The sequence below is a fragment of the Streptomyces sp. NPDC058221 genome (genome assembly GCF_042882365.1).
Classification (GTDB): domain Bacteria; phylum Actinomycetota; class Actinomycetes; order Streptomycetales; family Streptomycetaceae; genus Streptomyces.
In genome coordinates this window covers 1-57,671 of record NZ_JBHVWF010000034.1, presented here as the reverse complement: position 1 = coordinate 57,671, position 57,671 = coordinate 1, and the positions used below count along the sequence as shown (strand labels likewise).

General features: G+C 68.8%; 46 protein-coding genes. 33 read left to right on the top strand and 13 right to left on the bottom strand.

The annotated features are described in order from the left end of the window. Positions 1 to 48: 48 nt before the first annotated feature. From ACFVW8_RS14180 to ACFVW8_RS14135, 10 genes are all read left to right on the top strand, one after another. Positions 49 to 3,327 (top strand): family 78 glycoside hydrolase catalytic domain, encoded by a 3,279-nt coding sequence (locus ACFVW8_RS14180; RefSeq protein ID WP_389689577.1) that lies wholly within the window; start codon positions 49 to 51, stop codon positions 3,325 to 3,327. A gap of 125 nt (positions 3,328 to 3,452) precedes the next feature. Further along, entirely contained in the window at positions 3,453 to 4,268 is an 816-nt protein-coding gene (locus ACFVW8_RS14175; RefSeq protein WP_389689575.1) for an SAM-dependent methyltransferase, read from the top strand. A gap of 393 nt (positions 4,269 to 4,661) precedes the next feature. Continuing rightward, entirely contained in the window at positions 4,662 to 5,846 is a 1,185-nt protein-coding gene (locus ACFVW8_RS14170) for an ATP-binding protein (protein ID WP_389689573.1), read from the top strand. Next, complete coding sequence (locus tag ACFVW8_RS14165) at positions 5,843 to 6,688, top strand: roadblock/LC7 domain-containing protein (protein ID WP_389689571.1); 846 nt, start codon at positions 5,843 to 5,845, stop codon at positions 6,686 to 6,688. Before ACFVW8_RS14170 ends, ACFVW8_RS14165 begins: the two co-directional genes overlap by 4 nt. Next, positions 6,681 to 7,070, top strand: coding sequence for a DUF742 domain-containing protein (locus ACFVW8_RS14160; protein ID WP_389689569.1), 390 nt, complete (start codon positions 6,681 to 6,683; stop codon positions 7,068 to 7,070). The genes ACFVW8_RS14165 and ACFVW8_RS14160 overlap by 8 nt, the downstream gene beginning before the upstream one ends. Before the next feature lie 3 nt (positions 7,071 to 7,073). After that, complete coding sequence (locus tag ACFVW8_RS14155) at positions 7,074 to 7,634, top strand: ATP/GTP-binding protein (protein ID WP_389689567.1); 561 nt, start codon at positions 7,074 to 7,076, stop codon at positions 7,632 to 7,634. 10 nt (positions 7,635 to 7,644) lie between these two features. After that, positions 7,645 to 9,027, top strand: coding sequence for a cytochrome P450 (locus tag ACFVW8_RS14150; protein WP_389689565.1), 1,383 nt, complete (start codon positions 7,645 to 7,647; stop codon positions 9,025 to 9,027). A gap of 93 nt (positions 9,028 to 9,120) precedes the next feature. Continuing rightward, a complete protein-coding gene (locus ACFVW8_RS14145) occupies positions 9,121 to 10,368 on the top strand; it encodes a cytochrome P450 (protein WP_389689563.1) in 1,248 nt (415 codons plus the stop codon). Then, on the top strand, positions 10,365 to 11,162 hold the full coding sequence (locus ACFVW8_RS14140) for an enoyl-CoA hydratase/isomerase family protein (RefSeq protein WP_389689561.1): 798 nt from the start codon (positions 10,365 to 10,367) through the stop codon (positions 11,160 to 11,162). Before ACFVW8_RS14145 ends, ACFVW8_RS14140 begins: the two co-directional genes overlap by 4 nt. Positions 11,163 to 11,717: 555 nt before the next feature. Further along, positions 11,718 to 13,448 carry a carboxylesterase/lipase family protein gene (locus ACFVW8_RS14135; protein ID WP_389689559.1) on the top strand — a complete coding sequence of 577 codons (1,731 nt, stop codon included), beginning with the start codon at positions 11,718 to 11,720 and terminating at the stop codon, positions 13,446 to 13,448. 36 nt (positions 13,449 to 13,484) lie between these two features. Here the strand turns inward: ACFVW8_RS14135 and ACFVW8_RS14130 are convergent, their stop codons facing one another. From ACFVW8_RS14130 to ACFVW8_RS14105, 6 genes are all read right to left on the bottom strand, one after another. Beyond that, on the bottom strand, positions 13,485 to 16,598 hold the full coding sequence (locus ACFVW8_RS14130) for a glycosyl hydrolase (RefSeq protein WP_389689557.1): 3,114 nt from the start codon (positions 16,596 to 16,598) through the stop codon (positions 13,485 to 13,487). 138 nt (positions 16,599 to 16,736) lie between these two features. Then, complete coding sequence (locus ACFVW8_RS14125) at positions 16,737 to 17,846, bottom strand: peptidase C39 family protein (RefSeq protein WP_389689555.1); 1,110 nt, start codon at positions 17,844 to 17,846, stop codon at positions 16,737 to 16,739. A 70-nt stretch (positions 17,847 to 17,916) separates the two neighbouring features. Next, on the bottom strand, positions 17,917 to 20,019 hold the full coding sequence (locus tag ACFVW8_RS14120) for an iron ABC transporter permease (RefSeq protein WP_389689553.1): 2,103 nt from the start codon (positions 20,017 to 20,019) through the stop codon (positions 17,917 to 17,919). After that, a complete protein-coding gene (locus ACFVW8_RS14115) occupies positions 20,016 to 21,083 on the bottom strand; it encodes an iron-siderophore ABC transporter substrate-binding protein (protein WP_389689551.1) in 1,068 nt (355 codons plus the stop codon). The genes ACFVW8_RS14120 and ACFVW8_RS14115 overlap by 4 nt, the downstream gene beginning before the upstream one ends. A 122-nt stretch (positions 21,084 to 21,205) precedes the next feature. After that, positions 21,206 to 22,069: an ABC transporter ATP-binding protein gene (locus ACFVW8_RS14110; RefSeq protein ID WP_389689549.1), complete on the bottom strand. Its 864-nt coding sequence runs from the start codon at positions 22,067 to 22,069 to the stop codon at positions 21,206 to 21,208. Positions 22,070 to 22,235: 166 nt separating this feature from the next. After that, positions 22,236 to 23,111, bottom strand: a complete 876-nt coding sequence (locus ACFVW8_RS14105) for a helix-turn-helix domain-containing protein (RefSeq protein ID WP_389689547.1) — start codon at positions 23,109 to 23,111, stop codon at positions 22,236 to 22,238. Positions 23,112 to 23,460: 349 nt separating this feature from the next. On the opposite strand from ACFVW8_RS14105, the gene ACFVW8_RS14100 reads away from it, so the two are divergent. The 9 genes from ACFVW8_RS14100 (at position 23,461) to ACFVW8_RS14060 (ending at position 32,941) form a co-directional block, all read left to right on the top strand. Further along, on the top strand, positions 23,461 to 24,951 hold the full coding sequence (locus tag ACFVW8_RS14100) for a methyltransferase (RefSeq protein ID WP_389689545.1): 1,491 nt from the start codon (positions 23,461 to 23,463) through the stop codon (positions 24,949 to 24,951). Positions 24,952 to 25,113: 162 nt separating this feature from the next. Beyond that, the gene (locus tag ACFVW8_RS14095) at positions 25,114 to 25,395 is read left to right on the top strand and encodes a hypothetical protein (RefSeq protein ID WP_389689543.1); all 282 of its coding nucleotides are present in this window, start codon (positions 25,114 to 25,116) and stop codon (positions 25,393 to 25,395) included. A gap of 2 nt (positions 25,396 to 25,397) precedes the next feature. After that, the gene (locus ACFVW8_RS14090) at positions 25,398 to 27,497 is read left to right on the top strand and encodes a B12-binding domain-containing radical SAM protein (RefSeq protein WP_389689541.1); all 2,100 of its coding nucleotides are present in this window, start codon (positions 25,398 to 25,400) and stop codon (positions 27,495 to 27,497) included. Beyond that, the gene (locus ACFVW8_RS14085; protein ID WP_389689539.1) at positions 27,494 to 29,260 is read left to right on the top strand and encodes a B12-binding domain-containing radical SAM protein; all 1,767 of its coding nucleotides are present in this window, start codon (positions 27,494 to 27,496) and stop codon (positions 29,258 to 29,260) included. Before ACFVW8_RS14090 ends, ACFVW8_RS14085 begins: the two co-directional genes overlap by 4 nt. After that, complete coding sequence (locus ACFVW8_RS14080; protein ID WP_389689537.1) at positions 29,253 to 30,122, top strand: arginase family protein; 870 nt, start codon at positions 29,253 to 29,255, stop codon at positions 30,120 to 30,122. The genes ACFVW8_RS14085 and ACFVW8_RS14080 overlap by 8 nt, the downstream gene beginning before the upstream one ends. After that, the gene (locus tag ACFVW8_RS14075) at positions 30,119 to 30,679 is read left to right on the top strand and encodes a GNAT family N-acetyltransferase (protein WP_389689535.1); all 561 of its coding nucleotides are present in this window, start codon (positions 30,119 to 30,121) and stop codon (positions 30,677 to 30,679) included. Before ACFVW8_RS14080 ends, ACFVW8_RS14075 begins: the two co-directional genes overlap by 4 nt. Further along, the gene (locus ACFVW8_RS14070; RefSeq protein ID WP_389689533.1) at positions 30,676 to 31,482 is read left to right on the top strand and encodes a DUF692 family multinuclear iron-containing protein; all 807 of its coding nucleotides are present in this window, start codon (positions 30,676 to 30,678) and stop codon (positions 31,480 to 31,482) included. The genes ACFVW8_RS14075 and ACFVW8_RS14070 overlap by 4 nt, the downstream gene beginning before the upstream one ends. Then, complete coding sequence (locus ACFVW8_RS14065; protein WP_389689531.1) at positions 31,479 to 32,123, top strand: hypothetical protein; 645 nt, start codon at positions 31,479 to 31,481, stop codon at positions 32,121 to 32,123. The genes ACFVW8_RS14070 and ACFVW8_RS14065 overlap by 4 nt, the downstream gene beginning before the upstream one ends. After that, a complete protein-coding gene (locus ACFVW8_RS14060; protein ID WP_389689529.1) occupies positions 32,120 to 32,941 on the top strand; it encodes a DUF692 family multinuclear iron-containing protein in 822 nt (273 codons plus the stop codon). Before ACFVW8_RS14065 ends, ACFVW8_RS14060 begins: the two co-directional genes overlap by 4 nt. Positions 32,942 to 33,492: 551 nt before the next feature. Here ACFVW8_RS14060 and ACFVW8_RS14055 read toward each other — a convergent pair. Then, a complete protein-coding gene (locus ACFVW8_RS14055) occupies positions 33,493 to 34,506 on the bottom strand; it encodes a LacI family DNA-binding transcriptional regulator (protein ID WP_389689527.1) in 1,014 nt (337 codons plus the stop codon). A 177-nt stretch (positions 34,507 to 34,683) separates the two neighbouring features. Here ACFVW8_RS14055 and ACFVW8_RS14050 point away from each other — a divergent pair, with 177 nt between their 5' ends. The 4 genes from ACFVW8_RS14050 (at position 34,684) to ACFVW8_RS14035 (ending at position 39,823) form a co-directional block, all read left to right on the top strand. Further along, positions 34,684 to 35,670 carry an ABC transporter permease subunit gene (locus tag ACFVW8_RS14050; RefSeq protein ID WP_389689525.1) on the top strand — a complete coding sequence of 329 codons (987 nt, stop codon included), beginning with the start codon at positions 34,684 to 34,686 and terminating at the stop codon, positions 35,668 to 35,670. Further along, on the top strand, positions 35,667 to 36,620 hold the full coding sequence (locus tag ACFVW8_RS14045) for a carbohydrate ABC transporter permease (RefSeq protein ID WP_389689523.1): 954 nt from the start codon (positions 35,667 to 35,669) through the stop codon (positions 36,618 to 36,620). Before ACFVW8_RS14050 ends, ACFVW8_RS14045 begins: the two co-directional genes overlap by 4 nt. Before the next feature lie 14 nt (positions 36,621 to 36,634). Further along, positions 36,635 to 38,245: a hypothetical protein gene (locus ACFVW8_RS14040; RefSeq protein ID WP_389689521.1), complete on the top strand. Its 1,611-nt coding sequence runs from the start codon at positions 36,635 to 36,637 to the stop codon at positions 38,243 to 38,245. A gap of 93 nt (positions 38,246 to 38,338) precedes the next feature. Continuing rightward, positions 38,339 to 39,823 carry a glycoside hydrolase family 32 protein gene (locus tag ACFVW8_RS14035; RefSeq protein ID WP_389689519.1) on the top strand — a complete coding sequence of 495 codons (1,485 nt, stop codon included), beginning with the start codon at positions 38,339 to 38,341 and terminating at the stop codon, positions 39,821 to 39,823. A gap of 809 nt (positions 39,824 to 40,632) precedes the next feature. Here the strand turns inward: ACFVW8_RS14035 and ACFVW8_RS14030 are convergent. Then, positions 40,633 to 41,091 (bottom strand): MarR family winged helix-turn-helix transcriptional regulator, encoded by a 459-nt coding sequence (locus ACFVW8_RS14030; protein WP_389689587.1) that lies wholly within the window; start codon positions 41,089 to 41,091, stop codon positions 40,633 to 40,635. A gap of 122 nt (positions 41,092 to 41,213) precedes the next feature. Between ACFVW8_RS14030 and ACFVW8_RS14025 the strand changes: the two genes are divergently transcribed. From ACFVW8_RS14025 to ACFVW8_RS14000, 6 genes are all read left to right on the top strand, one after another. Further along, positions 41,214 to 42,710 (top strand): MFS transporter, encoded by a 1,497-nt coding sequence (locus tag ACFVW8_RS14025; RefSeq protein WP_389689517.1) that lies wholly within the window; start codon positions 41,214 to 41,216, stop codon positions 42,708 to 42,710. 127 nt (positions 42,711 to 42,837) lie between these two features. Further along, complete coding sequence (locus tag ACFVW8_RS14020) at positions 42,838 to 44,067, top strand: NAD(P)/FAD-dependent oxidoreductase (RefSeq protein WP_389689515.1); 1,230 nt, start codon at positions 42,838 to 42,840, stop codon at positions 44,065 to 44,067. 132 nt (positions 44,068 to 44,199) lie between these two features. Next, the gene (locus ACFVW8_RS14015) at positions 44,200 to 45,417 is read left to right on the top strand and encodes a cytochrome P450 (protein ID WP_389689513.1); all 1,218 of its coding nucleotides are present in this window, start codon (positions 44,200 to 44,202) and stop codon (positions 45,415 to 45,417) included. A 76-nt stretch (positions 45,418 to 45,493) separates the two neighbouring features. Next, positions 45,494 to 45,694 (top strand): ferredoxin, encoded by a 201-nt coding sequence (locus ACFVW8_RS14010; protein ID WP_389689511.1) that lies wholly within the window; start codon positions 45,494 to 45,496, stop codon positions 45,692 to 45,694. A gap of 279 nt (positions 45,695 to 45,973) precedes the next feature. Next, positions 45,974 to 46,879 carry an SDR family NAD(P)-dependent oxidoreductase gene (locus ACFVW8_RS14005; protein ID WP_389689509.1) on the top strand — a complete coding sequence of 302 codons (906 nt, stop codon included), beginning with the start codon at positions 45,974 to 45,976 and terminating at the stop codon, positions 46,877 to 46,879. A 24-nt stretch (positions 46,880 to 46,903) separates the two neighbouring features. Beyond that, entirely contained in the window at positions 46,904 to 47,488 is a 585-nt protein-coding gene (locus ACFVW8_RS14000; RefSeq protein ID WP_389689508.1) for a TetR/AcrR family transcriptional regulator, read from the top strand. 269 nt (positions 47,489 to 47,757) lie between these two features. Here ACFVW8_RS14000 and ACFVW8_RS13995 read toward each other — a convergent pair whose 3' ends face one another. The 3 genes from ACFVW8_RS13995 to ACFVW8_RS13985 are packed head-to-tail and all read right to left on the bottom strand — an operon-like array spanning position 47,758 to position 50,363. Beyond that, entirely contained in the window at positions 47,758 to 48,549 is a 792-nt protein-coding gene (locus ACFVW8_RS13995; protein WP_389689506.1) for an SGNH/GDSL hydrolase family protein, read from the bottom strand. Continuing rightward, positions 48,546 to 49,400 (bottom strand): SDR family NAD(P)-dependent oxidoreductase, encoded by an 855-nt coding sequence (locus ACFVW8_RS13990; RefSeq protein ID WP_389689504.1) that lies wholly within the window; start codon positions 49,398 to 49,400, stop codon positions 48,546 to 48,548. The genes ACFVW8_RS13995 and ACFVW8_RS13990 overlap by 4 nt, the downstream gene beginning before the upstream one ends. Beyond that, positions 49,401 to 50,363, bottom strand: a complete 963-nt coding sequence (locus ACFVW8_RS13985) for an alpha/beta hydrolase fold domain-containing protein (protein ID WP_389689502.1) — start codon at positions 50,361 to 50,363, stop codon at positions 49,401 to 49,403. It lies immediately after the preceding gene. A gap of 150 nt (positions 50,364 to 50,513) precedes the next feature. Here ACFVW8_RS13985 and ACFVW8_RS13980 point away from each other — a divergent pair, with 150 nt between their 5' ends. Further along, entirely contained in the window at positions 50,514 to 51,062 is a 549-nt protein-coding gene (locus ACFVW8_RS13980; RefSeq protein WP_389689500.1) for a TetR/AcrR family transcriptional regulator, read from the top strand. A 151-nt stretch (positions 51,063 to 51,213) separates the two neighbouring features. Beyond that, on the top strand, positions 51,214 to 52,011 hold the full coding sequence (locus tag ACFVW8_RS13975; protein WP_389689498.1) for a hypothetical protein: 798 nt from the start codon (positions 51,214 to 51,216) through the stop codon (positions 52,009 to 52,011). Positions 52,012 to 52,225: 214 nt separating this feature from the next. On the opposite strand, the gene ACFVW8_RS13970 is transcribed toward ACFVW8_RS13975, so the two are convergent. Then, positions 52,226 to 53,665, bottom strand: a complete 1,440-nt coding sequence (locus ACFVW8_RS13970) for a class I SAM-dependent RNA methyltransferase (protein WP_389689496.1) — start codon at positions 53,663 to 53,665, stop codon at positions 52,226 to 52,228. Positions 53,666 to 53,789: 124 nt separating this feature from the next. After that, the gene (locus tag ACFVW8_RS13965; protein ID WP_389689494.1) at positions 53,790 to 55,847 is read right to left on the bottom strand and encodes an APC family permease; all 2,058 of its coding nucleotides are present in this window, start codon (positions 55,845 to 55,847) and stop codon (positions 53,790 to 53,792) included. Positions 55,848 to 56,199: 352 nt separating this feature from the next. Here ACFVW8_RS13965 and ACFVW8_RS13960 point away from each other — a divergent pair, with 352 nt between their 5' ends. Both ACFVW8_RS13960 and ACFVW8_RS13955 read left to right on the top strand, forming a co-directional pair. Continuing rightward, the gene (locus ACFVW8_RS13960; protein ID WP_389689492.1) at positions 56,200 to 56,868 is read left to right on the top strand and encodes a potassium channel family protein; all 669 of its coding nucleotides are present in this window, start codon (positions 56,200 to 56,202) and stop codon (positions 56,866 to 56,868) included. Then, entirely contained in the window at positions 56,868 to 57,545 is a 678-nt protein-coding gene (locus tag ACFVW8_RS13955) for a potassium channel family protein (RefSeq protein ID WP_389689490.1), read from the top strand. Before ACFVW8_RS13960 ends, ACFVW8_RS13955 begins: the two co-directional genes overlap by 1 nt. The last annotated feature ends 126 nt before the right edge of the window (positions 57,546 to 57,671 follow it).

Sequence of the window (57,671 nt, the reverse complement as noted above, 5' to 3'; positions counted from 1 at the left end):
GGCCGAGGGGACGCTCCTGTGACACCGTTCAGGCACCGAAGAGGCGGCATGAGGCCGTACGCCGCCCTGCTCTGCACGGTCATGGCGACCGCGCTCGCCGTTCCCGCCACCTCCGCCGCGGCGCCCGTACCGCCACCGGGCCACGGCCACAGCGCTCTCGCCCCCACCCACCTGCGCGCCGACGGGATCGACGGCACCGACAGCCGGTCCACGGGCGTCCTCGTCGGCGAGGCCAGGCCCACACTCTCCTGGACCGTGAACGCCTCGGCGCGCGCCGAGGCGCAGACCGGATACCAGATACGCGTCGAACCCGCCCGGACAGGCACCGCCGGGAAGCCGGCTCCCGGCTGGGACTCGGGCCGGGTGGCCTCGGACAACTCCACCGACGTCGCGTACACGGGACCTCCGCTCGCCGCCGACCACACGTACGCCTGGTCGGTGCGGACCTGGAACAAGCAGGGCGAGGCGTCCCGTTGGTCGGCCGCCTCGTCGTTCGACGTCGGACTGCTCGCACCCTCCGACTGGTCGGCGTGGTGGCTGCAGGTCGACGACGGTGCGCTGGTCCGCCGCGACATCGATGTCAAGAAGCCCGTCGCCCGGGCACGGCTGTACTTCGCCGCCCAGGGAATCGTCGAACCGCACCTCAACGGCAAGCGGGTCGAACCCGCCGAGGTCCTCGACTCGTCCGTCACCGACTACGACACGCGCGTGCTCTACCGCTCCCTCGACGTCACGAAACAGCTGCGCAAGGGCGGCAACGCACTCGCGTTCATGGCGGGCAAGGGGGCGTTCAACGGCCGGCCCTCCTTCCTGGCACAGCTCGAAGTCACCTACACCGACGGCTCCGTGGCATCGTTCGGCACCGACACGTCCTGGAAGTCGGCCGCGGGCCCGGTGACCGGGGACGACTTCTACTACGGCGAGACATACGACGCACGCAAGTCGGTCCCCGGCTGGGACACGGCCGGCTTCGACGACAGCTCGTGGGACGCCGCGCACGCGGTGGCCCCGGTCTCGCACCCGTCGAGCCTGGCACAGGGCAAACCGGTCACCGCACTGGATTCGACGGACAGTTCCGGCTGGTCGCGCGCCGCGCTCACCGACGGCACGAACGGCTCCACCGACTCCTCGCAGGGCTACCACTCAGCGATCGTCCCGGCCTCCGACACCACCAAGTGGGTGCAGACCGATCTCGGCGCCGACCGGCACATAGACCGGATCCGGCTCTTCCCCGCCCGGCCGACGAACGATCCGGCAGGTGATCTGGTGGCCGCCGGATTCCCGGTGCGCTACCGGGTCCAGGTCAGCGACGACCCGGACTTCGCCGACGCCACGACCACCACCGTCGCCGACCGTACCGGCTCCGACCAGGCCGGCCCGGGTACCTCACCCGTGGTGCTGAAGACGGACACCACCGGCAGGTATGTGCGGGTCACCGCCACCAAGCTGGCCTGCAGGGGCGAGAGCTGCACCTTCCGTCTCGCGGAACTCGGCGTCTACGGCGGGAAGCCCGCCACGACGTACGACGCGATATCCCGGCCGGAGGCGGACATGTCACCGCCGGCCCGCGTCGTCAGGACGCTCGCGCCGGTCAAGGAGACCCGTCCCGCACCCGGTCAGCGGGTCCTCGACTTCGGCCAGAACTACACCGGCTGGGTCACGATACGGGCCTCCGCGCCGGCCGGGAGCACCGTGGACATCAAGAAGGGCGAGATCCTCGACGAGAACGGACACGTCTCGACCTCCAACATCAGCTTCTCCGCCGCCGACCCGCCCCGGCAGACGGACCACTACACCTTCAGCGGGACCGGGACCGAGACATACGCCCCGCACTTCTCCTACGCCGGCTTCCGCTACGCCGAGCTGACCGGCCTGCCGGACGACGCCGAGGTCACCGTCACCGCGCAGGCGGTCCACAACGACGTCGCGACGACGGGGCGGTTCAGCACGTCGGACGCGACGCTCAACAAGATCCAGGACGCGGTCACGCAGACCCAGCTCAACAATCTCCAGTCGATGCCGCTGGACTGCCCGACCCGGGAGAAGCACGGCTGGCTGGGCGACGCCGGCGACTCGGATCAGGAGGCGATGAGCAACTTCGACATGCAGTCGTTCTACTCGAAGTGGCTCGGCGACGTCGTCACCAGCCAGAACGCGGACGGCAGTGTCCCGTCCGTGGCGCCGGCCAACGGCGGCCAGAACGACTGGAAGACCGATCCCGCCTGGGGCTCCGCGTATCCGCAGATCGTCTGGGACTCCTACACCCAGTACGGCAGCACCGCGCCGATCACCGCCAACTACACCCAGGTGAAGGCCTGGGTCGACTATCTCGGGACGATCAGCGACGCCGACCACATCATCGTCGACTCCCCCACGTCCTGGGGCGACGACTGGCAGGCCACGGTCAGCACGCCGCACGAATACTTCCAGACCGGGTCCTACTACCTCGACGCCGGGCTGCTCGCCAAGATGGCTGCGGTCGTGGGCAATTCAGCCGACGAGAAGCGCTACAGCGCGCTGGCCGGCCGGATCGCCGAAGGGTTCACCAAGCGCTACTACGACGCGGACACCGGCGTCTACGGCACCGGCACCCAGCTGTCGTACGCGATGCCCCTGGCCCTCGGCCTCGTACCGGCGTCCCGCGAGCAGGCGGCCGTCGGCAAGCTGGTGCAGGACATCAGGGCGCACGACGACCATGTCACCACCGGGTTCGTCGGCACCCAGTACGTGTTCGACGCGCTGGGGAAGTACCACCGCAACGACGTCGCGTTCGCCGTGGCGACGCGCACCGACTACCCGAGCTTCGGCTACATGGTGAACGAGGGGCCGGGCACCATCTGGGAGAAGTGGAACAACTCGTCCGCTCCGGACGGGACGTCGTCGAAGGATCACATCGGGCTCGGCGGCTCCATCGGCCAGTGGTTCTATTCCCAGCTCGCCGGCATCCAGCAGGGCAGCACCGGCTCGGGCTACCGCACCCTGACTCTCGCCCCCGATGTCGTCGGGGACCTGACCTCGGCCTCGGGCCGGCAGCGGACGGTGCGCGGCATGGTGGAGAGCTCCTGGCAGCGCGACGGAAACACCCTCACCTACCACGCCGTGGTGCCGGTCGGCTCGACCGCGACCATCAAGCTGCCGCTGCTCGGCGGCAAGCAGTCGGTGGTGCGCGAGAGCGGCCGGACGGTGTACGCCTCCGGTCACCGCGGGCACACCGGTTCCGGTCTGACGGTCGAGAAGGCCTCCGACGACGCGCTCACCATGACGGCCGGTTCCGGTGACTACACGTTCACCGTGCTCGGCGGCACGACACGCAGCCACGGCAACTGACGGGCCCGGTGCGGTCCGGTTCCGTCGTGCCGGAGGTGGCTCAGGGGGACGCGCGCCGGTCGCACAAGTTCCCTATTCTGGGGGCGAGCTGATCGTCCGTTGCCTCACGCACTCTGGAGTTCACGATGTCCCGACCGGCGAACGACGCCACCGCCCTGCACATCGACACCAGTAAGCCGCATCCCGCGCGGATGTACGACTGGTTCCTCGGCGGCAAGGACAACTACCCCGTCGACGAGGCGATGGGGCGTCAGATGCTGGCGCTCGAGCCCGGTGTCCCGGTGATGGCGAAGGTGAACCGGGCCTTCATGCACCGGGCCACCCGCTGGCTGTCCGGCCAGGGCGTCCGGCAGTTCCTCGACATCGGGACGGGGATACCCACCGAGCCCAACCTCCACCAGGTGGCCCAGCAGACGGTGCCTGCCACCCGCGTCGTCTACTGCGACAACGACCCGATCGTGCTGGCCCACGCCGAGGCCCTGCTGAACGGCAGCCCCCAGGGCGCGATCGACTACGTGCAGGCCGACGCGCGGGACGTCGACGCCATCCTCGAGCAGGCCGGCAAGACCCTCGACTTCAGCCGGCCGGTCGCGCTCTCCATGATCGCCCTGCTGCACTTCGTGAGCGACGAGGACGGCGCCTACGAGCTGGTGAGCAGGCTGACCGACGTACTGGCACCGGGCAGCCACGTGGTGATCTCGCACCTCACCGCCGACTTCCACCCGGAGACCACCCGCAAGGTCGACGACATGTACAAGGCCAACACCCTCACCCTGGCCCCCCGCAACCGCGACCAGGTCGCCGCGTTCTTCGACGGCCTGGAGATCGTCGAACCCGGCATCGTCGCAGCCGAGGCGTGGCACCCGGAACTCGGCGAGCCCGTCCCCGGCCAGGACGACATCGTCAGCGCGGGCTACGTGGCGGTCGCCCGCAAGCCGTAACCCCGCCGTGAACGTGATTCCCGGACACCGATTGTTCACCGCACAACCACTTATGAGAGATTGTCATTCCTCTTGTGAAGACCCCTGAGGCAGTCAGGGACCGACGGTGAGGGATGCGAGTGCCGGCCGCGACCGAGGCGAGCGGGCCCTTCAACATGCCTACACAGAGCGCTTGTTGAGCGAATTCGCGGCCGCGCCGGAGGTCCTTCGGCGGGCGGATCCGGTGATAGCATCCCGGCATCTGTGATCTTGATCCAATAGGTTCAGATGCTGATTTGCGATCGGCGGCCCGTCTCTCCACGCAGCAGCGGCCGGGCCGTGCCCGGCTGCTGCGTCGCGGGTCCTCGCGAGGTGCGTCCGCCGTCCGCATGCCATGCGCCGGGAAAGGTTTCCATGATTCAAGACGCACTTGTGTGGTGCCTGGTTGCGGTGGCGGCGATAGCCGTCGTCGTGGCCGTGGCACTCGCCGCCCGCAACAGAGCCCTCGGGGCGAAGAAGAAGCAGACAGAGGCGGAGCTGAGGCGCCAGCTCCACGCATCCGACAGCCAACTCCATGTTTCAAGAGCCGAGTTGCACCGGTTCATGAGCCAGCAGGACGGCACCCTCCGGGAGGCCAAGGAGGCGGCCGAGGAGAACACCAAGGCAGTCCTCAAGGGTGCTGCCAGCTTCCTGCAGAGCCTCGCGGCGGAGCAGACGACGCTTCTGGACGGTGTGCAGCGCAAGTACGGCGGGCACGCGGTACTCAGCGACCTGCTGGAAGTCAACCACGCAAACGCGCAGATGGCGCGCAAGGCGCAGGGCATCGCGGTCATGTGCGGTGCGCCGCTCGGCCGCCGCAACCGGCCCGCCAGCGTCTACGACGTGGTGCGCAGCGCCCAGGGGCAGATCCGGAACTTCAACCGGGTCGCCATCATGCAGCAGACCGGTCTCGCACTGAAGGCATCCGCGGTCGCCCCCGTGGCCCTCGCCGTGGCCGAGCTGCTCGACAACGCTGCCAGCTTCTCCCAGCAGGACGCGCCGATCGAGGTGACGTTCCAGCGGATCCAGAACAATCTGTGCATCGTCATCGACGACGCCGGCGTCAGCATGAACGACGAGGACCGGCAGCGGGCGACGGAGCTGCTGTCCGGCGATGTCGTCCCGCGGCTGTCGCAGCTCGGCAACCAGCCGAAGTTCGGCTTCCCGGTGATCGGTCTGATCGCACGTCAGTACGGCTTCAAGGTGGATGTCACCGGAGTCTCCCGGTACGGCGGCGTCCGGGCCGTCGTCCTGTTGCCCGAGGAGCTGTGGACCATGGAGGAGACACCCCCGGCCCAGGAGGCCCCCGTCAGCAGCATCCTGCGCAACGAGGGCCGGCCGCAGACCGCTGCGCCCCGCACGACGCACGGTCTGCCCAAGCGCGGGTCGCGGCAGGCACCCATCGCGAGCGTGCCGGACCCCGAGGCCGTCCGGCCGGCACCGCGGGCTCCTGAGGAGCCCGTCCGCTCCTCCGGACGCAGCCTGGGCGCCTTCCAGCGCGGCACGCTCTCGGGCCGCAATCTTGATGCCACGCCGCTCGAAGGGTCCGAAGACACATGAGCGCAGACCTGTCGTGGATGCTCGAGGACATCGTGCACAACGTGCCCCGGGCACGGCACGCCGTCCTGCTGTCCGCGGACGGCCTTCCTCGTGGGGCCACGGAGGGCCTGGCCGAGAAGGAGGTGCGCACCATCTCGGCGGCCATGGCCGGGATGCAGTCGCTCAGCCGGGCCACAGCGCACTTCGCCGGACCCGAGGAGGACCGGCAGTGGAACCAGACGATCATCGAGTTCTCGCACGGGTGGAGCTTTCTGATCGGGGCGGGGCAGGGTGCGTACCTGGCCGCCGCCGCGGCGCCCGACGTCGACATGCAGCAGATCTCCTTCCGCATGCACCGGCTCGTCGCCCGGCTGGGCAACAACCTCACCTCGCCGCCCCGGGTGAACACGGAGGACGACGCGGGCACGCGTCACACCGGCACGCCCCGGCGCGGCGGCAACGGCGAATCCGGTTTCGTGCTCGCCGAGCTGGACCGGGTGATCGCCGATGTGCGGGGCGCCAGGCACGCGGTGCTGCTGGGGGCCGACGGTCTGCCCCGCGGGGCGACCAGCGGGATGAACCGGGACCTGGCGGACACGATCTCCGCCGCCATGACCGGCATTCACGCGTACAGCAGGGTCACCTCTCAGTTCGCGGGCGTCCTGGAGGGCGCCGAGTGGCGGCAGACGGTCATCGAGTTCCAGCACGGCTGGATCTTCCTGATGGCGGCCGGCACCGGGGCCTTCCTGGCCGCCGCCGCCGAGCACGACTGCGACATCGAGGAGTTCACCACGCGCCTGCACGAGGTCGTGCCCAGACTGACCGAGCCGACAGCACGGCGGGAGGGGGCAGGCCATGCCTGACGAGCCCGAGCAGGACCTCGACCTGGAGCTGACGTCCCCGTTAGTCCCGCTCTTCGTGATCACCAACGGACGGGCCCTGCCTCCGGACCACGAGTACGAACACACCACCCTCGTCATGGCGGCACAGGACACATCGGCCGCGGCGCGCACGCTCTCCCCGGAGGCGGGTCAGGTCATGGACCTGGTCACCGACGGCTTCCTGTCCGTGGCCGAGGTGGCCGGCCACACGCACCTTCCCCTGGGCATCGTGCGCATTCTGCTGGCGCAGCTGGAGGAGGACGAGCTCATCCTCGTGAGGAGACCGATACCGCGCGCCGAACGTGTCGACAGAGAACTGGTCAGCGCCGTGCTCGAAGGCCTGAAGAATCGATTCGGAGCGTAACGCGTGCACTTGGATCCAGACGTCTCCAATGCGGTGAAGGTCCTCGTTGTGGGGCACTTCGGGGTCGGGAAGACCACCTGCATCGGCAGTCTCTCCGAGATCGAGCCGCTGCGGACCGAAGAGGAGATCACCGAGGCCAGCGAGGGTTTCGACGATCTGTCGGGCACCCCGCTCAAGACGACCACCACCGTAGCCATGGACTTCGGCCGCCTCACCCTGAGCGACACACTGGTCCTCTATCTCTTCGGGACGCCCGGTCAGGAGCGTTTCAAGGAGATGTGGGAGGAGCTGTCCCGGGGCGCACTGGGGGCGCTGGTCCTCGTCGATCCCGAGCGGCTGCACGAGTCGTTCCCCGTCCTGGACCTGGTCGAGAGCTTCGGCCTGACGTACGCCATCGGCGTCAATCACTTCGAGGGCACCACGGACTATCCGCTCGACGAAGTCCGCGAGGCGCTGAACCTGACGTCCGACACTCCCGTCGTGAAGTGCGACGTACGCGACGAGAACTCCTCGGCCCAGGCGCTCATCACCCTCGTCAAACACCTCATGTCCCTACTCGGCTAGGAGCACCGGAATGCAACAGCCCCTCGACTCCCAGGAGATACCCCCTCCCGGCTGCCCCGCGCACGGGAACGTCCAGCTGTACGGCCCCTCCTTCGGGGCCGACCCCGACGGCCACTACGCGCATCTGCGCTCGGCCGGTCTGAGCGCACCCGTGGACATCGCCCCGGATGTCCAGGTCGAGCTGGTCACCAGCTACGACGCCGCCCTGTACGTCCTGCAGAACCCGGCGTCCTTCGTGCGCGACTCCCGCCGCTGGAACGCGCTGAACGAGGGCCGTGTCCCGGCGGACAGCCCGGCGCTGCCGATGATGAGCTACCGCCCCAACGCGCTGTTCAGTGACGGCGCGGCACACGCCCGGCTGCGCCAGGCGGTCACCGACAGCCTCGCCACGGTCGACGAGCTGCAGCTCGTCCGGCAGACCCAGCAGTCCGCCGACTACCTGATCAGCCGCTTCAGTTCCGAGCCGCGTGGCCAGGCGGAGCTGATGGCCGAGTACGCCCAGCCGCTGCCGCTGCTGGTCTTCAGCGATCTGTTCGGCTGCCCGCCCGAGATCGGTGACCGCGTGATCGCAGGGATCAGCGGCATCTTCGAGGGCACACCCGGCGCCGACGAGGTGCTGGGCGGGGCGCTCGCCGAGCTGATCGCCCTCAAACGACGCCGCCCCGGAGCCGACCTGACGACACGTCTGATGGAGCACTCGGCGCAGCTGACCGACGAGGAGGTGCTGCACCAGCTCGTGACCCTCCTCTCCGGCGGCACCGCGCCGCTGACCGCCACCATCGCGACGAGCAGTGCGCTGTACCTCGGCGAGGAGTGGCAGACCGGGCTTCCGGTCGAGGACGCGGTCGCGCAGACCCTGTGGAACTACGCACCGATCGCCAACTACGCGGCCCACTACCCGACGCACGACGTCGACATGGGCGGCAGGGTGCTCCGGGCCAACGACCCCGTCCTGGTCTCGTTCGCCGCGGCCAACACCGACCCCAAGCTGACCCAGCACCGTCAGCAGCTCAGCGCCAAGGCGCACTTGGCCTTCGGTGCGGGCCCGCACGCGTGCCCCGCCAAGGACCCGGCGTTCATGATCGCGGTCACCGCCGTCGAGACCCTTCTCAACCGGCTGCCCGACATCGAGATGCGCGTCCCGTTCAAGACGCTGGCCTGGGCGCCGACGCCGTGGAGCCGCTCCCTGGTGACCCTCCCGGTGCGCTTCAGCCCGAGGTCGGTGCCGTCGGCCGCCGAGCCCGCGCAGCCGCAGCCGTCCCAGGCGCCCCAGCAGCCGGCTGCCGCCGAGCTGAGGTCCGGAGCACGGGCATCGGGCCCGGCGGGCACCTCCGCATCCCAGCCCAAGGGCGGACTGTTCAGCCGATTCCTGGCATGGACGAGGGGCGAGTGATTTAAGTAACCTCCTGAGTTCCCTGTGTTATTGGATGCTTCAACGATCATGCGGGTATGCATGGCGGCTGGTTCTACGAAAGGGGCCGCCATCATGGGCGTTGTCAGCACTCCCACGCACGACCGAAGGGCTTCCGCCTCCCTTTTCTCCCGTCTGCGGACGGCAGCAGGGCAGGCCGATCCCTTCCCCATCTACGAGGAACTGCTGTCGAGGGGCGAGGTCAGCCCCGCCCCCTGGGGCGGCTCGCTCGTCACCGGCTTCGCCGTGTGCGACCAGGTGCTGCGCAGCCGTGACTGGCTGGAGCCCGACAAGCGGTGGCGCGACAGACAGGGGCCGGGCACCCGCTGGAACGCCTCCTCGTCACGGGAGATGAGCAACACGCTCGCCGCACTCAACCCGCCGGACCACACCCGGGCCCGTCGTGCGGCCGGTACGTTCGACCGGTCCACCGTGGAGCGGATCAGCCGGACGGTGAGCACGACGACGGACCGGCTCCTGGACGCCCTGTCGGAGCAGTTGCGCGACGGGGAGGCCGACTTCGCGGCGCTGGTCGGCGAGGAACTGCCGGTCGCCACCATCGGCGGCTGGCTCGGCCTGCCGGCCGCCGACTGGCCCCGGCTGCGGCAGCTGACCCACGATCAGGTCTTCACCCAGGAACTGCTGCCATCGGCAAGCCAGCTGGCCGCGTCCGACGCGGCCACGGCCGAACTGCGCGCCTATTTCATGGACCTGGTGAGCGACCGGCGTGCCCGTCCCGGCGAGGACCCTGTCTCCCGCTGGATACAGACGTGGGACGCGCTGGAACCCGACCCGGACAAGGCCGACGAATCGGTGTACTACCTGGCCCTGTTCGTCCTCCTGGCCGCCCTGGAGACCACCTCGCAGCTCCTGACGACCATGGCCCTTCTGCTCGTCGAGCGTCCGGAACGCTGGGGCCTGGTCGCCGACCGCCCCGATCTGGTGCCCGGGTTCGTGGAGGAGACGCTGCGCTACGACCCGCCCACCCACGTCATCAGCCGGGTCGCCGCAGCCGACTGCGTCCTGGCAGGAAGGGAGATACGCAAGGACGAGATGGTCCACCTCATGGTGGGAGCGGCCCACCGCGACCCGGCCCGGCACAGCGACCCCGGCCGGTTCGACCCCCGCCGCAAACCGGCCCACCTCGCCTTCAGCGGAGGCATCCACTACTGCCTCGGCGCACCGCTGGCCCGGCTGGAGGCCCAGATACTTCTCAGTCAACTCGTTCGGCGCCTCCCCCGGCTCACCCTCGTACGCCGCCCCTCGATGGCGCCCCGGGTGGCCTTCCGGCGCCTGCTGAACTTGGATGTCGCCCTCGCATGACCGAAACGACCCGCTCTCTCCCCAGACCGTCCGGCAAGGCGATACGCGTCGAGCAGGACGGGCCAGTGCTCCACGTCGGGCTCAACCCCTGGGAGCAGGACGACGTACTGGACATCGCCGTCCTGGACGAACTCCTCCTTCTGCTCGACGATCTCCACGAACGCCCGGACATCCGAGTCCTGGTCCTGTCGTCCCTGGGCGCGGACTTCTGTCTGGGCGCCGACCGCAACGAGTACCGGGCGGCGCTCACCGCCGATCCGACCGGAGCCGGTCTGCGGCGCATCGCGGACAAGGCCCAGCGACTGTGCCAGGCGCTGGAGAACTCCCACGCCGTCACGATCGCCCGCCTCCACGGCCGGGTGGTCGGGGCCGGTCTCGCCCTCGCCTCGTTCTGTGATCTGCGCGCCGGCGCGGACACCTGCCGCTTCCGGATGCCCGAGGTCGGCGTCGGACTCCCGCCCGCCTGGGGCGGAGCCATGGGCCGGCTGGTCTCCGAGGCCGGCGCAGCCAGGATCCGCGAGCTCATGCTCACCTGTGACGTCTTCGACGCGCCCACCGCCCACCGACTCGGCCTCCTCCACCGAACCGCCCCACTCGACCGGCTGGACGACGTCATCGGTGCCTGGACGAAACCCCTCGTCCGCCGCGCCCCCGAGGCCCTGGTCCTGACCAAACGCATGCTGACGGGCTACTCCCGCGCCGACCGGACGGCGGATACCTCCCTGCTCGACTCCCACCTGCTCACGGCACACATCAACCAGCAACGAGGCCCGGACCCGACGGGCACCCGGTAGGCCGGCTGCCCGACGGCCGGCCGGGCGGGAGCCGCCCCGCCCCCGATGCATGCCCCGCGCCCCGTACGAACCGCACCCATGCGGTTGGTACGGGGCGCGAGGTGTCGCGCTTCCGATGCACGCAAACAGGCATCGAGGTCGGCCGGGCTGTCGTGCTGACGTAACCATCGGCGATGCCCCGAGCCGCCAAAATTGTCCGACAATTATTACCGGGGATGCAATACCGGCCCCCGAACGACACAAGTAGTGCGCAGGGCGAACCTGATACGCACAGCAGATATGCATGTTTCTGCTGCAGGCATCTTGCCGGTACGGAGTACGAGGGCTACGTTTCAAGCACTTCTTGTCAGACAATTTCAAGATGTACGCGCTCAGTCCAGCGTGTCGGCAGGCAAGCCCGGTCCCGCGGTGGGCAAGGCATCCGAAAACCCACCGACAGGCGAAGCGGCGGCGCCCGCCCCCGCCGCGGCGCCGCTCCGCAGGCGCGTCGATCCCACATGCGTCCGCACGGCGGCGCCGGCCGCCACCGGCCCATCCAATGATCGGGAGACCCGAATGAACGACGTGCCAGACAGCCACCACACCGGCTCCCCGGACCCGGCGCTGCGCCGACGGGACTTCCTCGGCCGTACCGCGGGCGTCGCCGCGGGCGCCGCCCTGCTCAACGCCGTCGGCACGCAGCCCTCGTCCGCCGCGGAGTCGTCCGGGAAGCCGCTCGGGGACAGGCCGGTACGGACCGCGTCCGGCCTCGTCGCCGGTGTGCCCGCCGCGGCATCCGGAGTCACCGTCTTCAAGGGAATCCCGTACGCCTCCTCCACCGCCGGCAGGAACCGGTGGCGCCCGCCGCAGCCTGCACCCTCCTGGACAGGCATCCGTCAGGCCGACACGTTCGGCGACGCACCCCCGCAGGCGTCGAGCACCCTCCCGATGAGCGAGGACTGCCTCAACCTCAACATCTGGACCGGTGCCAGGAGCAGCGCCGAGCGGCGCCCGGTGTACGTATGGCTCTACGGAGGCGGGTTCTCCGCGGGCAGCGGCTCCGACCCCAGCTTCGACGGCTCGGTCCTGGCGAGCAAGGGCATCGTCGTGGTGACCATCAACTACCGCCTCGGCGCCCTGGGTTTCCTGGCCACCCCCGAGCTGAGCGAGGAGTCCCGGCAGGGCGTCTCGGGCAACTACGGCCTGCTCGACCAGATCGCGGCCCTGAAGTGGGTCCGGCGCAACATCACGGCGTTCGGCGGCGATCCGCGCCAGGTCACCGTCGGAGGCCAGTCCGCCGGCGCCGGCTCCACGGACATGCTGTCCATGTCCCCGCTCGCCACCGGGCTCTTCCGGCGCTCCGTCGCCGAGAGCCAGGTCCGCTGCCCGAGCGACCCCGAACTGCGCTACCTCGGCGTGTCGCTCCGCACGATGGACACCGCCCTCCAGCAGGGTCCCGCCTACGGTGCGACGAAGGGCGCGGCCACACTGAAGCAGCTGCGCGCCCTGCCGTGGCAGGAGTTCACGGACGGCGCGTCGCTCAAGGACGAGACCGTCGACGCCAAGTCGGTGGCGAAGCCCCCGCTCTTCAGGCCCGTCGTCGACGGCTGGGTGCTGCCCGCCGGCTACCGGGACACCTACGACGCCCGCGCGCAGAACGACGTCTGGTACCTGGCCGGCAACAATCTGGACGAGAGCGGTGCCGTGCCCGAGACCGCCTTCGAGTACTGGCGGCAGGCAGGCTACCCGGACCGCCCCGGCGCCCCTCCGGTCCACGTCACCCTGGACGACTATGTGAGCGCCGCGCGACGGAAGTTCGACGCGATGGCCGAGGAGTTCCTGCGCCTCTACCCGGCGGGCACGGACGACGAGGCGGCCCTCGCCGGCAACGACGCTGTCCGCGACAGCTCCCGGGCCTCGACGTACCTGTGGGGCACCGAGTGGACCAAGGGCGTCGGCCGCCCGGTGTACACCTATTTCTGGACGCACCGCCCGCCGGGCCCCGATCATGACATCCGGGGCGCGTACCACGGCTCCGAGATCGTCTACTTCTTCGGCAACCTCAACCCGGACACCCAGGAGTGGACCGGCCAGGACCGCAGGATCGCCGACACCATGTCCTCCTACCTGGCGAACTACATCGCCACCGGCAACCCCAACGGCCCCGGTCTGCCCATGTGGCCGGCCTACAGCCCCGGCTCACCGACCGTGATGGAGGTCGGCGAGCACTACGGGCCGATGCCGGTGGCCTCCCCGGAGAAGCTCCGCTTCTGGAAGCGGTACTTCGCGACGCAGGACGCCTGGTAGGGCATCCGGGCGGGCGCCCGCATCCCGGCTCAGGCGTCAGGTGTTCCGTGGATGGACCGCCGTGACGGCGAACGGAGTGGCCATGACCGGTCCGCGCAGACCGTAGGAAGAGGTGCGCGTGCTGGACCTGTTGTAGTGCGTGACGGCGTTGCGCAGCGTCGTCCTCACGACCACCTTGACCTCGTTGCCGCCGGCCTCGATGTGGCCGGTGATGTCCCAGGGGATGTCGGAGACGATCTGTGTGCCCACCCGTACGCCGTTGACGTGGATCTCTGCCGTGCCGTCCACGGTGCCGAGATCCAGGCGGACCCCTCGTCCCCGGCCGATCCAGGCGTCCGGGACGGTGAGGGTGCCGGTGTACGTACCGACTCCGGACGCGCCAGCGAGCTGCTCGCGGTCGCGCCAGTCCCAGAGGGGAAAGGTGCCGGGCAGGGTGGCGATGTCGATCCTCTTCGGTCCGTCGGGCGTCTCGGCCTCCACGGAAAGACCCCACGTGAACGGTCCTTGTCGCGCGGCGTCCTTGCGGGCCGGCTGCGCCGTCACCGTCGTACGACGGCCGTTGCTCAGGGTGAAGGTGCGGCTTCCGGCATCCGCGGTGTGCAGCTCGATCCTGCCGCCGGCCACGACCAGGTCGTCGTGGACGGTGTCGGTGTCGGTGACGTGCACCGGGACCGGGCCGCGGGAGTCGACCGCCAGCACCCGGGTCTCCTGGGCGCGCAGCCGGACGGGCACGAGGGTGCGCCCGTGCTCGAACGCGTACTGGGCGCACGCTTCGACACCGCCGTCCCACAGGTCCATCACGGACACCGCACCGGTGCCCTCGATGGCGGGCGTGAACTCCACCACGTCGTTCGTCGGGTTGTAGAGGAACACGTACCGCACGCCGTGGGAGTACCGGAGCTGCGTGAGGACGTGAGCGCCGCTCCACGACACGCGTGGAAGCACCTTCGCCCCGCGCAGGGCCTGCAGGGCATCCGCCTGTGTGTCCGCCCGGACCGCGTGACGGCTGCGCAGGGTTCGCGCGATGGAGTCCGTCACCTGCCTGTCGGCGTTGCGGCCTGCCCGGTAGGCCGTGTCGCGCCGCGGGGGTTCGCCGACGAAGACGACGGTCACACCTGCCTCGACGGCCCGCTCGACGGCCCGGGCCGCCTCGACGGGGAGGGCGCGTTCGTCCACGATCAACGCCCGGTACTGCGGCCCGGACGGGCACAGCACCCCTTTGCCCACGGCGCCCTTCTCCGCGAGTCCTACCGGATCGATGTACTGCACGGAGTACCCGTCGCGTTCGAGCGCGAGCGTGTCGAACAGGGCGGCCGGCTGGGTGCCTTCGTCCGAGGACAGGCGTGCCGCGGTGGTCAGGAATCCGTCGCGGTAGACCGCGACGTCGCAGCGGGGAGACCCGGACTCCAGGATCAGGCCGCCGCGCGCCCAGTACTCGGTGGTCCGGGCGAGGGCCGGCCACTGCGGGTTGTGACGGTCGTTGAAGCTGTCCAGGTTGTCGCCGAAGCGGTACTTGCCGGGCCAGGCGGCGCCGGTGCTCATGTACTGGAAGCCGTGCAGGAAGGGCTGGGTGATCCCGGCGGCCCACTCCTTGTCGATCATCGCCTTGTAGTCGCCGGGGCCGACCTGGTGGCACTGTTCCGGCTGGGCGCCCAACTCGGTCGACACCCGCACGGCTCCGCCCTGGTGGGCTCCCCCGACCACGGCTCGCTGCCAGTCCAGGGCGTAGCGCCATCCGTAGAAGCGGATGTCCGTGGGGAAGCGGTCGCCGGAGTTGTACGACTCCCCCTCCACCCGGCCGCCCATGCGCGCCAGTTCACGATTGCTGCGGATCGGCTCCAGGTCCTGCCCGTAGGCCGCCTGCGACTTGTACGCCATCCCGTAGCCCCGCGCCCACTCCTGGAAGGGTTTGAGGTGGTTCTCGATGTACAGGTCGGTCAGCAGACGGTAGTAGTCGGCGCGGACCTTGGACGCCTGCCCGTCGGACGACTCGAAGTCGGCACGCGGCGGCTCGGTGGGAATCCAGTACCGGCTCATGCCGTGCTGGAACGCCAACGGCAGGAAGGGTACGAGGTCGTAGCCGCGCCGCTTCTTGAACTCCTCGACGAACGCAGGCGCCCAGAACAGGGAGTCCGCGTTCAGTTCGAGGGAGTCCTCGAAGAAGTCGCCGCCGCAGCGCTTCAACGCGTCGACGTTGTCCTTGCCGACCTGGTGCTCGTCGAGGTACTCCGTGGCTTTGCGCGCTGCCTCGGCGTCGAAGACGCTGGTCACGGCGCGCTCACCGTCGCGACGCCAGAATCCGAAGACGATCCAGTCACCTGCTTGCGGGGCCTGCCAGGTCAGCTTCCCGTCGACCACCGCGTCGGTCACATCCAGCAGTGAACCTGCCTTCAGGACGGTGGACTCGGACGGGATCCTGATGGGCGTGCCGTACGGCGGACGCTCGTTCTCGGGCAGCAGCTCGGCCGCCGGACCGCGTTGGGTCACCTGCGCCACCGTGGCGGCGACCAGGGTGGCCTTCCGCTCCCTGTCCGGGTCGTCGAAGGGCCAGGGCACCTCGCCCGAGAAGCGGCCGTCCTTGACGTCCGCCCGCCCGTACTGGAGCTCCTGCTGCGCATAGCCGGACCCGGAGCCCGTGTTCGGTGTCTGGACGGGCCAGTTCGCGCCCATCGTCATGCTGACCCGCATACCGAGCGGGGCCGCTGCGTCGAGGACGGCGCGCAGGTTCTTGCGCTGGTCCTCGTTGGCCCAGGAGTCCGAGGAGTAGGCGATCTCGACCTCGCCGAAGCCGGCCTCGGCGATGGCGGTGACCTCCCGCACGCTCTCCTCGACCGACAGGGGCGCCGCCCACCACCAGCGCACCGCGGGCCGGTATCGGGCGCCCGGGGACCTGAACGCCGCACCGGACACGGGTGCGGGCAGACCTGCGGCATGGGCCGCCTCCACCCGCTCGGCCCGCGCGACCGACGCGGCCGACGCACGCTCCGCCGCGCGGGCCCGGTCCGCACCGGACGCTGCCATGGCGGCGGTGGTGGCGGTCGCGGCGCCGGCCGCGAACAACGATCTGCGGGACAGCATGGCCACGTGCCTCGGCTCCTTCGCGTCGGCGTCGGGGCATACGTCACCCACGAAGCGACTGATACGTTTCATTGCAGAGGCGACGCTACCGACATGCCTCCCGCAAGCCCATAGCCTTGCAGGCATTCAAATTTCGGCGATTCCGATTGAACGATTCAACACCTGAGGCCGGGCAGGGGCCGCCGCCACCCCGGGGGCGGCGGCCCGGGGCTACTCGTCGGCCGGAGCACAGGAGGACACACCGCTCCGCTGGGGACGGCCGATGGTCACCGCGCCCCGGAAGCGGTCCGGCGCGAGGACCGACATCGTGTCCAGCGACGCGTCGGGGACCGGCAGGAGGTGGGCGTCGACCCAGGTGTCCCCTGTCTCCGCGTTGGCCCAGGGGTCCTCGATCACGACAGCGCCCGGTATCACGCCGTGGCAGAGCACCCAGTGCGGCACGTCGAACCCTTGCATCCCGGCGAGCGAGAGCAGGAGCAGCACATGCTCCCGTCGGCCGACGGCGTCCCGGATCGCGGTCATGGAGAGGTGGCCCGGGTCGACCGGGACACCGGCCCGTCCGGCGTCCGAACGTGACGCGCGCTGCAGCAGGGCGCGCCACTCCTGCTCCTTCTCCGGGTAGTGGTCGAGCATGACGGGCCGGTCCGTGTCGAGGTGGACCGTGACAGGGGACGACGGCCAGGCGCGGCGCACGGCAACTCCCAGTCCGACGGGCTCGCATGCGGGGAAGTTGGTCGCGTCGCGCCACAGTGTCAGCTCCGCCCGGCGGCCGAGCCCCTCCCGCGGCAGCGTCCCCCCGTGCGCCTGCGCGACCAGGGCGGTGACGGCACCGCACGTGAAGTGCGTGGTCTGCCCGTAGTACGGGGGGTCGGTCACGACACCGTCGCCGAGCCAGCGGACGTAACCCGCCGCCGGTCCGTCCGCACCCTCCGACCGCATGAGCGGAGGACTCAGGGGAGCGAAGCCGGCGGCAGCGGCGTCCTCGGGGCTCGCCGTCCAGCCTTCCCACTTGACCTGCGCGAGCTCTTGGCGGCGTGCGTGGGCGACGACGGCCGCGACGGCTGCCGGCACGTCGCCGAGCGCGTCGACGATCTTCAGATAGGCCGTGTCCGGGCGTGCCGTCACGAGCGCGGCAGCGGTCCAGTCCTCGCCGTCGTCACCCGGGACCGCCACGACGTGAGGAGCGTGGGCGGAGCGGTCGACCGCCTGCCACCGCTCCGGCACCTCGTGGCCTCCGAGCCGGCTCAGCAGGGTCTGCGAGAGAGCGGGCTCGAAGGGGACGACGACGCTCTTCACGGGCGGTTCCTGCTGGGACGGCATTCCGGTGCTCCTGACGGGACGGAGAAGGGGGGAGGGAGGCCGGTCGGCGCGGTTGCGCTGCCGCCGGGCGTCATGCGCGGGACTGCCGGAGTACCCAGACGAAGTACGGGGCTCCGACCAGGGCGATCATGAGGCCCGCCGGCACCTGGGACGGTGCGACGACCGTGCGGCCGAGGGCATCGGCCACGCAGACCAGCAGTCCGCCGAGCAGCATCGAGACCGGGATCGACCGCCCGTGCCGGGCGCCCACCAGCGACCGGGCGAGGTGCGGGGCGACGAGCCCCACGAAGCCGACGACGCCGACGGCGATCACGCTGAGTGCCGCGAGTACTGCGGCGATGGTCAGGGCCGCGAACCGTACGCGTACCGGCCTGACGCCGACGATGCGTGGGGTGTCCTCGTCGACGGCGAGAAGGTCGAGCCGGTCGCGCATGGCGAGCAGCACGGGGAGCGCGAGCGCCAGGGCCACCGCGACCGGCACGACGTCGGAGAACGTGCGCCCGTAGGTCGTACCGGAGAGCCAGGTGAAGATCCGGGGCGTGTTCCACGGGTCGGCACGCAGCAGGAGGAACGTGGTGATGGAGCTCAGGCCGTACCCGCAGCCGATGCCGATCAGTACGAAACGGTCGGGCAGGAAGCCGCCGCGCCAGGACAGCAGGGCGATCAGCCCGAACGTGGCGAGTCCCGTCACGACTGCGGCCACGATGAGCAGGGGCCGTCCACCGGACAGACCCGACGTGACGATGGCCACGGCGCCCAGGCCGGCGCCCGCCGTGATGCCCAGCACGCCCGGTTCCGCCAGCGGATTGCGCACCGCGCCCTGTACGACACATCCGGCCAGTCCGAGTGCCGCACCTGCCACGATCGCGGCGGTCACACGCGGGACCCGGTCGTCGAGCGCCTGCCCGATCAGGTCGGGGGCGGCGCCCTGCACCCAGAGCGCGAGGTCCCCCGTCCGCAGCCAGAGGCTGCCCGCCAGGACCGCCGCGACGGCTGCCACGACCAGGAGCGCCACCGCGCCGGCCACGACGAGGAGGAACGCGCGGCGCGAGCGTGCGGCGACCCTCGCGTGCGGGGGCTGCCTGAGCCGGCCCGTGTCGCGGAGGCGGAGCGCGAGGACCACGATCACGACGGAGCCGAGCAGCGCGGTCGGCACGCCGGTGGGAATGGAAGCGGCCCCGTTCGCACCCTGCACCGCGCGCAGCGTCGCGTCCGCGAGCAGGATGAGCGGCGCGCCGAGCAGCCCGGCGGCGGGCACCAGGAAGAGGTGCCCGCGCAGGGCCCGGATCCGGCCCGCGAGCAGCCGGGCCAGTACGGGTGCGCCGAGGCCGACGAAGGCGATCGGGCCCGCGAGTGTCACCGCCGTGCTGGACAGCACCACCGCGCAGACCACGGCGATCACCCGGGTCGACCGGATCGGCACGCCGAGGGTGGAGGCGGCGTCGTCGCCGAGGTTCATCACGTCGAGCCGCCGGGACAGCGCCAGGGCGACGCACAGCACCACGGCCACGACCGGGAAGGCGCGGACCGAGGCGTCGATGTTCATCTGGGCGAGCGAACCGCTCCCCCAGGCGAACAGACCGGTCGTGTTCTGCTTGAAGAGGATGAGGACCATCGCGGTCGCCGAGTCCAGGGCCATGGCGATCGCCGACCCGGCGAGGATGAGGCGGGTACCCGAGGTACCCGCGGCCCGGCCCGCGAGGCCCAGTACGAGCGCCGCCGCTGCCAGGCCGCCGGCGAAGGCCACCACGCCCGATGCCCAGAACGGGACGGTGAGACCGAAGGCGGCGACGGCCGAGAGCGTGAAGTAGGCACCGGCCGACACCGCGAGGGTGTCGGGTGAGGCGAGCGTGTTGTGCGTGACGGACTGCAGCAGCGCACCGGCCGCGCCGAGCGCGAGGCCCACGGCCACGCCCGCGAACAGGCGCGGCAGCCGCGAGCCGGTGAGGATCTCGCCGACGGGCGGTCCGCCGGTGTTCTCCCGGTCCCCGGCGAGGTACCGCACCAGATCGCCGACGCCGACGCCCGAAGTCCCCTGTGTCAGGTGCCACATGCCCACCAGGACGGTCAGGACGAGAAGGACTGCCAGGACGGCCACCCCGGCGGGACCGCTGCCGCGCCCGTCGCGCGGCAGCGCTTCCACCGGGGACGCCGAAGTCTGCGTGGCGCTCACTTCTTGTCGAGTACGTCGGCGTAGGCGTCGATCGCCTGCTCGCAGGAGAGCGGGCCGCCGGCGCCCCACACGCCCGACGGGAAGGCGTGGGCGCGTCCTTCCTTCACGGCCGGGATGGTCTTCCAGAGCGGGTTCTTCTCCAGCGCGGCGACGTACCCGCCGGCCCCTTCGTCGTTGGCGTAGAAGAAGTTGGCGTCCCCCACCGCGGTGAGTCCCTCGACATCGGTCTGCGCGAGACCGTAGGAGGGGTCGACGCCTCCGTCACCGTGGGCCTTGTTGACGTCGTCGGTCCACACGGGCTTCATGCCGAGCTCTTCGCCGATCTCGGTGAACAGGGCGCCCTTGCCGTAGGGGCGGACGGTGAGGTTGCCTCCCTCCAGCCATCCGTCGAAGAACAGGAAGTCCTTGGTCGGCAGATCGGCGTCGGTGACCCGCTTCTTCGCCGTCGCGAGGTGGTCGTCGAACGCGTTGAGCACCTGGTCGGCCCGCTCGGTGCGCCCTGTCGCCTTGCCGATCATGCTGAACACGTTCTTCATGTTCCCGATCGGGTCCTTCGGGTCCGCCCCCAGCGTGGCCATCACGGGGACGCCGCGCTTCTCCAGCTTCGTGAGGGTCTCGTCGTCGGCCTTGAACGCCTCCACGACGATGAGGTCGGGCTTGGCCGCGTAGAGGGTGTCGAGGTCGGGCTCCTCACGGGTGCCGATGTCGGTCACCCCGCCGGGCAGCTTCTCGGCGCTGACCCAGGTGCTGTATCCCTTCGCGTCGGAGACCGCGGCAGGGGTGACGCACAGGGTCAGCGCGTCCTCGACCTGCTGCCATTCCAGGACCGCGATCCGCTTGGCGGGCTTGTCCAGCTTCACCTGCCGGCCGACGCCGTCCTTGAAGGAGACCGGTTTCGTGGAGGTGGTCGTGGTGTCCTGGGCGCAGCTCGCCGACGCGGGCGAAGCGCCGGCACTGCTGTCGGCGGCGTCGGCCTTGTCGACGGAGGTCGTGCCGCAGGCCGTTGCGGCGAGGACTATGAGCCCTGCGGAGGCTGACGCCGCCAGGCGATGGGCACGGTTCATGAACGGTCCTCTTTCTTGCGATGACGCGATGACGCGATGAGTCGAGTGAGTTGCCGCAGGGGACGTGCCGCCTCGGGCGGGGTGGCATCCGGCCGCTGCAGATGGGGGTGGCTCCGGCCGCCTCAGCCGGGGTGGCGTCCGATCGGGTCGATGCGGAGACGGCCCGTTCGAGGGTCGACGCCGACCTCGACACGGATGTCGTAGACCTCGGCGATGTTCTGCGCGGTGAGGACGTCGGCGGGTGCTCCGGCCGCGTGCACGCGGCCGGAGCGCATCAGGACGAGCGTGTCCGCGACGCGGGAAGCCTGGTCGAGGTCGTGCAGCACGACCCCGACCGCGATGCCGTGCTCCTCGACGAGATCGCGTACCAGGTCGAGCGTCTCGACCTGGTAGCGGAGGTCGAGGTGATTGGTCGGTTCGTCCAGCAGCACGACGCCCGTGTCCTGGGCCAGGCAGGCCGCGAGCCAGACGCGCTGCATCTCCCCGCCGGAGAGTTCACCGACCGGCCGGCCGGCCATGTCCCGCACACCGGTGACCCCCATGGCGCGGTCGACGGCGCTCCGGTCATCGGCGGTCAGTCCGGAGAAGCCGCGCCGGTAGGGGTGGCGTCCGAACGACACGACCTCCGTGACCGTCAGGCCTTGGGGCGCCGGCCTCGACTGGGAGAACAGCGTGACCTCGCGGGCGAAATCGCGGGCGCTGAGCAGGGACGTGTCGCGCTCGGACGGTCCGTCGGGGGTGCCGAGCGTCACCCGGCCGCCCTCCACCCGGTGCAGCCGGGAGAGCGCGCGCAGCAACGTGGACTTCCCGCTGCCGTTCGGCCCCACCAGCGCGGTCGCGCGGCCGGGTTCCAGGGCGAGCGAGACGCCGTGGACGACCGGCTTGCCGCTGTACCGCAGCACGAGGTCGTGCCCGTTGAGGGCGGCCACCGGCGTGGCGGGTCCGGCCGCGGGGCTGCCGGCGTGCCGGAAGGGGGTAGTGAACATCGATGAGTCCGGACGTTCGAAGGGGAGAGGACTGCGGCATCCCTCGTCCGGCCTTCACCTGCCGGGCCGCGACCTCATCCGCATGCGGACAGCACTGTCCACGGCGAGAGACAACTAAGGGTTACCTAACTCCGAGAAGGTTATATTCCGCTTGCGATGCCGACAATCAGGCGTTCGGGACAGTCGATACGGGATTCCGGACATTTCCAGCGGTGTCACGGCTTGCGTCGAAGAACGCGCCCGGCGTGGTTCCCATGACGCGCCGGAAGGCGGCGATGAAGGAACTGGGCTGCGCATAGCCGAGCGTCTCGGACACCGTCATCACATCGAAACCTTCGGAGAGGAGCATCAGCGCCCGATGCACCCGCAGCATCTGCCTCCACTGCGCGAAGGAGAGACCTGTTGCCTGCCGGAACGCGCGGGTGACCGTGCGGTCGCTGATCCCCAGCCGCCGCGCCCACTCCTCCAGTGAGCCGGAGTCTGCGGGATCGTCCAGCAGGGCTTCGGCGATCACGTCGATGCGGGGGTCACCGGGCAGCTGCAAGGCGAACTGGTGCTCCGACGGCTCGATCACGTCGAACACGACCGACTCCGCCCGTGCTCTGGCCGGCGCGTCGAGATCCGTGCGGGACAGATGGGTCAGCAGCGACTCGAGCAACGGCGTCATCGTGATCGCCTTCGGTTCCCCGAACTCGAGCGGAGTGCGGTCGGGGGAGAAGAGGGCGTCGTAGAACTCCGCCCCCGCGGTGGCCCGGCCCGCGTGCACCACCCCCGCGGGCATCCACAGCCCGTGCCCCTCGAACACGGTGAAGACCCGGTCCCCCACCCGCGACGTCAGCGTTCCCCCGCGGACCCAGACGAGCTCGTGCAGGGGATGCGAGTGCGGTGCCCATTCCGTGGGAACCCGGGGAATCCGCAACCCGGCACTGATGACGAAAGGGGCCACCGCCTGCGCCGGAACGGCCACGTCCCGGCGCACCACGGTGCCCGCCTCACGGCGCCACATCCCCGGGGCCGCCTCACCACGGGACGCTCGAACCATGCGGCCGAGTCTATCCCGGGGGGTGCCGGCGGCCGGATCCCGGCACCGGGCCTGACCGGCGGGTGGATCCCGGCCACCGTGAACCGGAGCGGCGGGTGGATCCCGGCCACCGTGAACCGGGACAGCCCTTAGGGCCCCGGCTGCTGACCGCGCCCCGCCGCTCGCCGCAGGCCGGCGAAGCGCGGCCGGAAGGGGCCCGGGCCCGGAGCGTCGGCTCCCGTCGGCGACGGCTCGGTCGATTGACCCCGGGCGGGTGAGGGAAGAGACCCTGAGCCACACCGTCCACCAGGCCGCCCGGCGACCTGCCGCGGAAACATGCAGGAGCCCCCACCTGAGGTGAACAGCAACCGTGACGCTCGACAGTTTCAGCCAACGCCGCCACGGCCGAGCCGTCTTCGCGACGATGGCACCCGACGACCGGGCCGCTATCGGCACCGTCCATGACGACCTCCGCGCCGCGGGCTACGACGAGACCGGGATCCGCGCGTTGTCGGGCATACCGCTGCTCGACCTCCACCCTGCGGCGTTCCACCACCTCGACAGGCATGTCCTCGGGACAGACCCCCTCTCGGCTGCGATCCGGCTCTTCCTGCTGGACAGAGCCGTGGCCGAGCAGGCCGTCAGGTCCTTCCTCAGCGGACCCTCCCTGGACGTGTTGCTCTCGCTCGGGGTACTGCGCAGGGCCGACGACGGATTCCGTTCACAGGTCCACATCACATGCGTGGACGGCTTCCTGCTGGCGACCGACACCGGCCGCTACTCCGGCTGGTGGACCGGAGCCGACGACCTCGGTGACCGCGTCATGTACGCCGGTTACGACAGTGTCGGGCTGGCCGGCATCGCGCCCCGGGACCGTGTGGGCCGCACGTTGGACCTCTGTTCCGGCAGCGGCATCCAGTCGCTGGTCGCGAGCCGGTACAGCGAGGAGGTGGTGGGCGTCGACATCAACCCCCGGGCCATTCGGTTCGCCCGGTTCAACGCCGCCCTCAACGGCATCGAGAACGCGACCTTCGTGCTTGGGGACCTGCTCGGCCCCGTCTCGGGCCAGGAGTACGACCGCGTGGTCTCCAACCCCCCATTCGTACCCGAGGTGCCGGGAGAGAGACACCTGCACTACCGGGACGGGGGCCCTGACGGGGAACGGCTTCTCGCCCGGATCGTGTCCGGGGCCGGCCAGATCCTGGCACCCGGCGGTCTGATGTCCCTCACCACCGATCTGTTCAATCTCGACGACCTGCCCCGCAGGATCGGTGAATGGCTCGGCGCAAGGGACGGGTTCGATGTCCTGGTCCTCGTCGAGCGCCGGCTCCCGCTCTGGGCCTACGCGGACACGCACGCCTCACACGCCCCGACCACCACGGAACGGACGGCGTACGCCGCACGCATGGTGGATGCCCTGGATGACGCGGGGATCGACTCCATTCACACCGGGTACATCGTCGTCCGGAGACAGCCCGGTGACCGTCCTCGCCCGGGGGACGTCCGGACCGTCGGCATCGCCGGCAGCGTGACACGGCCGGCGGGGTCACATGTGACGGACCACTTCCGGTTCCTCGACTTCCTCGACCGTGACGTCGACGGCGATGCGGACGGCGTCCTGCGGCCCAATCCCGCTGTCAGCCTGGTGACCACAGTCAAGCCGGCCGGCCCCGCGACTCACCGGCTCGTCGCACCCGAGGACGACTACCTGGCCGACGTGGAGATCAGCGACCTGACGAAGAAGCTGTGGGAGGCGGCGGCGTCCAGCGACGTGAGGTGGTCCGTCATCCGGGGCAGCGCACTCGGCCCGGTCGCCGAGGAGCTCGTACGACAGGGCGCACTCACCCTGCGCGAGAGCTGACGCGGCCCCGGGAAACGCCACCCTGATCCACCAACAACGCGTCGGCGTACCGGACATGACGGTGGCTCATACGTACCGTTGCGGACCCTTTGGGCCGCTGTTATACAAGGTGCGTATCCACTCATCGGGGTGCGCACGGGAGACGACGGGAAGGGAATGATCATGAGCAACAAGGAGCAGCCGCCCAGCACCGGCAAGAAGAAGGTCATGCGAGCGGCCGCAGCAGCGGCCGCAACTGCCGCTGTCGCCGCCGCTGTCACGGCGACGGGCGCTACGGCCGCCGCCGCGAGCACCGAGGCCCAGGACGCCCGGCCCGCCTTCACGGTCGAGCAGCTCGACGACATGCTGGCGTCCGCGGATCTGGATAACGCCGACAACGTGCGCGTCGTGCAGGCCCTTGAGGTCAGCCCCGGCGCCATGATCGCCAAGCAGTACGACCGCTGACCATGTCTGTCCGGTTCGAGGACATCCTGCCTCGCGCTGTCACGGAAGTCCTCGACCGGCAGGACAAGGACTGGTTACGTGCGGCGCGCGCAAGCGACGGTGAGTCGGTCATCTACCTCGCATGCTGCGGGACTACGGACATCACTCAGCCGTACCACAGCATTTCCTACCTCGCCGGTGCGCTGGACGAGTCCGGTCATTCCTACGTCGTGCGGGATCTCGCCATCGAGTTCTGGCACTACATGATGTCGACGCCCGTCGTCGAACAGTTGCGTGCCGAACTGGTTCGGCGACTCGACGAGGAGACCGAGGAGGACTCGCTCCTCCCGCTCTTCATCGACGTGCTGAAGGACAGCGAACGGTTCCAGCGCGCGTTCGCCACCCTTCGCGACGAGAGTGCCTTCTACGAACTCCCGGCCTATCTGAACGCCGTGCGCGATCTCAGTCTGTTGCCGCGCCTGCTGACCCTGCTGTCCCGATCCGCGACCTACCGGACGTTCAGCAGCGCCTCGCCGCCGGGGGCGGAGGACGACCGCATCAACCTCGTGACCCTGCGCCGCGAGATCGAAGCCGGCTTCGGGATCGACGTCGTGGACGCCTTCTACGACCACCACGCCGACCGGATCGCGGCCATGCGCCCCGGCCTGGTGGGCCTGACGATCCCGTTCATCTCCCAGCTGGAGCACTCGCTGGCCCTTGCGGCCCGCCTGAAGCAACGCGGCGTCTCCGTGGCCATCGGTGGACCGATCGCCGCGAAGTTCTACAAGTACATCAGCGACGTGACCGAGCTGAAGGTGCTCGACTTCGCCGTCGACTACCTGGTCACCGGCGAGGGCGAGACGCTCATCAAGCGCCTGGCAGACCACTGTCAGAGGGGTGGTGAACTGGGGGACGTCAACAATCTCGTCGATATCCGCGACCCCCGCCCACTGAAGAGGTTCTTCTTCGAGAACGTCGATGCTCTGCCGTCGCCGAACTACGGCGTGTGGAACTACGGCCTGTACGCCTCGCCTCAGCCCGGTGCGCTCTACTCGCCGACCCGCGGGTGCTACTGGAACAAGTGCTCGTTCTGCGACTACGGGCTCGCGATGAACGCGCCGACGTCGCCATGGCGCACCCGGACACCGGAACACGTCATCGAGGACCTGCAGAAGGCGTCCGAGCATGCCCGGCACTTCTTCTTCGCCGTGGACGTGCTGTCGCCGGCCTACGCCCTGAAGATCTCCGACGCGCTCATCGCAAGCGACCTGAGCATCAAGTGGATGGCCGACTTCAGGCTCGAGAAGAGCTTCAGGACGGAGAACACCGAGATCTTCGCCCGTTCCGGCTGCCTCGGTGCGGCCTTCGGGATGGAGAGCACCGACCAGGACGTGCTCAACATCATCAACAAGGGCACCGAGGTACAACGTCTCGGTTCACTGGTGGCCTCGTTCGCCGATGCCGGCATCCCCGTACAGCTGATGGGCTTCACCGGGCATCCCGGGGAGTCGCGCCAGCAGGCGCAGGTGACCCTGGACACCGCGGAGGCGATGCTCGAATCCGTGGCCACCGTCGCACTGGGGAAGTTCGGACTGACCCCAGGGGCGGACATCGCCCGTCGGCCCGACCACTACGGAATCGACGTCCACTACGACCCGTCCGGGGACACGGCCATCCCGTGGGAGCTGGACTGGACCCACCGTGAGCCGATCGATGTCTACCCCGAAGACGACTTCGATCATTCGCTCCGTCTGATCAGGGGATTTCCGTACCCGTTCCTGGGCGCCACCTCCACGCTGCACAGCCTGCTGTACTTCGAGAGGAATCCCAAGGCCCCGTTCCCCATTCCGCAATGGGGGTATTCGGCGGCCTGGAGATCATTCGACATCATCCCGTTCTACCACGCACACGAGGACGACAACGGAACCACTCTTCTGAGCGGACTGACAGGTCGCGCGGTCGTCCTCGATGCCGAGCAGGCAGCCCTGTTCGCAGCGCTGTTCGGCCGTGGTGGATGGCTTCGGATCAACGCGAAGGACGGCCTCTCCCGAAAGGTGCGCACCCTGCTTGATTTCCTGGTCAAGAACTCATTGGCGATGTTCCTGCCGGCGGATACGACATGACGCAGCCGAAACTCCTCGTTGTCGTTCCGCCGCAGGCGGTGAGCATGGTCAACGGACCACCGCTGGCTCCTCTTCTCCTCGACTACGCACTGTCGCCCCACGGGGTGGACGTCGAGTTCTTCGACGCCAACCTGAGCTTTTTCAACTGGCTGCAGAGTGAGGACGTGAGAACGGCTGTCACGTCCCGTCTCAAGGAACTCACCGCTGAGGAACTCTCGCACGACGCCCTCGAGACCGGGGACCTCACCCGGATCGGCCGGTACCTGTCGTTCCTGGAGAGCGACTACTGCCGGGGAGGGACGGTGAGTGCCGCCAGGGCGGGGATCGACTGGGAAGCCGCCCACGAACTCCTCGTCAATCCCAGGTCCTCGGTGCCCGACCCGGCCTTCCGGGACCTGTGGATCGGCAGGGCGATGGACGACCTCTGCCGGCAGATCCTCCGGCGTGAACCGGACCACGTGGCGTTCTCGACGCTGTTCCACACGCAGACCGAAGCGGCGACAGCACTGTGCGGGAGACTTCGCGGCGCCGGATTCCAGGGGCGCGTGATCCTCGGCGGAGCGGCGATCAAGCTGACGGACGACCTGGCACTCGAACAGCTCATGACCGCCTGTGCCGCCGACCTCGCCTACAAGTTCAGCGTCTACGGGGAATTCCCGACCCTCGCGGCATTCCTGCGCGGGGAATGCCGCGCGACCGAGGTCGCACACGGAACCTACCTCGACGAGACGGGCAGGCTGCGCCACGCGAAGACGGAGGCCGGCGGCGCCCGTTCGATGGTGCGAGCCCTTTCGTACGACCTGGTCGAACGCGAGGAATACCTTGAAGAGCGCATCTACCCGGTCCTGCTCTCGGAGGGCTGCTACTGGGGGAAATGCGACTTCTGCGACTACCCGTTCCTCGCCTCGCAGGACCCGTTCAAGATCAACGCCTTCTTCCGCAAGGCTTCCGACGTGGTGCACGACATCGCTGAGCTCGTCGAGGGCTGCGGCATATCGCGGATCGACCTGATCTCGGATGCCGTGCCGATGGGCTATTTCCGGCTGCTGGCCGACGCCGGTGCGGGTCGGCTGCGTGATCTCGGTGCCCGGCTCGAGTGCTCCATCCGGGCGGAGCCGAAGGCGCAGGCGCACCACTTCGAGGCCATGGCCAAGTGCGGTGTCGACCTGGTGACGATCGGTGTCGAGTCGCTGGCGGACGAGGTTCTCGAAGGGATGCAGAAGGGCAACACGTACACCGACATCCTGCGGTCGATGAGACTGGCCCGTGAGCAGGGCATCAAGGTCAAGGCCAACCTCATCTTCGACCATCCGCGGATGCAGCTGCGCCACGTCGAGGAGACGCTCGAGAAGCTGGACGAGGTGCTCCCGTACGTCGAGTCCCTCGGCGTCCATTCGTTCGGGCTCACGCCCCACGCGCCGCTCGCCTTCACCCCCGAGAGTGCCAACCTGGTCGTACTCGACAACCAGCGGACCACCAACGACCACGGTGAGCATCATCTCCGCTTCGTGCGCACCGACATGACGCCAGGCCTGGAGGCGCGGCTGTCGGATCTGCGGACGGCTGTCGAGGCGGCCGCCTACCAGCTCGAAATCGCCCGCACCGGCGGCCGGGAGGAGCCGCGTCGGCGGAAGGTCGTCCAGCTTCCGTACCGGTGGGACGGCCACCGTGCGGTCCGGGACCCTGCCGCGGACCTGGGCATCAGCATCCCGGGCGAGGCCTCCCCCTTCTCGTACTTCGTCAGGGGGCAAGCCGATGGGTGAGGCACGCGACGACCCCGCGGGCGCCGGACTGGTGGGGTTCGGGGGCGCCGCTGTCGTTCCCCTCGACGAACTCCCGCGGACTGCGTCCCCGGCCGCCTGCTTCTTCGGCGTCGATTCCGACATCTCCAGGAGATTCGGCGAGAACTCCGACGGCGCCGCCACCTTCGTGCGGCACTGGTCCGCCCGCATGCAACCGTGGACCCGTCGGCACCGGCCCCGCGCCACCGACGTGGGCGTCCTCTCCGGTGCCGCGGGCGACCTGGTCCGCAGTGTCTCCGAAGTCGCGTCGACGGTCTTTGCGGCCGGGTACGTTCCGGTCGTTGTGGGAGGTGACCACACGGTCAGCTACCCGGTGGCCGTCACAGCGGCCAAACGGCATGAGGACCTGACCTACGTCTACCTCGACGCCCATCTGGACCTCGGCTTCCATCTCGACGACTCCGACGATGTGCACAACGGCAACTTCGTGGCCGCGCTGGTCAGGAGCGGCGCCTTCCGCGAGATCGTCAATGTGGGCGCCAGGGCGTGGACGACCCACGACGACGTCTACGGTGACGACGGTCCCGTCACGCTCGTCCGCGACGTCGACCCGGCCGCCCTGTCGGCTCTCCGGGGAAGGAAGGTCCACGTCAGCCTGGATGTCGACGTGTTCGATCCGGTGTACGTACCGAACACAGGGAGCCGGGAGCCGTTCGGGGCCTCTCCGGAACAGGTCAGACACGTGATGTCCTGGATAGCGGACCACTGCACCGTTGTCAGCGCCGACGTGTCCGAGGTGCTGCCCGACCCCGCCCACCGCGCGACCGCAGAGATCGCGATGCGGTGCGTCCACGAACTCGTCAAGGAACGGCAGAAGCAATGAACGTGAGGCCGACGTCCCAGGTGACCGATGACGTCGTCGAGTTGCGACCCCACACAGCGGCGAGCCTCGATCCGCTGTTGCGGTGGAAGAACGACATCGAGATCCAGCGGCTCAGCGACGACGAGACGAACACGTTCACCCGTGCGGAGGTCGCCGCGACGCTTGAACGGTGGATGCGTCCCAGCGAGGACATCGTCCACCTCGCGATCGGGCTCGCCGGCCGCGCGGAGCCCATCGGGTTCCTCCACCTGGCGCTCATCGAGCGGGCCCACCGGCGGTGCCGGCTGGGCATCGTCATCGGCGAGAAGGACCTGTGGGGGCACGGTTACGGGCGCCGGGCCGTGGCGCAGGCGGTGGACCACGCCTTCGGCGTGCTGGACCTCGACCGGATCACGGCGGAGGTCTTCGCGGACAACAAGCGCTCCGTGCGGCTGCTGGAGGGCGCGGGCTTCGTGCACGAGGGAGTCATGCGCGAGAGCATCCACCGCGACGGGCAGCGCATCGACGAGGTGATCTTCGGACTGCTGCGGCACGAATGGACCAGGGGGCAGAAGTGACCAGAATCGGGATCAGTCTCTCCGACTTCGTGCCGGCGCTGGGCCACCTGGACGACGCCGTGTACCGGCGGGTCTCCTACGTCGAGTACGGCGGCCACCACCCGCCGGCCGGCGACCCCGGCCTGCGCCGCCTCCTCGACGAGAACATCGTCAGCGACATGACCCGGCACCTCGTGTCGGTCGAACTGCCCGATGCGCTCGACATCGGCGACGAGGCCCGGCGCATCGCGGAGAACCACGCCGGAACCCGGCCGCACTACATGGTCACCGACTTCGGCTTCTGGCGGCTGGGAGGAAGAGACGAGCGGAACCTCTGGTTCCGCCCCGCGTTGCTCAGCCACGAGGTCGCCGAACGCATCGCCCACAACGTCAAGGGCCTGTCGGCGGAGCTGGGGACCCCGGTCCACGCCGAGAACCCGTTCAGCCTGACCCATCGCGGCGATCTGAGTCCCGTCGCGTTCATGCGAGAACTGGCAGAGCGCGGAGCGACGCTCTGTTTCGACATCGGGCACTTCTACGCCGCGTGCTTCAACGAGGGCCTGGACGTGTGGCAGGAGCTGGAAAAAGTGCCGTTCGAGGCCGTCCGGGTGGCGCATATCGCCGGGCTGAGCAAGGTCCGGTACGGCCGGCGGCAGCTGCTGCTCGACAATCACAACGTCCTGCCCGTGAGCGGCTGTCTGGAGGTTCTGCGGACCGTGAAGGACCGGATCCCCGACCTTGGCTGGGTGACGTACGAGGCCGAGCTCGCCTCCGCGCAGGTCCAGCACCACGGTCTCGACGCGATTGAGAGGGCAATGGCATGACCACGTCTACAGAACGCGCCCACGACGTGCCGGACGAGGACTGCTTCCGGAGTCTGGTCCGGCGGCCTCCCCGCGACGAGGAGACGACGGAGTATCTGGCATGGGCCCGGCTGATGGCTCAGGTCGTCGATGACGTGCACCGCTGGGCGCCCAACTTCGCGTGTGCCGTGGCGTCTTCGTTCAGGTCCCTCGACGGGTTGCGGCCCTACTGCGAGTCCGGTGACTACGAGAGCGCCTACACGGAGCCCCTCGCCCACGCCGTGAACTTCGCGCGTCACTTCATCGCACACGAGCACCCCGCGTGGCTGAAGGACCTCGCGCGCTGCGAGATGTGGTCCAGCCCCATGGCGCAACGTCTGGACGAGGCGGAGCGCAAAGCCGTGAAGGAGGCGCTCGGTATCCAGGAGCGAGGGGACAAGGAGTTCGTGATCGTCGGCCACGATGTGCTGGAGAGCCTCCAGCAGGTCATCGGCTACCGGGACATGACCTTCGTCCGGTCCGCGCCGCTGATGTGGTTGCTGCGCGTGCCACCGCTCGATGTGACGCCGTCCCCGGAGCCGCGTCCGGGCATCGTCGTCTTCCACCGGAGCGACGACAGCGTCTCCATGTCATACGTTCCCGCGGGAGGGGGCGCGCGGTGACGGGCGCCGTTACCATCGGCATCGCGGTCGAGGCCGCGTGTGACCAGTACGCACGGGGCGAAGCCGAGGGAGGCTGGGTCACCGGCTTCGTCGAGTACGGCGTCCACACAGCCGTCGGGATCCCGGACTGGGTGGTGGACACCCGAAGGGCGCTGGGCTCCGGACTGACACTCCACCCTCTGGACATGAACATGGCCCAGCCGGAACAGGGCGTCGGGCCCTGGGTGGAGTCACTGGCGTCCTTGGTCCATGAGCACCGGGTCTCCGCCCTCGTCAGCGACGCGGGCTTCTGGTTCCTCGGGCGACGTGAAGGCACGTGGTTCCGCCCTCCGGACATGAATATGGCGGCGCCGCGGTGCGGCAGGAGCGCCGCGGCGATCGCGGCGGCGTGCGGGGTTCCGTTCCGGGTCGAGAACCCACCACTGGAATGGCTCCCCGACTCCCCCTCCCTGTGGTCGTTCCTGGACAAGGCGTCGGACCACGAAGGCGTGCAGATCTGCCTCGACCTCTCGCACGTCCTCCAGTTCGAGCGCAATGTCCACGGGCGCGACCCCGTCCTGCCCCGGTCCTTCCCGTGGGAACGCGTCGCGGAGATTCACCTCGCCGGATACGTGAAGGCCGAGTACGCAGGCCGCACCGTGTACCTCGACCAGCATCTCACCGACATCCCGGCGCAGGAGTACGAGCTCCTGGCCCAGGTCGTCGAACTGCGCGGTGCGGAGCGGCCCTTGGACATCTGCCTGGAAATGGAACCGCGCGAGCCGGGGGCCTTCGTGGCCGCCGTCAGCAACATCCGCTCCGCGATCGGGGGGATCTGAGTACGCGCACGCACTCATAGGCACCCCCTGTTGCCGCAGCGTGCCAGGTGCATGCCGACAGGACGACGGAAACCGGCAGACACCGTCCGGCTCCGCCTCGGATGACCGGCCACCCCGCCGGCCCGGGCTCCTCCGGCGGTTCCGGCCCGTCCGCACACACCGCGGACGACCACCGGCATGAGCGCTCCATCACCGGTACGGTGGCCCGCCTTACGGTCAAGTCTCCATCCGGACAACAGATGACGAGGCGGCCCCGCGCGCGGCCGAGGTCCCGCCTCGCCACCGCCGGCAGGGAGCAACATCAGCGCGGCCAGGGGCGCCCTGCGAGCCGTTCGATGTCTCATTCGATGTCTCTGTTGAATCGCTGAAGGTCCTCGATGAAGCGATCAAGGCGCTCGGGGGCAGTCGGTGACCACTGCGGCGAGCCCGTCGAACACCCTCTCGCGGTCGGCCCTGAGTGCGCCGGTGCCGCTTTTGGGTGATGCGGAACTTCCTGGCCACCCCGCCGTTGGGACCAAGCCTCAACACCGAAGTCAGCGAGGTCAGCGAGGTCATGTTGCGGGCGCGCTCTCCCGGATCACGATCGCGTGCGGGGCGATGACGTGACGCCCCGGGCCGGCGAATCCCTCGATCCGTTCGATGAGGAAACCGAGCGCCTTCTCCACGATCGCGTCCATGTCCGGGCTCACGGTCGTCAGGCTCGTCTCCAGGAACGCGCCGATGGCGTCCCCGTCCCAGCCGACGACGGCCACATCGCCGGGCACAGAGGCACCCGCCGCGCGCAGGGCGCGAAGTGCGCCGATGGCCAGTCCGTCGTCCCTGCACACGAGGCCGTCGAAGCGGACACCCTCTTCGATCGCCCGCCGTACGGCTCGTTCTCCGTCCGGAGTGTCGAGCCCGTCGAGGGGCAGCAGGCGCTCCTCCGCGACCGGTAGTCCGGCGTTGCGCATCCCCGCCCGGTATCCGGCCATCCGGTCGACGGTCGCCGCGGTGAGCGGCTCCGGCTCGACGCCGAGGAACGCGATGCGCCGGCGGCCGAGGTCGGCGATCACCTGCACGGCCTCCGCTGCCGCCGCCACGTTGTCGATCATCACGCGGTCGCATTCCGGGGGCGCTTCCTGCTCGCCCAGCAGGACCAGCGGATGATTGCGTCCGCCAATACGCGAGATCTCGGCTGCGGACAGGGTGACGGGCTGGAAGAGGATGCCGTCGACGAGCCCGGTCTCCGAGACGTCGATCGCGTCGCGTTCGGCCTGCGGGCCCGCGATCGTCTGCTGGATGAGGAGCCGGTAGTCGCGCTCGGCAGCGGCCTCGCTGAACTTGTTGGCGAGCTCGGCGAAATAGGGCCGTCCGATCAGCGGCATGGCCAGCGACAGCATTCCGGTCCGGCCGGAGGCGAGTCGGCGGGCAGCCGAATGGGGCCGGTACCCGAGTTCCTTGACGGCTGCCTCGACCCGCTCCCGCGTCGCGGGGCGTACGGGGGGATGCCCGCGGACCACGTTCGACACGGTCTTCATGGAGACACCCGCCAAGGCGGCGACATCGGCCAGACGCGGCTTGGGCATCGGGACGCTCCACCTCTCCTCTGCCAACGACGTTTGCCGGCGCCGGCGCTGGACGCTATCACGTGCCTGGCCAGGGCCGACCTGGCACGTATAGAAAACGCTTGCCATGACTCTGGACAGCCAACATACAGCGCTGTACGTTCCGATCGAGCCGCGTTGAAGGACAAGGGAGGCCCTATGCGTGACCACACCGACGCGCCCGAAACCGCCGTCCCCCGACGGCGCATATCGGCCCCTCCCCCGGTCCACAAGCTGAGTTGGACGCAACGCGCACGCCGGGACAAGGTCCTGCTCCTCATGGCCGTGCCCGGGTTGGGTCTGCTGCTGGCGTTCTTCTACCTGCCACTGCTCGGGAACCTCATCGCGTTCCAGGAGTACCTGCCGTTCGTGCCGCTCGGACGCAGCCCGTGGGTAGGCTTCGACAACTTCTCGGTCATCTTCGACGGCAACTCCGAGTTCCTGAACGCGGTGAAGAACACGCTCCAAATCACCTTCATCCAGGTGATATTCGTCTTCCCCGCGCCGATCCTGCTGGCGCTGCTGCTGAACAGCCTGCTGTCCGAGCGGCTCAAGAAGATCGTGCAGTCGATCCTCTACCTGCCGCACTTCCTCTCCTGGGTGATCGTCGTCGCGGTCTTCCAGCAGATGCTCGGCGGCACCGGTCTCATCAACAACGCGCTGCGTGCGGGCGGGCACGGCACGGTCAACATCCTCGGGAATCCGGACGCGTTCATCGCCGTCATCACCAGCCAGGTGATCTGGAAGGACACCGGCTGGGCGACGATCCTCTTCCTCGCCGTGCTGGCCCAGATATCCCCGGCACTCTACGAGGCGGCAAAGGTCGACGGCGCCTCGAAGATGCGGCAGATGTGGCATGTCACGCTGCCCGGAATGCGCGGGATCATCGTCCTGCTGCTCATCCTCAGACTCGGCGACTCACTCTCCGTCGGCTTCGAGCAGATCATCCTCCAGCAGGCCGCTTTCGGTCGGGACGCGAGCGAGGTGCTGGACACGTACGTCTACAACAACGGTGTCATCGGGGGCCAATGGGGAGTGTCGGCCGCGGTCGGCCTGGTCAAGGGGCTCGTCGGGGTCGTGCTTGTCTACGGCGCCAACCGAGTCGCCCACATATTCGGTGAGGCAGGGGTGTATCAGAAGCGATGATCGAAACGTCCGAACGCTCCGCCCGTACCCCGGGACGACCGAAGCAGCAGAAGCCGGCGCCCCGGCGCCGCCCCCGGAACCTGGATGCCCCGGCGATGCCGGTGCGGGTGCTGAAGGGGATCGCCCTGACGGTGATCTGCGCCCTGGTCATCATCCCGTTCTTCGGGATCCTCTCCACGAGCATCGCCACCCCGGACCAGGTCACGGACGCCGGCGGCTTCGTCCTCTGGCCCGAAGGGATCGACCTGACGGCATACACGACGCTCTTCGCCGGAGGCGTCGTCACACAGGCGATCTGGGTGAGCATCGGCGTCACCGCCGTGGGCACCCTCGTCAGCCTCGTCGGATCGACCATGCTCGCCTACTCGCTCAGCCGCCCGGGATCCTTCGGCCAGAAGCCGATCCTGATGCTGGTCCTCGTGACGCTGCTCATCGCGCCCGGGCTCATCCCCAATTACCTGGTCGTCAAGGAGTTCGGGCTCCTCGACACCTACTGGGCGCTGATCATCCCCACGGCGATCAACGGCTTCAACATCGTCGTACTCCGGGCCTTCTTCATGGGCATCCCGCAGGAGCTGATCGACAGCGCCCGCATCGACGGTGCAGGCGAGTTCGCCATCTTCTGGCGGGTCGTGCTGCCGCTGTCCAGGGCGGTGCTCGCGGTCATCGGGCTCTTCTATGCCGTCGGCTACTGGAACGCGTTCTTCAACGCGCTGCTCTACATCACCGACACCGCCAAGTGGCCGCTCCAGCTCGTGCTGCGCACCTACGTGGTGAAGAACGCCGAGCTGGGCGGCGCCGACCTGGGCACCAGCACCGACCAGTTGCCACCGCAGGCATCGATCCAGATGGCGATCCTGGTCATCTCGATCGTACCGATTCTGATCGCTTATCCGTTCCTGCAGCGCCACTTCGCCAAGGGAATGCTCACCGGGGCCGTGAAGGGATGAACATGAGAATGCCGATGAACCGTCGTTCCTTCCTGGGCGGCGCGGGCGGGATACTCCTCGGCTCAGCCGGCGTGGCGGGCCTGACGGGGTGCTCGACGGTGACCCGCTCCACCGATGTGCGGGCGATGAACAAGAGCGTGCGGCTGCCCGAGTACCTGCGCTGGAAGGGTCCCGAGCCGGACCTGCCCGCAGTGGGCCGCATACCCGCGGCCTTCCGCCACTACCCGAAGGACACGAAGCGGGGGATCCCCCGCCGTCCCGGGGACGGGTCCACGCTGTCCGGCACGGTGCCCATTTCCGGACCCGTACCGCCGGGCCTCGACCGGAACGCCTACTGGCGCGCGCTCAACCGGGAGCTCAACCTCAATCTCGAGCTGAGTATGACTCCCGGCCCCGACTTCCCCGACAAGCTGCAGACCTCCATCGCCGGAGACTCGCTCGGCGACGTCTGGAACATCTTCGGCACCCCGCCCTACCTGCCGCAGCTCCTGCAGGCGAAGGCACAGGACCTGACGCCGTACCTGTCCGGCTCCGAGATTCTGAAATACCCGTTCCTGGCGAACATCCCGACGGAATCCTGGCGCGGCTGCGTCTTCGCCGGAAAGATCTATGCGGTGCCGGTCCCACGAGGCGTCCTCGCCGCGAACACGATGCTCGCGAGAGCGGACCTCTTCCGCAAGCGAGGCGTCGATCCGAACTTCTCCTCGATCGACGAACTCCTGGAAATCGGCCGCAAGATGACGGACGAGCGCCACAACCTGTGGGCGTTCTCGCAGGTTCCCAACACGGTGCTGTCCACCATGCTCGACATGCCGAACGTCTGGAAGGAGGAGAACGGCAGGTTCACGCACGAAAGCGAAATGGAGGAGCGCAAGGAGCAGTTGGAGGCCGGCCGGCGCATGAGCACCGAGGGAATGCTCCACCCCGACGCCATCAGCGCGTTCAACGGGAAGGTGTGGTTCCCGCAAGGGGCCACGGCCATGATCCAGGACACCTTCAGCGGGCTGCCCAGCTTCTACCAGCAGGCAACGACCGATGACTTCGAGATCGCGATGCCGGTGATCCCCGGTCCCGACGGCAAGCCAGGGCGGGTGTGGTTCGCTCCGAACAACTCCATCACGGCGATCTCCGCAGCGTCACCGGAGCGTACCCGGATGATTCTGGACGTCCTCAACTGGGCGGCCGCACCGTTCGGTACGAAGGAGTACACCTTTCGGAAATACGGCATCGAGGGGCATGACTTCGAATTCCGGGACGGAGATCCGATCTCGACGAAGGCGGGAAACAGCGAGACCGTGCTGACCTACTTCCCCTTCGGGTACTTCACCGACGCAGCGCCCCCCATCTACTACGCGGGCTTTCCCGATGCGGCCGACGCCGTGCACGAGAACCTCAGACACTCCGCCGAGTCCATGATCCTCAATGCCGGCTACGGTCTCTACTCGCCGACGAACGCGGCCAAGAACGCGATTCTCGCTTCCCTCCTCGACAACGCGGCGAAGGACATCTACCGCGGCCGCGCGCCTGTATCCAGCTGGGACGAGACCATGAAGACCTGGCGTGCCCGCGGCGGCGACGCAATCCGACGCGAGTTCGAGGAGGCTCACGAGACGCGCGAGCAGTGAGCCTCCGCGCGTGCGCCGCGACCGCCCCGCACCCGGTCGCCGCAGCCGGCTCCGCCCGTTGCCACCATCGCTGCAGGAAGGCACCACAACCTCGTGAAAACAACACGGGCCGCGCGCCCGCACCCTGAGCCCACACCCGAGCACGGCACCGATCACGCCTCGTTCCCGTACCCGGACACCGACTACCAAGAGGACAATCGCGGCCAGTTCCACTTCAGCACGCGCAGCGGCTGGATGAACGACCCCACCGGGCTGATCCACTACCGCGGTACCTACCACCTGTACTACCAGCACAACCCTCACGGTCTGGCCTGGGACACCATGCACTGGGGACACGCCACCAGTCCTGACCTGATCCACTGGCAGCAGCAGCCGATCGCGCTCTCCCCCATGATCCACCCCGGGGAGCTGTTCACCGGCGGTGGCGTGGTCGACATCGACAACACCTCAGGGCTCAAGGACGGAGCGCACGACCCCATCGTCGTCTTCTCCGGCACCCAGGGCGTGCGCATGTTCTACAGCCTGGACGGCGGCTACACCTTCACCCCCTACGACGACGGCCGGATCGTGGCCCTCCCCAACGGAACCGAAAGCCGCGACCCGAAGGTGTTCCGGCACGAGACCACCGGCCGGTGGGTGATGGTGGTCTGGTCCGATGACCACGGCAACGGTGTCGACTTCTTCGTCTCCACCGACCTACGTGTGTGGGAACGGACCAGTCGCTTCGCCGCCGACTGGCTCTTCGAATGCCCGGACCTCACGCCCATGGAACCGAGCGACGCCCCCGGCACGATCCGATACGTCCTCAGGGACGCGCGTGGCTCGTACGTCGTCGGAGACTTCGACGGCCGGGAGTTCCGCACCACCTGGCAGGAACCACGCACCATCACCAGGAACACCGGCGGCCCCGGCGGCGATTACTACGCGGCACAGTCATTTCAGAACATGCCCGACGGACGGCTCGTCACCATCGGTTGGCAGGGTGGCAACCACGGCACCATTTGGACCGGCAACGCCAGCTTCCCCGTGCAGCAGCGCCTCGTCGCGACGCCCGCCGGCCCGCAGGTATGGAGCACACCCATCGACGAGCTCCACCTCCTGCGGCGGTCGAGCACTGCCTTCGGTCCCCGACTGCTGTCCCCGGACGCCGCGCGCCGGCTCCTGGCCGATCAGGCTGCCACCCTTTTCGAGCTGGAGATCGTCATCGACGTCCGCTCATCGTCTGCCCGCCGGTTCGCACTCCGGCTGCGGACAGATCACGACGGCGGGGCCGTGCGCGACATCGCCTACGACATGGACACCGGCCGTCTGGACGGCTATGACCTGCCCGCTGCAGATGACGGCAGCGTCTCCATCCGGCTCCTGGCCGATCGGGGGCAGCTCGACATCTTCGGCGCCGACGGCGCCTTCTACGAAGCGCTCAACGTCGACTTCGGCAGCGGTGCCTGCGGCGATGGCCTTCAACTCACCTGCGACGGAACGCTGATGCTGAGGTCACTGTCCCTGCACCAGCTGACGTCGATCTGGCCGGACGGTGCCACGCGGGAGTCCGGGCATGGGGTCTGGCTCTGCCGATGAAGGGCAGCGGCGTTTCTCGGGAGGTTCGGGAGGCAGCGCGCGCCTTCCACTGACCCGAAGACGACAACGCCGAAGCTCCGTCCGGCGGTAGCTGACGTCTCGTCAACTATGCGAGCGGGCCCCTGACGCCCCATTCAGGACAGGCGTCGAACGTGCGTCACGTACGTTGAAGATGCGTCAGGATATCGCCCGTAACGTCCACAGCGCACATCATGCACACTCGGCGAAACCGCAGGTCAGTCGTCCTTCTTGACCGGCTCAAGGATCGCCACGCACTCGACATGATGGGCCATCGCGAAACATGTGGAACAAAAGCACGTGGATGTCATCGCGGGTCAGCGCCATGCGCGCGAGAATCCGGACAAATTGCCCGTGTGCGTTGTGGGCGCTGCGGGCGTTACGTGCGCGAATCTGACGCACGCCGCTACTGATGTTGTCGATGATCCGAAAATGATCCGATACCCGAGCTCCGGCGGATCGATCGGCTTCGCGCGCACCGATTCCGGTGTCGGTTTGGGCTCCGTCACGAACCTCCGAGGCTTCCGGACCGATGACACGCGGGCACCGGGAACTGGCAAACGCCGCCCGACTCTGCCTTGAAAGACCGGCCACCCGCCGATCCGGAACCCTCCGGCACCTCCCGCCCGACTGCACCCACAGCGGACGACCCCCAACGTTGACACTCCATCACCGGTACGGCGGCCAACCTTGTGGTCAAGTCATCCCATCCAGACAGCGGATGACGAGGCGGCCCCGCGCGCGATCGAGGCCCCGCGTCCCGCCACCGCCACCGCCAGCACGGAGCACCATCAGCGCGGCCAGGGGCGCCCTGTAACCCGTTCGATGTCCTTGTTGAACTGCTGAAGGTCCTCGATGAAGCGATCCAGGCGCTCGGGGGCCCAGTCGGTGACCACTTCGGCGAGTCCGTCGACCACCTTCTCGCGGTCGGCCCTGAGTGCGTCGATGCCCTTTTGGGTGATGCGGAACTTCCTGGCCACCCCGCCGTTGGGGTCGAGGGTCCGTTCGACGAGTCCGTCCTTGAGAAGGGCGGCTGTCTGCCGGTTGAAGGTCGAGGCAGCCAGCCCGAAGGCATCAACGAGGTCGGCAACCGACATGGGGCCCTGCACCTCGATCCGGCTGAGGAGCACGTAGGCGCTGCGCTCCAGGGCCTCACTGCCGTGCAGGCGGCGGGGTGAGGCCATTTCCTGGTGTCGCGTAAGGATCAGGAGCTCCCGCTCGATCCGCTCCCCCGCCTGCTGGGAATCCATCTGGGGCACCTCCGACTCTGTCATATACACATCCTCACCCTATGCCACAAGTGTGCATGATGCTCCTGGAGAGCATCATGCAACTTTTGTGCATGATGCTCTTCTTCTGTACGGTGCAACGTATGAATGCTTCTGCCTCCCCGGCTCGCACGGGAGGGATCGTCGCCTCGCTGTCTGCGGCCGGCATCGTGGCCTCTCTCATGGGGACGGTGGTCATCCCCCTCGTCGCACAGCTCCCGGAGCTGCTGGACACTTCCACCGCGAACGCGTCGTGGGTCGTCACCGCACCTCTGCTCACCGGCGCGGTCGCCACTCCGGTGTTCGGACGCCTCGGTGACCTCTACGGCAAGCGGCGGATGCTGCTGATCTGTGTCGGCCTGCTCGTCGTGGGCTCGCTCGCGAGCGCTGTCTCGGACTCGCTGGTCCCCATGGTCATCGGGCGTGCGATCCAGGGCATCGGCATGGGAATCATCCCGCTCGGGATCAGCACCATGCGTGATGTCGTGCCACCGGAGCGCATGGGATCGTCGGTGGCTCTCATGAGCTCGTCTCTGGGCATCGGCGGTGCCTTCGGTCTGCCCCTTGCGGCCGGCGTCGCTCAGAACGCCGACTGGCACGCACTGTTCTGGGGCTCGGCCGCCATCAGCCTGCTCGTCGGGTTCGCGGTGATGCGCTTCGTCCCGGGCGTGCCCGCAGGGGGCGCGCGGGGCCGCTTCGACATACCCGGCACGATCGGTCTCACGGTCGGTCTCGTATCGCTGTTGCTCGCCGTCTCCAAGGGCGCCGAGTGGGGCTGGACGAGCGCCACCACCCTGGGTCTCTTCGCCGCCGCCGTGATCGTCCTTCTGGCCTGGGGCTGGTTCGAGCTGCGGACCACTGATCCGCTGGTCGATCTGCGAGCCACCGCCCGGCGACGGGTGCTGCTGACGAACCTGGCCTCGATCGTGATCGGCTTCGCCATGTTCGCCCAGAGCCTCGTGGCCCCCCAACTGCTCCAGCTGCCGAAGGAACTCGGCTACGGTCTGGGCCAGTCGATGCTCGCCGCCGGCCTGTGGATGGTTCCCACCGGACTGGTGATGATGGCGTTCTCCCCGCTCGGCGCGAAGCTGTCCGCCCGGTTCGGCCCCCGCACGTCGCTGCTGACCGGATCTCTGATCATGGCGATCGGCTACGGCCTCGCCCTGCCCCTCATGGGATCTGTCGCCGGGATCGTCGTCTTCAGCTGCGTCGTCAGTATCGGGGTGGCCTTCGCCTACGGAGCGATGCCCGCGATCATCATGGCGTCGGTCCCCGCTTCCAAGACCGCCTCGGCCAACGGCTTCAACGCACTGATGCGTTCCATCGGACTCTCCGTATCCAGCGCGGTCATCGGTGTCCTCCTGGCCCAGATGAGCAATGACATCGGGGGCTTCACGATCCCGACGGAGAACGGCTTCCGGGTCGCCGCCGTCGTCGGCGGGGCCGCTGCCCTCGCCGCAGCACTCCTCACCCTGGCCATCCCCCGCGCCACAGCACCCCTCCCCGCCCCCGACGCCCCGCAGCCCGGCACGTCCGACGCGGCCTCCGCGCCGGAAGCTGGCCAGCTCTCAACCTCGACGCCGTATGCCCCTCGGGGGTGACCACCCACGCCGGTGTGTCCGCGGGGTAGCACTCGTCCGGCCTCGGCCGACGACCCTGCGACCACGTGCCGGCCCATAGGACCCCGCACACGACGAACGAAGAACCCGAGGAGAAGGGCGAACAGGTATGCCGGAGAAAGACCATGCGACGGCCGGGAGCGTGCTGATCGTCGGCGCTTCCGCCGCCGGCCTCGCGACGGCAGAAGCCCTGCGACGCAACGAATACCAGGGCGCTCTGACGCTACTGGACGCGGAACAGCACCCGCCCTACGACCGGCCGCCGCTGTCGAAGCAGGTCCTGAAGGGAGACTGGGAGCCCTCTCGGGCGCATCTGCGCACCGATGAGCAGCTCGCCGCCTTGGACGCCGAGTTCGTCGCGGGCGATGCCGCCGCCTCCTTCGACTCGGCGGCCCGGACCGTCACGACGCGCACAGGTCGTCAGCTGCGCGCCTATCACGTGGTGATCGCCACCGGTCTGCACCCGAGGACCCTGCCCGGCCAGGACACTCTGGCCGGAGCGCACGTCCTGCGGTCCATGGACGACGCGCTGCGGCTGCGTCGTGATCTGCTCGGAGCCGAACGGCTGGTGGTCGTCGGCGCCGGCGTGCTCGGCACGGAGGTTGCGGCCAGCGCGCGCACCCTGGGACTGGACGTCACCATCGTCGCACCGGCCACGACACTGCTGGGGGACCAGGTCGGCGACATGGTCGGCGGCCTCCTCACCCAGCTGCACACAGAACAGGGTGTGCGCATGCGTCTCGGCGTCGCGGTCGATCGCCTCACCGGCGGGGACGGCCGGGTCACCGGCGGGGACGGCCGGGTCACCGGGGTCCGGCTGTCCTCCGGTGAGGTCCTTCCTGCAAGCGTGGTCGTGATCGCCGTCGGCGCGCGCCCGGCGACCGGCTGGCTCACAGGTAGCGGCCTAACGCTCGGCGACGGCATCGAATGCGATGCACACTGCGGCGCTGCCCCCGGAACCTGGGCCGTGGGAGACGTCGCGTCGTGGTACGACGTGCGGCTCGGCCGGCGGCTGCGCCTGGAGAACCGCACCAACGCCACCGAGCAGGCTCAGACGGTTGCCGCGAACATCCTGGGAGCAACCCGCCCCTACACGCCGGTCCCCTACTTCTGGACCGACCAGTACGCGGCGGAGATCCAGGTCCACGGGCTGCCTTCCCCGCTCGATGACGTGACGGTCGTCGAAGGAGACGTCGAGGAGCGCCGGTTCGCCGCGCTGTACAGCCAAGGCGGCCGGGCCACTGCCGTCCTCGGCTGGAACATGCCCAAGCAGGCCCGCCTGCTGCGCCAGCAACACCTCACGGGTCCGCCCGGCGCTGACTCTGCCCGCTCCGTGTGAACCCCACAAGCCAGACCGGGTGACAAGGCCCGGTCCCCGAGCGAAGGGAGAACTGCCCACGACCCCGGACCAGTACCGCCTCACAGAGGTACCTGCCGGACGAAAGCCCCACATTTCCGAGGGAGATTACTTATGAGTCAGAGCCAAGAGACCGTGCACTACCCGCTGCCCCAGACGGGTGCCCTGGACGCCCCCGCTGATTGGCAGCGGCTGCGCAGCCAGTGCCCGGTGGCCTCGGTCCAACTGCCCAGCGGCGACGAGGCAACTCTGCTCACGCGCCACGAAGACATCAAGACACTGCTTTCCGACGCGCGCTTCGCCCGCCCGACCGCGCAGGACGGCGCGGCCCGCCTCGCACCCGATGGTGGGGGCGGAGCCGTCGCCTCCAGCAGCACCGACGCGCTCTCCCTTCCCGCGAAGGGCGAGCCGCACCAGCAGTGGCGTCGCCAGGTCAGCAAGTGGTTCACCGCCAAGCGCATGACGGCTCTTCGCCCCGGCATGACGGCGACGGCCGAACGGCTCGTCGACGACATGGTCGCCCTCGGTGCGCCCGCCGACCTCAAGGCGCACGTCGGCTTCCTCCTGCCCGTCTACGTCATCTGCGACATGCTCGGCGTGCCCGCACAGGACCGTGACCGCTTCTCCCACTGGTCCGACGCGCTGCTGAGCCTCACTCGCTTCACCAAGGAGGAGACGGATCGGGCCCAGATCGAGTTCGTCCAGTACATGTCCGGTCACATCGAGACCAAGCGCGAGAACCCGACCGACGACCTGATCAGCACGCTCATCCGGGACTCCGCGAATGGCCAGGGACTCTCCGACTCGGAGCTACTGGCAACCGCCTTGGGCCTCCTGATCGCAGGGCACGAGACCACCGCCAACATGATCGGCAAGATGGTCGGCGTGCTCCTGGCCGACCGCAGCCGGTGGGAGCAGCTCCTCGCCGATCCCTCTCTCGTGCGCACCGCCGTCGAAGAGGCACTCCGCTTCGACACCAACCTCGGATTCGGCCTGCGCCGCTACATCAGCGAAGACACCGAGATCGGCGGCCAGACGGTACCCGGCGGCACCACCGTGATCTGCAGCATGCCTGCCGCCAACCGCGACGAAGACGTCTTCGACAACGCCGAGGAGATGGATCTGGACCGCAGCCCCAACCCTCACCTCATCTTCGGTGCCGGACCTCACTCGTGCCTCGGCCAGGCATTGGCCCGCACCGAACTCCAGGTGGTGTTGGAAGTCCTGCTGCGCAAGCTGCCCACCCTCGAACTGGCGATCCCCGTAGAGGAACTGCAACGAGTGGAAGGGCTGTTGGTCGGCGGACTGCGCACTGTCCCCGTTCGCTGGTGATCCCACCCCAGCCCCCGAGCACAGCCGCCCAGCGGCCCACACAACCCCCCACCGTCCCGATGAAGGGAGAGTCCGTATGAACGTCACCGTCGATGAAGACAAGTGCTGCGGCGCCGGCCAGTGCGTCCTGATTGCCCCAGAGGTGTTCGACCAACGCGACGACGACGGCATCGTCGTCCTGCTGGACGGCACGCCGCCGCAGGATCAGCGGACCGCGACTCGTGAAGCTGCCGCGGTCTGCCCCGCAGCCGCCATCAACGTCGTTGACGACGCCTGACCCACCCAGCCTCGATTTCACGGCCGTCATCCGATCCGCCAGGGGGCTGGCCGTCCCGCGCGCGTCTACCCGACCTCCGGCTCCGGGAGGCTGCGGTCCCGGTCGGTTTGTGCTGAGGCGCGGCCGGGGCGGCGGACGAATCCCGCTGCGGCGAGCCTCCCAGAACCTATTTCGAGACTTTTTGTCTCGCATTGAGTTATGCTGAGCTGGCCGAGCTGAGCTCGACTTTTGCGTGGGTCGAGTCGGCCATGGCTCGGCCCCGGAGCGAAAGGAAGACTGATGAGTGATCGCCTGAAGGGCCGTGCGGCGCTGGTGACGGGGAGCGGGAACGGTATCGGCAAGGAGCTCGCCCTCCGTCTGGCGGCCGAGGGGGCGAACGTCGTCGTGAATGACCTTGGTACGAGTGTCGGCGGCGAGGGGCGAAGCTCCGAGGCCGCGGACGCGACCGTCGCGGAGATTCTCGCGGCGGGGGGCACCGCGGTCGCCAACTACGACTCGGTCGCCGAACCGGAAGGCTGTGCCAGTGCAGTTCGCACTGCCGAGGAGAGCTTCGGCGCCTGTGACATCGTCGTAGCGAACGCCGGTGCACTCGTGGCCGGCGCGATGGCTGGGCTCCAGGCCGACGACGAGTCCTGGCAGAAGCTTCTGAATCTCTACCTCGGGCAGAAGTTCTGGCTCGCTCGGGCCGCGGTACCGGGCATGGTGGAACGCGGATGGGGGCGGATGCTTTTCGCCACCTCGGAGATCGCCCGGGGCACGCAGGCCAACCCGCTCGGCGCCTTGGCGATGAGCGGTGGCATCGGCATGTGCCACGACCTGGCGCACCAGTACCGCGAGAGCGATCTGACGTTCAACTGCTACGCACCCGCAGCAGGCACACGCACCTTCGACCTCTACAAGGACGAGATGGATGAGGCCCTGCGCGCGCAGGGCGTACCCGAGGACGAGTTCGGGGCCTTCTACCTGCCGCCTGCCGACCGCATCGCGCCGATGCTTACGTGGCTGTGCACCGACGCAGCGGCTGAAGTGAGCGGGCAGGTGTTCGGGATGAAGGGGTCTGAGGTCACGCGGTGGACGGAGGCGGCGGACGGGCCTGTCATCATGAAGGACGATGACCTGCGTAGCCTCTGGACCCTGGACGAGCTCGACACGGCCGTCCCGAACCGGCTGATGTCCGAAGTCTGATCCAGCACGAAGAGGAACCTCACGATGTCGACAGGCGGGAAGCCCGGGAGAAAGCGGAGCGAGGAGGCCCGGGAAGCGATCCTGGAGGCGACTCGTGATGAGCTCGCTGAACGGGGCTATGACCGCTTGTCTTTCGACCGGATCGCGGCCGCGGCGGGCGTGGGGAAGCAGACGATCTACCGCTGGTACGCCTCCAAGAACGCACTCGTCGCAGAATGCATCCTGCGTGGGCGCGTTATTCCGCTCTCGATCCCGGTCGTCGATTCGGGAGACGTCCGCCAGGACGTGGCGTCCTGGCTCGACGCGTTCGCTGCAGAGAGTCGGGCGCCGCTCGCCGCTGAGTTGATGCGCGCCGGCACCGCGGCAGCCGCGGAGGATGAGGTCATCGCCGCCCGCTATGCCGAGGTCACCGATGCCACCGAAGGAGCGCTGGTCGCGCGTCTGCGGTCTGGCATCAGCGCGGGTCAGCTCCCTTCGGGGACGCCGGCATCGACACTGGCGGAGATGATCATAGGTGCCCTCGTGTTCCGAGTGCTCGCACGGCAGGAGATCACTTCTGCGTTCACCGGGGACCTGATGCGGATCATCTTCCGCATCAGGTCCGAGTGACGTAGCGGCGGTGGCGAGATGCCCCAGGAAAGAGGACTGATCTCGCCACCGGACGAGCCCTGCGCTGATGGGCCCGGGCAGCGAGATCATCGCCGGGAGGGGCACGTCGTCGTCGGGTAAACGGAGCGGCTCTCGGTGGGCCGTCTAGTGATGAGTGCTTCCGCAGCAACCTGGGCGGGGCATCGCTCATTGTCATAGACCTCGAAGACCAGCGGACCGAGGTGGCCTCGAAGATGCGCGTCGGCGAGGATGACTGCTTCTGATACCTCTCAGCCGTCCAGCAGCTCGACCAGCGCGCCGGCAACGGCGGCCATGCCCTTCTCATTGGGATGGAAGGAGTGCGCCGTTGACTCAAGGGTTGGCTGGTACCCGAAGACCCATGGTTCGGGCGATCCGAGCGCATGGTCTGCGCTCAGCTCAGAAGCCCGCAGGACATCGGCCCCGGTGCGGTCCGCCGCAATTCCGTAAGCCTGCGCGATGCCGTCCTGGATTCTGCGGAACGCGGCCTTCTGCGCTGCCGAGAACGGCACGTCGTTGTCGGGGCCGGTGGCACGGCCCAGGACCGTCAGGTAGTCGACGAGGATCACGCGAGCACCGGCAGCGCGAGAACGAACCGTCTGCACGATGCGAATCAGCCCCTGCGCCATTTCCTCGATCGCCTCTGTGGTCGGCGCAGGGATACCTCGGGGAAATTGCGGCGCCATCATCGTGACCAGCGGGTTGTTGGGATCCTTGTGCAGCCATGCCTCGTAGAGCATCGATCCGGCGAACTGGAGGTCGTTGCCGCCGGCAGTCAGCGTGACGAGGTCAGCGTCCGCAGGGACCCCCTCGATCTGCGGCGCGAACTCCACTTCCTCCATGGCGATCTGGGGTGTGTCCAGAATCGTGGAGGTCGTCGCCCCGGAGACCGTCAGATCGATGAGGTCCGCGCCGAGCCGCTCCGCGACCAGGTGTGCGTAGTTGCGCTTCGACCGCATCGCGGAGGAGTTCTCGACCGGTTCGATGCCCGGCCCCGCTGCAAAGGAACTGCCCAGGGCAACGACGCGCAGGTATTGAGTCATCGCTCGATGCTCGCAGGATCGGGCTTCCTGCGCTTTCTGAACTCCTGCCCGGCACGGGAGCCGCCGTCGACGAGGATGTCGGTGCCGGTGAGGTATCCGGGTTCGGTGCTCGCGGCGAAAGCGAGGATCGATGCGATCTCTGCCGGCTCGCCGAACCGCTTGATGGCCGCGGACTTCAGCAGGTCCGATGCGCCGTGGTCCTTCTCGAGCTGGCCCATCGCGGTGTCGAAGCTGCCCGGGGAGACAGAGACGACGCGAGCTCCGCGCCTGCCGAAGTCAGCAGCGAGGAAACGCGTGTACCAGATGACGAATGCCTTGCTGAGCCCGTAGGCGAGACCGGAGCGGAGCTTCTTGCCCGCGACCTTCGAGCGCGCGACAATCGCTCGCTCGAAAGCGCCGGGATCCGTCTCGGCGCGGGAGAAAGCGCGGAAGGGAATCAGGAGCTTCGGCACACCGTGCCCGGCGGTGGAGGCGACATTGACCAGGGCGTCGCCCTCTGCCGCTCGGCCGAGGAATGCCTGTGCGATGTTGACCGTACCGATGCCGTTGATGCGTGCGATCCGCCCGGGTGTACCCATCTGGGGGCTGATACCGGCGGCATGCACGACCGCGCGCACGTGGTGTCCGCCGTCGGCGGCGGCGTCGAAGAGCCGGTCGACGGAGGATCGGTCGGTGATGTCGCACGCGAACCCGGCGGCGTCGATGTCGAGCGCGGCAAGCTCGCTGACCGCTTTGTCGATGCGGTCCTGATCGAGGTCAGCGAGCACGATGCGGTGGTCACGGCCGAGGATCCGGGCGGTGGCGAACCCCATGCCGCCGGCGCCTCCTGTGATCAAAGCGGTCCGGGTCATTCAGATCTCCTGAGAACTGTTCGTAGGGGCCCCGACATGCTTGCTCACGAACGCGCCGATCTCGGCGGACACGAGGGCTTCCTCGGGAGCGTTGCCGTAGCCGGCATGCGGGCGGGCATCGAAGATGTGCAGGTCCGCGTCGACGCCGGCCTCGCGGAGCCTGCGGTGCATCCGGACCGTGTTGGAAAGGAACAGGTCGCGCGTGCCGGAGACCAGCAGCGTGGATGGAAAACCGGTGACGTCACCGAACAGCGGAGACAGGTAGGGGTCGGCAAGGTCGTGGCCGCCGGCGTAGAGCAGGTTGGTCTCGCGCAGGCTCTGCAGCCCGACGCTGACGTCGGCGAGGGTGGCGAAGCTGTCGCCGGACTCCGTGAGATCGACCTCCGGGGTCAGCAGGATCAGGGCGGCCGGCATGGGCAAGCCTTCCGCCTTGGCACGCAGGAGCAGCGCCGCGGCAAGATTGCCACCGGCGGAACCACCGCCGACGACGATCCGCGACGGGGCGCGCACCTCAAGGAGCGTCTTGTAGACGGCGACGACATCGTCGAGCGCGGCAGGGTAGGGATGGGCAGGGGGCATCCGGTAATCCGGTGCCCAGTGCACGACGGGCGCGCTCAGAGCGCTGATCCCGGTCATGACTCGGGTGAGGTCGCCTCCTCCCGTGATCAGGCCCCCGCCGTGGATGCTGAGGTAGACGGGTGAGTCCTCGGCAGTCGGAGCCCCCTCCGGGGTGACGACATAGGTGGGGACCCCGTTGACCTGCCGCAGTTCGGAGGTCATCGGCAACGTCATCCCGCCGAGCATCTGAGCGATCATCGCGTCGGTCTGCTCCACCATCGCCTCCCACCCTGCGGCGTCGTCGAGTGCCGGACTCGGCGTTCGGACGATGGGCACCTCCAGCCCGGCACGTGCGGCATCGCTCAGAAAGCTGGGGGCAGGCAGGGGAACGATCGGATCGCTCATGTTCATCTCCTGGGAAGAGGTTCCACCTATATTGGATACGCATCGTCTCCTAATTGCAAGTGCGGTGCTAGCCTCGGCCTCGTGACAGCACCAGAAGTCCCTTCCCCACCAAGGCGCGGTCGTCCGCGGGATCCAGCGATCCGCGAGCGGGTGCTCACGGTCGCCGCCTCGCAGTTCACCGATCGCGGGTACGACGCGCTGACGATGGAGAGCGTCGTCGCCGGCAGCGGCGTGGCCAAGCGGACTCTTTACCGGTGGTGGCCGACGAAGTCCGCTCTGGTCGCCGACGCGATACTCGCTGGTTTCCTCAACGTTCCGCACAAGCCGGTGCAGCACACGGCCGACATCTGGGCCGACCTGCGTGCCTGGCTCGGCGAGGTTTCCACAGCCATGCGTGGCCCCTACGGGGAGGTGCTGCGTGCGTCCACGGCGATCAGCGCAACAGAACCGGCCCTCGCCGCCGAACTCACGCAGACCTTCCGCCGCCCCGCCGCCACCGAGATGCGCTCCCGCTTCGCCGAAGCCGTCTGCGACGGACAGATCTCGCAGGACGCGGACATCGACGCGACCATCGACCTGCTGATGGGGATCATCGTGTTCGTGGGCGCTGGCCACGAAGACGTTGCCCGCATTCCTGCGGTCATCGGGGTGCTGAAGCTTGGCATCTCGAGCGAAGCAGCGCGCCGCAGTGGCAGTTAGAAGTCTTAACAGAGGCGCCCACCGCGGCTACGAAATCAAACTCGTCGACATCCCCGCCTGGCGCCTCGCCGAACTCACCCCGCTCCCTGTTCCGGCCAGACTCACCAAACCCCACTCCCTCGTGGCCACCCTCCAACAACGACCACAGCCCATGGGGCTCACCAAATCCATCCAAGGCCGAGCCCTGCGCATCATCCAGGCCCTCATCATCGCCACCGAATCACAAGGCCATAAGGCAGCACTCGGAGCCACGCAAGGCGCTCCCCCACCCCACCGCCGCCGCAGCGCACCACCGCACTTCACCATCACCGCCCAAGGCGAAAGCGTCGGATTCCTCGTCCTTCAGGAACAGGACCGCAGCGAACACATCCCCACCGACAAGGAACTCGCCGACGCCAAGAAGCACTCATGGATGCGCATCGCCCGCTTCGACTACACCCCCTCAAACCGCCTGCGCTTCATCCTCCGCGGCGGCAGCCCGCACCGTGCGAACGAATGGGCCGATGTCCCCGACCGGCCGCTGGAAGACCAACTCGCCGAAATCGCACAAGAAGTCGACCTCCATGGCAAAGCCGCAGAACACAAACGCCTTGCAGACCAGCAAGCCAGGGAAGCCCAGCAGAGGCGCTGGGAAACCGCCATGGAGGAAGCGCGCACCGCATACGCCTACGCCTATCGCGTCAAGCACCTCGAAGAACAAACAGACGCCTGGCACCAGACCAAGCGCCTGACCGAATACGTCACAGCAGTACGCGACCACGCCACATCGCTGCCACCCGGTCAGGAAAGGACAGAGATCGAGGCGTGGCTCGCCTTCACGGACGCCCGGCTCCAGCACCTCACCGAGTCCGCCGCAGCGCCGAAGCTGCCCTCCCCGCCCAAGCCCAGCGGCGACGACCTCAAGCCTTTCCTCGGCCACTGGAGCCCCTACGGACCCCGTTCCTACTGAGCCTTAAATCCAGCGATACCGAGCACGGGTTCGCCAAGAGGCGGTAGAGAGGGAGCCCCTCAAGCCGTACTCGACACACCGTCACCTGCAGAAACGAGCACCTGGCACCTCATCAGAACGTGCGTCAGAAGGGCCCAACGTGCGTCGAATATGCGTCAAGATATCGCCCGTAACACCCACAGCGCACATAATGCACATTCGGCGAAACCGCAGGTCAGACGCCCTTTGCGACAGGCTCAAGGATCGCGACGCACTCCACATGGTGCGTCATCGGAAACAGATCGAACGCCCGCAGCGTCCGCACCTTGTAGCCGCCCTCAGCGAAGTACGCCAGGTCCCGCGCCAGCGCCGCCGGGTCGCAGGCCACGTACGCGATCTTGCGCGCCCCTAGGGCCGACAGGCGCTTGACGACCTGCTTGCCCGCTCCTGCGCGCGGCGGGTCCAGGACGATCAGGTCGCACTCGGTGATGCCGGTGCGGGGCAGGATCTGGTCGACCTTGCCGTGCTCGATGCGGACCCGCTCCAGGTCCTTGAGGTTATGGCGGGCGTCCTCGACGGCGCGCTTGCCGGACTCGATGCCGAGCACCGCGCCCTTCTCGCCGATGCGCTGGCCGATGGCGCCGGCGAACAGGCCGACACCGCAGTAGAGGTCGAGCGCCATGTCGTTCTTGCGGGGCAGCAGGCCCTGCATGACTGCGCGGACCAGGGTGTCCGCCGCCTGCGGGTGGACCTGCCAGAAGCCGCCGGAGCCCACGCGGTAGGTGCGGTCGTCTGCGCGTTCGCGGACGAAGCCGCGGCCGTGGACGCGGTGCACTCCGCCGTCGTGCTCGTCCACGCGGAGGACCGAGACAGGCTTGTCCAGCTCGACCAGCGGGAGCCGGCCGCCGTGGCGGGGGGTGAGGATGACCTGGCGGTCGTTGGAACCGGTGGCGGCGATGGCCTCCACCGTGGCCATCTGGGGCCAGTCCTGCTTCTCGATGCCGAGCTCGGAGACGCCGGGGGCGGCGATCAGGCACTGGTCGATGATCTCGATGTCGTGCGAGCGGTGCTTGCGCAGTCCGACCCGGCCGTCCTCGTCGATGGCGTACTGGACCCGGGTGCGCCAGGCCGGCACCTCGCCCGGCGGGAGCTTGTCGCCCTCGGCCGGCATGACGGTGCCGTCCCAGCCGGCCTCCTCCGGGGTGAGGCCCGCGAGGTGCTGGAGCTGTTCGGCGATCACTTCGCCCTTGAGCCGTCGCTGGGCGCCGGGCTTGGCGTGCTGCCAGTCGCAGCCGCCGCACTTGCCGGGGCCGGCGAACGGGCACGGGGCCTTCACCCGGTCCTTGGACGCCTCGATGATCCGTACCGCGTCGGCGCGCAGGAAGCGGGAGTCGGCCGCACCGTCGGTGACCTTGGCGATGACCTTCTCGCCGGGGAGCGTGTGACGTACGAACAGGACCTGGCCCTCGGCCGTACGGGCGATGCAGTGGCCGCCGTGGGCGACGGGGCCGACCTCGACCTCGTACTCCTGCCCCACGAGCGACTCGGCGGCCTGCGTCTCCCCGGTCTGCGTCTCGACGGCCTGCGTTTCCTCTACCTGCGTTTCCGCGCCCTCGACCTGCGTTTCCCCGGTCTGCGTTTCCCCGGTCTGCGGCGAAGTGGATTCGTTCTGCATGAGGGGGAGGCTCCAGAGATCAGGAAGGGGGAACGGCAAGCGGCCGGACAACAACCTACGAGTCTACGTGGGTGTCGTCCGGCTGCTTACCAGGAACGGCGGGCGTACGTACAGCTGACCCGCGTCAGCCCTTGTGCGTGTGGTGCGTGTGCTCCTTGGACCTGCGCTCCACCGGGCCCCGGCGCACCGAGCCGGGGGCGCTCCAGTCCGCGCGCCTGCGGGCCCGCTTCTTGGCCGCCTCGGAGGACTCCAGCTGGTACGGGACGGAGGTGACCATCACACCGGGGGTGAAGAGCAGCCGGCCCTTGAGCCGCAGGGCGCTCTGGTTGTGCAGCAGGTGCTCGTACCAGTGGCCGACGACGTACTCCGGGATGTAGACGCTCACGACATCGCGCGGGCTCTCCCGGCGCAGGCCCTTGACGTACTCGATGACCGGACGGGTCACTTCGCGGTACGGCGAGTCGAGGATCTTCAGCGGCACGTTGATGCCGCGCCGCTCCCAGTCCTCCCGGAGCGCCTTCGTCTCCGCCGGGTCGACGCTGATGGAGAGCGCCTCCAGGTGGTCCGTGCGGATCAGCTTCGCGTACGCGAGCGCGCGCAGGGTGGGGCGGTGGAGCTTGGAGACCAGGACGATCGAGTGGACCCGGGAGGGCCGGATGTTCTCGTCCGACGGGGCGTCGTCGGCTGCGATCTCCGCGGCGACCCGGTCGTAGTGCTTACGGATCGCGGTCATCGTGCCGTAGAAGATCACCATGCCGAGCAGGGCGACCCAGGCGCCGTGGGTGAACTTGGTGGCGAGGACCACGACGAGCACCAGGCCGGTGAAGAAGGCGCCGAAGGTGTTGATCGCGCGGGAGCGGATCATGTGGCGGCGCTTGACCGGGTCCTTCTCGGCGCGCAGGTGCCGGTTCCAGTGCCGGACCATGCCGGTCTGGCTGAGGGTGAAGGAGACGAACACGCCGACGATGTAGAGCTGGATCAGCCGGGTCGAGTCCGCCCCGTAGATGACGACCAGCAGGATCGCCGCCCCGGCCAGCAGCACGATGCCGTTGGAGAAGGCGAGCCGGTCGCCGCGGGTGTGCAGCTGGCGGGGCAGGTAGCTGTCCTGGGCCAGGATCGAGCCGAGCAGCGGGAAGCCGTTGTAGGCGGTGTTCGCGGCCAGGAAGAGGACGAGCGCGGTGGCCGCGGCGAGGATGACGAAGAAGAACGTTCCGTCGCCGAAGACGGCGGCCGCGACCTGGGAGATCACCGGGTCCTGGACGAAGGCCGAACCGACCGGGGAGCCGTGGTTGATCAGGTCGGACGCCGGGTTCTCGGCCATCTTCACATCGGTGGCCATGGCCAGTGCGATGATCCCGCAGAACATGGTGACGGCCAGCAGGCCCATCGCCGCCAGGGTGGTGGCGGCGTTCTTGCTCTTCGGCTTGCGGAAGGCGGGGACACCGTTGCTGATCGCCTCGACTCCGGTGAGGGCGGCGCAGCCGGAGGAGAACGCCCGCAGCAGCAGGAAGACCAGGGCGAAGCCGGCCAGCCCCTGGTGTTCGGCCTTGATCGTGTAGCCGGAGGTCGGGGCGTGCATGGTGTCACCGAGGACCAGTCCGCGGAAGGCACCCCAGATGATCATGACGAAGACGCCGGCCACGAAGAGGTACGTGGGGATGGCGAAGAGCTTCCCGGACTCCTTCACACCGCGCAGGTTCATCACCGTCAGCAGGACGATGGCCGCGACGGCGCAGGCCGTCTTGTGCTCGACGACGAACGGGATCGCGGAGCCGAGGTTCTCCACTCCGGAGGCGATCGACACGGCGACGGTCAGGACGTAGTCGACCAGCAGGGCGCTGGCCACGGTCAGTCCGGCCTTCGGCCCGAGGTTGGTGGTCGCGACCTCGTAGTCGCCGCCGCCGCTCGGGTACGCGTGCACGTTCTGCCGGTACGAGGCGACGACGGTGAACATCAGGACCACGACGGCGACCGCGATCCACGGGCTGAAGTGGTAGGCCGACACGCCCGCGATGGACAGCACGAGGAGGACTTCTCCGGGTGCGTACGCCACCGAGGACAGCGGGTCGGATGCGAAGACGGGCAGAGCGATGCGTTTGGGGAGGAGTGTCTCCCCCAGCTTGTCGCTGCGCAGGGCCCGTCCGATCAGGATCCGTTTGGGCACGTCGGTCAGTTTGGACACGCTGAGGATCGTAAGGGTTTCGTATGAGGCCCGCCCACGCACCACCCCCGTGGCTCCCCAATCTCCTGCACTCGCGCGAAAAGGCCACGAAATCCTTAACGCGATCCTTGCGCCGGGGCCCGGTGGAACGCGTCCGAACACTTCGCGGAGTCCCCTTGCCGCGGCCCCTTTGCCAGGGTGGCCGCTCGATACGCACACTCGAATGAGGCAACGCACCCGGCGCCGCATAAGCTCATCCTGGGCAACGGGACAAACCGTTGCCCCATTGTTTGCCCGGCCAGCCGAGAAAAGAGTGTGAGCAGGGTGTTTTCGCAGGTCAGCCGGACGACCAGGACTGCGAGGTAGGCGCAAGGTGCACATCGTCATCATGGGCTGCGGGCGAGTGGGAGCCGCTCTCGCGCAGACCCTGGAGCAGCAGGGGCACACGGTCGCCGTCATCGACCAGGACCCCACCGCATTCCGGCGCCTCGGCTCCGGATTCGGCGGCCGTCGCGTCAGCGGCGTCGGTTTCGATCAGGACACCCTCCGCGAGGCGGGGATCGAGGAGGCCGGTGCGTTCGCCGCGGTGAGCAGCGGCGACAACTCGAACATCATCGCCGCCCGGGTGGCGCGCGAGATGTTCGGCATCGAGAACGTCGCGGCGCGGATCTACGACCCCCGGCGTGCCGAGGTCTATCAGCGCCTGGGCATCCCCACGGTCGCCACCGTGCGCTGGACCGCTGACCAGATGCTGCGCCGGCTGCTGCCCTCGGGCGCCGAGCCGCTGTGGCGGGATCCGAGCGGCGGTGTACAGCTCGCCGAAGTGCACACCACACCGTCCTGGATCGGCCACAAGATCAGCACTCTGCAGGAGGAGACGGGCGTCCGCGTGGCGTTCCTCACCCGGTTGGGCGAAGCCATACTGCCGTCGTCGCAGACGGTGCTGCAGGAGGGCGACCTGGTCCACGTGATGATGCGTACGGACGAGATCGTGAAGGTCGAGGCGGCCTTCGCCGAGGGCCCTGAGGAGGGCGGTCACTGATGCGTGTCGCGATTGCCGGGGCCGGTGCGGTGGGGCGTTCCATCGCGGCCGAGCTCCTGGAGAACGGCCACGAGGTGCTGCTCGTCGACAAGGCGCCGACCGCCATCTCGGTGGAGCGGGTGCCGATGGCCGAGTGGCTGCTGGCGGACGCCTGCGAGATCACCTCGCTGGACGAGGCGGCGCTGCAGCGGTGCAACGTCGTGATCGCCGCGACCGGCGACGACAAGGTGAACCTGGTCGTCTCGCTGCTCGCCAAGACGGAGTACGGGGTGCCGAGGGTCGTCGCCCGGGTGAACAACCCGAAGAACGAGTGGCTGTTCAACGAGTCCTGGGGCGTCGATGTGGCGGTCTCCACGCCGCGCCTGATGTCGGCCCTGGTCGAGGAGGCGGTGAGTGTCGGCGATCTGGTCCGGCTGCTGCGCTTCAGCCACGGCGACGCCAACCTGGTCGAGCTGACGCTGCCGCCGGAGTCGGCGCTGGCCGGCACCCAGGTCGGCGAGGTGGCGTGGCCCGAGGACACCTCGCTGGTCACGATCATCCGCGGTCAGCGGGTTCTGACGCCGAGCACGGAGGAGACCCTGGAGGCCGGTGACGAGCTGCTGTTCGTGGCGGCCCAGGCGCGCGAGGAGCAACTGGAGGACCTGCTGTCCGTGCGCCAGGGGGACTCGGAGAGCTGAGAACGACGCGGAGGGGCCCCGGGGGCGCCCCCCCCGGGCCGCGCCCCCCATCGGGTGGGGGCGGCGCCGGGGGGCGCTGAAACATGCGCGGCGGGGGGCGGGGGCGGCGCCGCGCGCCCCGGGCGG

What these genes read in the sequence shown, in the direction of transcription:
- ACFVW8_RS14180 (WP_389689577.1), top strand. Translation starts at nt 49, where the DNA reads ATGAGGCCGTACGCCGCCCTGCTCTGCACGGTCATGGCGACCGCGCTC.
- ACFVW8_RS14175 (WP_389689575.1), top strand. Translation starts at nt 3,453, where the DNA reads ATGTCCCGACCGGCGAACGACGCCACCGCCCTGCACATCGACACCAGT.
- ACFVW8_RS14170 (WP_389689573.1), top strand. Translation starts at nt 4,662, where the DNA reads ATGATTCAAGACGCACTTGTGTGGTGCCTGGTTGCGGTGGCGGCGATA.
- ACFVW8_RS14165 (WP_389689571.1), top strand. Translation starts at nt 5,843, where the DNA reads ATGAGCGCAGACCTGTCGTGGATGCTCGAGGACATCGTGCACAACGTG.
- ACFVW8_RS14160 (WP_389689569.1), top strand. Translation starts at nt 6,681, where the DNA reads ATGCCTGACGAGCCCGAGCAGGACCTCGACCTGGAGCTGACGTCCCCG.
- ACFVW8_RS14150 (WP_389689565.1), top strand. Translation starts at nt 7,645, where the DNA reads ATGCAACAGCCCCTCGACTCCCAGGAGATACCCCCTCCCGGCTGCCCC.
- ACFVW8_RS14145 (WP_389689563.1), top strand. Translation starts at nt 9,121, where the DNA reads ATGGGCGTTGTCAGCACTCCCACGCACGACCGAAGGGCTTCCGCCTCC.
- ACFVW8_RS14140 (WP_389689561.1), top strand. Translation starts at nt 10,365, where the DNA reads ATGACCGAAACGACCCGCTCTCTCCCCAGACCGTCCGGCAAGGCGATA.
- ACFVW8_RS14135 (WP_389689559.1), top strand. Translation starts at nt 11,718, where the DNA reads ATGAACGACGTGCCAGACAGCCACCACACCGGCTCCCCGGACCCGGCG.
- ACFVW8_RS14130 (WP_389689557.1), bottom strand. Translation starts at nt 16,598, where the DNA reads ATGAAACGTATCAGTCGCTTCGTGGGTGACGTATGCCCCGACGCCGAC.
- ACFVW8_RS14125 (WP_389689555.1), bottom strand. Translation starts at nt 17,846, where the DNA reads ATGCCGTCCCAGCAGGAACCGCCCGTGAAGAGCGTCGTCGTCCCCTTC.
- ACFVW8_RS14115 (WP_389689551.1), bottom strand. Translation starts at nt 21,083, where the DNA reads ATGAACCGTGCCCATCGCCTGGCGGCGTCAGCCTCCGCAGGGCTCATA.
- ACFVW8_RS14110 (WP_389689549.1), bottom strand. Translation starts at nt 22,069, where the DNA reads ATGTTCACTACCCCCTTCCGGCACGCCGGCAGCCCCGCGGCCGGACCC.
- ACFVW8_RS14105 (WP_389689547.1), bottom strand. Translation starts at nt 23,111, where the DNA reads ATGGTTCGAGCGTCCCGTGGTGAGGCGGCCCCGGGGATGTGGCGCCGT.
- ACFVW8_RS14095 (WP_389689543.1), top strand. Translation starts at nt 25,114, where the DNA reads ATGAGCAACAAGGAGCAGCCGCCCAGCACCGGCAAGAAGAAGGTCATG.
- ACFVW8_RS14090 (WP_389689541.1), top strand. Translation starts at nt 25,398, where the DNA reads ATGTCTGTCCGGTTCGAGGACATCCTGCCTCGCGCTGTCACGGAAGTC.
- ACFVW8_RS14085 (WP_389689539.1), top strand. Translation starts at nt 27,494, where the DNA reads ATGACGCAGCCGAAACTCCTCGTTGTCGTTCCGCCGCAGGCGGTGAGC.
- ACFVW8_RS14080 (WP_389689537.1), top strand. Translation starts at nt 29,253, where the DNA reads ATGGGTGAGGCACGCGACGACCCCGCGGGCGCCGGACTGGTGGGGTTC.
- ACFVW8_RS14075 (WP_389689535.1), top strand. Translation starts at nt 30,119, where the DNA reads ATGAACGTGAGGCCGACGTCCCAGGTGACCGATGACGTCGTCGAGTTG.
- ACFVW8_RS14065 (WP_389689531.1), top strand. Translation starts at nt 31,479, where the DNA reads ATGACCACGTCTACAGAACGCGCCCACGACGTGCCGGACGAGGACTGC.
- ACFVW8_RS14055 (WP_389689527.1), bottom strand. Translation starts at nt 34,506, where the DNA reads ATGCCCAAGCCGCGTCTGGCCGATGTCGCCGCCTTGGCGGGTGTCTCC.
- ACFVW8_RS14050 (WP_389689525.1), top strand. Translation starts at nt 34,684, where the DNA reads ATGCGTGACCACACCGACGCGCCCGAAACCGCCGTCCCCCGACGGCGC.
- ACFVW8_RS14045 (WP_389689523.1), top strand. Translation starts at nt 35,667, where the DNA reads ATGATCGAAACGTCCGAACGCTCCGCCCGTACCCCGGGACGACCGAAG.
- ACFVW8_RS14040 (WP_389689521.1), top strand. Translation starts at nt 36,635, where the DNA reads ATGAACCGTCGTTCCTTCCTGGGCGGCGCGGGCGGGATACTCCTCGGC.
- ACFVW8_RS14030 (WP_389689587.1), bottom strand. Translation starts at nt 41,091, where the DNA reads ATGGATTCCCAGCAGGCGGGGGAGCGGATCGAGCGGGAGCTCCTGATC.
- ACFVW8_RS14025 (WP_389689517.1), top strand. Translation starts at nt 41,214, where the DNA reads ATGAATGCTTCTGCCTCCCCGGCTCGCACGGGAGGGATCGTCGCCTCG.
- ACFVW8_RS14020 (WP_389689515.1), top strand. Translation starts at nt 42,838, where the DNA reads ATGCCGGAGAAAGACCATGCGACGGCCGGGAGCGTGCTGATCGTCGGC.
- ACFVW8_RS14015 (WP_389689513.1), top strand. Translation starts at nt 44,200, where the DNA reads ATGAGTCAGAGCCAAGAGACCGTGCACTACCCGCTGCCCCAGACGGGT.
- ACFVW8_RS14010 (WP_389689511.1), top strand. Translation starts at nt 45,494, where the DNA reads ATGAACGTCACCGTCGATGAAGACAAGTGCTGCGGCGCCGGCCAGTGC.
- ACFVW8_RS14005 (WP_389689509.1), top strand. Translation starts at nt 45,974, where the DNA reads ATGAGTGATCGCCTGAAGGGCCGTGCGGCGCTGGTGACGGGGAGCGGG.
- ACFVW8_RS14000 (WP_389689508.1), top strand. Translation starts at nt 46,904, where the DNA reads ATGTCGACAGGCGGGAAGCCCGGGAGAAAGCGGAGCGAGGAGGCCCGG.
- ACFVW8_RS13995 (WP_389689506.1), bottom strand. Translation starts at nt 48,549, where the DNA reads ATGACTCAATACCTGCGCGTCGTTGCCCTGGGCAGTTCCTTTGCAGCG.
- ACFVW8_RS13990 (WP_389689504.1), bottom strand. Translation starts at nt 49,400, where the DNA reads ATGACCCGGACCGCTTTGATCACAGGAGGCGCCGGCGGCATGGGGTTC.
- ACFVW8_RS13985 (WP_389689502.1), bottom strand. Translation starts at nt 50,363, where the DNA reads ATGAGCGATCCGATCGTTCCCCTGCCTGCCCCCAGCTTTCTGAGCGAT.
- ACFVW8_RS13975 (WP_389689498.1), top strand. Translation starts at nt 51,214, where the DNA reads ATGGGGCTCACCAAATCCATCCAAGGCCGAGCCCTGCGCATCATCCAG.
- ACFVW8_RS13970 (WP_389689496.1), bottom strand. Translation starts at nt 53,665, where the DNA reads ATGCAGAACGAATCCACTTCGCCGCAGACCGGGGAAACGCAGACCGGG.
- ACFVW8_RS13955 (WP_389689490.1), top strand. Translation starts at nt 56,868, where the DNA reads ATGCGTGTCGCGATTGCCGGGGCCGGTGCGGTGGGGCGTTCCATCGCG.